Origin of the sequence: Aphanizomenon sp. UHCC 0183, assembly GCF_009712065.1 — a bacterium.
GTDB classification, from domain to species: Bacteria; Cyanobacteriota; Cyanobacteriia; order Cyanobacteriales; family Nostocaceae; genus Dolichospermum; species Dolichospermum heterosporum.
The window spans coordinates 12,966-55,826 of the sequence record NZ_VILC01000038.1; the positions used below are offsets into that span (position 1 = coordinate 12,966).

The 42,861-nt window shown below is 39.1% G+C and carries 37 protein-coding genes and 2 pseudogenes; 30 read left to right on the forward strand and 9 right to left on the reverse strand.

From position 1 onward, the window contains the following. A pseudogene (locus FJR37_RS14515) lies at positions 1–1,026 on the reverse strand (hypothetical protein); the annotation flags it as partial. Between the two features lie 193 nt (positions 1,027–1,219). Between FJR37_RS14515 and FJR37_RS14520 the strand changes: the two are divergent. The 5 genes from FJR37_RS14520 (at position 1,220) to FJR37_RS14540 (ending at position 5,661) form a co-directional block, all read left to right on the forward strand. After that, entirely contained in the window at positions 1,220–1,552 is a 333-nt protein-coding gene (locus tag FJR37_RS14520) for a type II toxin-antitoxin system RelE/ParE family toxin (RefSeq protein WP_039201871.1), read from the forward strand. A gap of 14 nt (positions 1,553–1,566) precedes the next feature. Then, complete coding sequence (locus FJR37_RS14525; protein ID WP_039201872.1) at positions 1,567–1,884, forward strand: helix-turn-helix transcriptional regulator; 318 nt, start codon at positions 1,567–1,569, stop codon at positions 1,882–1,884. A 1,020-nt stretch (positions 1,885–2,904) separates the two neighbouring features. Next, the gene (locus FJR37_RS14530) at positions 2,905–4,929 is read left to right on the forward strand and encodes an FAD-dependent oxidoreductase (protein WP_168466339.1); all 2,025 of its coding nucleotides are present in this window, start codon (positions 2,905–2,907) and stop codon (positions 4,927–4,929) included. A 109-nt stretch (positions 4,930–5,038) separates the two neighbouring features. After that, a complete protein-coding gene (gene clpS, locus FJR37_RS14535) occupies positions 5,039–5,362 on the forward strand; it encodes an ATP-dependent Clp protease adapter ClpS (protein WP_027401013.1) in 324 nt (107 codons plus the stop codon). Positions 5,363–5,364: 2 nt separating this feature from the next. Further along, a complete protein-coding gene (locus FJR37_RS14540; RefSeq protein WP_027401012.1) occupies positions 5,365–5,661 on the forward strand; it encodes a DUF2103 domain-containing protein in 297 nt (98 codons plus the stop codon). A gap of 59 nt (positions 5,662–5,720) precedes the next feature. Here FJR37_RS14540 and FJR37_RS14545 read toward each other — a convergent pair whose 3' ends face one another. Then, positions 5,721–6,041, reverse strand: coding sequence for a hypothetical protein (locus FJR37_RS14545; RefSeq protein ID WP_039201875.1), 321 nt, complete (start codon positions 6,039–6,041; stop codon positions 5,721–5,723). A gap of 917 nt (positions 6,042–6,958) precedes the next feature. Between FJR37_RS14545 and FJR37_RS14550 the strand changes: the two genes are divergently transcribed. Continuing rightward, complete coding sequence (locus FJR37_RS14550; protein ID WP_027401010.1) at positions 6,959–7,339, forward strand: hypothetical protein; 381 nt, start codon at positions 6,959–6,961, stop codon at positions 7,337–7,339. Beyond that, positions 7,320–7,523, forward strand: a complete 204-nt coding sequence (locus tag FJR37_RS14555; RefSeq protein WP_168466335.1) for a hypothetical protein — start codon at positions 7,320–7,322, stop codon at positions 7,521–7,523. The genes FJR37_RS14550 and FJR37_RS14555 overlap by 20 nt, the downstream gene beginning before the upstream one ends. Before the next feature lie 13 nt (positions 7,524–7,536). Here FJR37_RS14555 and FJR37_RS14560 read toward each other — a convergent pair whose 3' ends face one another. After that, the gene (locus tag FJR37_RS14560; protein WP_168466340.1) at positions 7,537–9,729 is read right to left on the reverse strand and encodes a recombinase family protein; all 2,193 of its coding nucleotides are present in this window, start codon (positions 9,727–9,729) and stop codon (positions 7,537–7,539) included. Between the two features lie 58 nt (positions 9,730–9,787). Here FJR37_RS14560 and FJR37_RS14565 point away from each other — a divergent pair, with 58 nt between their 5' ends. The 9 genes from FJR37_RS14565 (at position 9,788) to FJR37_RS14605 (ending at position 15,502) form a co-directional block, all read left to right on the forward strand. Then, on the forward strand, positions 9,788–11,101 hold the full coding sequence (locus FJR37_RS14565; RefSeq protein WP_217355283.1) for a proton extrusion protein PcxA: 1,314 nt from the start codon (positions 9,788–9,790) through the stop codon (positions 11,099–11,101). Next, positions 11,094–12,326 (forward strand): murein transglycosylase A, encoded by a 1,233-nt coding sequence (locus tag FJR37_RS14570; protein ID WP_168466341.1) that lies wholly within the window; start codon positions 11,094–11,096, stop codon positions 12,324–12,326. Before FJR37_RS14565 ends, FJR37_RS14570 begins: the two co-directional genes overlap by 8 nt. A 177-nt stretch (positions 12,327–12,503) precedes the next feature. Beyond that, the gene (locus FJR37_RS14575) at positions 12,504–13,061 is read left to right on the forward strand and encodes a Uma2 family endonuclease (RefSeq protein WP_168466342.1); all 558 of its coding nucleotides are present in this window, start codon (positions 12,504–12,506) and stop codon (positions 13,059–13,061) included. Positions 13,062–13,238: 177 nt separating this feature from the next. Then, complete coding sequence (locus FJR37_RS14580) at positions 13,239–13,493, forward strand: type II toxin-antitoxin system Phd/YefM family antitoxin (RefSeq protein ID WP_168466343.1); 255 nt, start codon at positions 13,239–13,241, stop codon at positions 13,491–13,493. Beyond that, positions 13,486–13,749: a Txe/YoeB family addiction module toxin gene (locus tag FJR37_RS14585; RefSeq protein ID WP_168466344.1), complete on the forward strand. Its 264-nt coding sequence runs from the start codon at positions 13,486–13,488 to the stop codon at positions 13,747–13,749. The genes FJR37_RS14580 and FJR37_RS14585 overlap by 8 nt, the downstream gene beginning before the upstream one ends. Positions 13,750–13,900: 151 nt before the next feature. Beyond that, positions 13,901–14,104: a type II toxin-antitoxin system HicB family antitoxin gene (locus FJR37_RS14590; protein ID WP_039201898.1), complete on the forward strand. Its 204-nt coding sequence runs from the start codon at positions 13,901–13,903 to the stop codon at positions 14,102–14,104. Continuing rightward, positions 14,101–14,307 (forward strand): type II toxin-antitoxin system HicA family toxin, encoded by a 207-nt coding sequence (locus FJR37_RS14595; RefSeq protein WP_039201899.1) that lies wholly within the window; start codon positions 14,101–14,103, stop codon positions 14,305–14,307. The genes FJR37_RS14590 and FJR37_RS14595 overlap by 4 nt, the downstream gene beginning before the upstream one ends. Positions 14,308–14,948: 641 nt before the next feature. Then, positions 14,949–15,173: a DUF433 domain-containing protein gene (locus FJR37_RS14600; protein WP_039201901.1), complete on the forward strand. Its 225-nt coding sequence runs from the start codon at positions 14,949–14,951 to the stop codon at positions 15,171–15,173. Next, complete coding sequence (locus FJR37_RS14605; protein WP_039201902.1) at positions 15,170–15,502, forward strand: DUF5615 family PIN-like protein; 333 nt, start codon at positions 15,170–15,172, stop codon at positions 15,500–15,502. The genes FJR37_RS14600 and FJR37_RS14605 overlap by 4 nt, the downstream gene beginning before the upstream one ends. 472 nt (positions 15,503–15,974) lie before the next feature. Here FJR37_RS14605 and FJR37_RS14610 read toward each other — a convergent pair whose 3' ends face one another. Further along, the gene (locus FJR37_RS14610) at positions 15,975–16,634 is read right to left on the reverse strand and encodes a polysaccharide deacetylase family protein (RefSeq protein WP_168466345.1); all 660 of its coding nucleotides are present in this window, start codon (positions 16,632–16,634) and stop codon (positions 15,975–15,977) included. A 101-nt stretch (positions 16,635–16,735) separates the two neighbouring features. Here FJR37_RS14610 and FJR37_RS14615 point away from each other — a divergent pair, with 101 nt between their 5' ends. The 3 genes from FJR37_RS14615 (at position 16,736) to FJR37_RS14625 (ending at position 21,341) form a co-directional block, all read left to right on the forward strand. After that, positions 16,736–17,557 (forward strand): RnfABCDGE type electron transport complex subunit D, encoded by an 822-nt coding sequence (locus tag FJR37_RS14615; protein WP_168466346.1) that lies wholly within the window; start codon positions 16,736–16,738, stop codon positions 17,555–17,557. 30 nt (positions 17,558–17,587) lie between these two features. Beyond that, positions 17,588–18,961: a DUF2330 domain-containing protein gene (locus FJR37_RS14620; protein ID WP_168466347.1), complete on the forward strand. Its 1,374-nt coding sequence runs from the start codon at positions 17,588–17,590 to the stop codon at positions 18,959–18,961. A 466-nt stretch (positions 18,962–19,427) separates the two neighbouring features. Beyond that, on the forward strand, positions 19,428–21,341 hold the full coding sequence (locus FJR37_RS14625; protein WP_168466348.1) for a serine/threonine-protein kinase: 1,914 nt from the start codon (positions 19,428–19,430) through the stop codon (positions 21,339–21,341). Between the two features lie 395 nt (positions 21,342–21,736). Here FJR37_RS14625 and FJR37_RS14630 read toward each other — a convergent pair whose 3' ends face one another. From FJR37_RS14630 to FJR37_RS14640, 3 genes are all read right to left on the reverse strand, one after another. Further along, positions 21,737–22,864 carry a CO2 hydration protein gene (locus FJR37_RS14630; RefSeq protein ID WP_168466349.1) on the reverse strand — a complete coding sequence of 376 codons (1,128 nt, stop codon included), beginning with the start codon at positions 22,862–22,864 and terminating at the stop codon, positions 21,737–21,739. A 100-nt stretch (positions 22,865–22,964) separates the two neighbouring features. Continuing rightward, positions 22,965–24,461 (reverse strand): NADH-quinone oxidoreductase subunit M, encoded by a 1,497-nt coding sequence (locus FJR37_RS14635; RefSeq protein ID WP_168466350.1) that lies wholly within the window; start codon positions 24,459–24,461, stop codon positions 22,965–22,967. A 150-nt stretch (positions 24,462–24,611) separates the two neighbouring features. Beyond that, the gene (locus tag FJR37_RS14640; protein ID WP_168466351.1) at positions 24,612–26,468 is read right to left on the reverse strand and encodes an NAD(P)H-quinone oxidoreductase subunit F; all 1,857 of its coding nucleotides are present in this window, start codon (positions 26,466–26,468) and stop codon (positions 24,612–24,614) included. A 658-nt stretch (positions 26,469–27,126) separates the two neighbouring features. On the opposite strand from FJR37_RS14640, the gene FJR37_RS14645 reads away from it, so the two are divergent. The 6 genes from FJR37_RS14645 to FJR37_RS14670 all read left to right on the forward strand — a co-directional run bounded on the left by FJR37_RS14645 (position 27,127) and on the right by FJR37_RS14670 (position 31,901). Further along, positions 27,127–27,435 (forward strand): carbon dioxide-concentrating mechanism protein CcmK, encoded by a 309-nt coding sequence (locus FJR37_RS14645; RefSeq protein ID WP_027401081.1) that lies wholly within the window; start codon positions 27,127–27,129, stop codon positions 27,433–27,435. 93 nt (positions 27,436–27,528) lie between these two features. Then, positions 27,529–27,873 carry a carbon dioxide-concentrating mechanism protein CcmK gene (locus FJR37_RS14650; RefSeq protein WP_015080435.1) on the forward strand — a complete coding sequence of 115 codons (345 nt, stop codon included), beginning with the start codon at positions 27,529–27,531 and terminating at the stop codon, positions 27,871–27,873. Between the two features lie 6 nt (positions 27,874–27,879). Beyond that, entirely contained in the window at positions 27,880–28,185 is a 306-nt protein-coding gene (locus tag FJR37_RS14655) for a EutN/CcmL family microcompartment protein (RefSeq protein WP_015080436.1), read from the forward strand. Between the two features lie 150 nt (positions 28,186–28,335). After that, complete coding sequence (locus FJR37_RS14660; RefSeq protein ID WP_168466352.1) at positions 28,336–29,997, forward strand: ribulose bisphosphate carboxylase small subunit; 1,662 nt, start codon at positions 28,336–28,338, stop codon at positions 29,995–29,997. 208 nt (positions 29,998–30,205) lie between these two features. Then, positions 30,206–31,015, forward strand: coding sequence for a transferase (locus tag FJR37_RS14665; protein ID WP_168466353.1), 810 nt, complete (start codon positions 30,206–30,208; stop codon positions 31,013–31,015). Between the two features lie 100 nt (positions 31,016–31,115). Next, positions 31,116–31,901, forward strand: a complete 786-nt coding sequence (locus tag FJR37_RS14670; RefSeq protein WP_168466354.1) for a BMC domain-containing protein — start codon at positions 31,116–31,118, stop codon at positions 31,899–31,901. A gap of 85 nt (positions 31,902–31,986) precedes the next feature. On the opposite strand, the gene FJR37_RS14675 is transcribed toward FJR37_RS14670, so the two are convergent. Beyond that, positions 31,987–36,195, reverse strand: a complete 4,209-nt coding sequence (locus FJR37_RS14675) for a DEAD/DEAH box helicase (protein ID WP_168466355.1) — start codon at positions 36,193–36,195, stop codon at positions 31,987–31,989. Positions 36,196–36,799: 604 nt separating this feature from the next. Here FJR37_RS14675 and FJR37_RS14680 point away from each other — a divergent pair. From FJR37_RS14680 to FJR37_RS14700, 5 genes are all read left to right on the forward strand, one after another. After that, positions 36,800–37,741, forward strand: coding sequence for a LysR family transcriptional regulator (locus tag FJR37_RS14680; RefSeq protein ID WP_168466356.1), 942 nt, complete (start codon positions 36,800–36,802; stop codon positions 37,739–37,741). Positions 37,742–37,832: 91 nt separating this feature from the next. Beyond that, positions 37,833–38,036: a hypothetical protein gene (locus FJR37_RS14685; RefSeq protein WP_217355284.1), complete on the forward strand. Its 204-nt coding sequence runs from the start codon at positions 37,833–37,835 to the stop codon at positions 38,034–38,036. A 151-nt stretch (positions 38,037–38,187) separates the two neighbouring features. After that, positions 38,188–39,030 (forward strand): YaaW family protein, encoded by an 843-nt coding sequence (locus FJR37_RS14690; RefSeq protein WP_168466358.1) that lies wholly within the window; start codon positions 38,188–38,190, stop codon positions 39,028–39,030. Beyond that, complete coding sequence (locus FJR37_RS14695) at positions 39,012–40,307, forward strand: O-antigen ligase (protein WP_168466359.1); 1,296 nt, start codon at positions 39,012–39,014, stop codon at positions 40,305–40,307. Before FJR37_RS14690 ends, FJR37_RS14695 begins: the two co-directional genes overlap by 19 nt. Positions 40,308–40,465: 158 nt before the next feature. Next, on the forward strand, positions 40,466–41,161 hold the full coding sequence (locus FJR37_RS14700; RefSeq protein WP_039200327.1) for a hypothetical protein: 696 nt from the start codon (positions 40,466–40,468) through the stop codon (positions 41,159–41,161). Positions 41,162–41,167: 6 nt separating this feature from the next. On the opposite strand, the pseudogene FJR37_RS27765 reads toward FJR37_RS14700, so the two are convergent. Then, positions 41,168–42,684 (reverse strand): annotated as a pseudogene (locus FJR37_RS27765) (FHA domain-containing protein); the annotation flags it as partial. Between the last annotated feature and the right edge of the window lie 177 nt (positions 42,685–42,861).

Consider the following 42,861-nt stretch of genomic DNA (forward strand, 5'->3'; position numbering starts at 1 on the left):
GCTTTGTAATACAGCTAAATCTTCAAGCAATTGATATTTTTGAACTTGGATATCAGTTTTTAATTCAGTAATGTCTGATTTAAATATATTATTAAGGGTTTCGATATTATCTAGAACTATATCTTTTTGAGTTTTAACATCTAATTCAAATTGAGATAATTCATTATTAAATTCTGATTGTAGTTTTGCTAAGTTCTCAACAATATGAAATTTCTCTTGTTGAGTTTCTGACTCTAACCCTTGAAATTGAGATATTAAACCAGCGCGAGATTTTTCAATATCACTAATAGCAATATCTTTTTGATTTTCTACTTCTGATTTGAGTTGGGTAAATTGAGAAAATAACTCAAATTCTAATTTTTTGATATTGTCAATTGTAATTTTTTGCTGTTGAGCAGATAAAGTTAATTGTTCTAGTTGAGTATTTAATCTAAACTCTAAATTACTGATATTCTCTTGAGCAGATTTAACTTCAATTTCCAAAGCTGTTAAAAACTCTTGTTTTGACTTGGGTAAATCAGATAAAAGAATAGATAAATTTTCTTCTTCACCTTGAATTTTTTGTTTAAGAGCATTAACTTCCTGTGCTAATTCTTGAGTAGTGTTTTTAGATTTTTGAATCAGTTGTTTTGCTTCTGCTTGAACTGTAGTTAATTGAGTTTGCAAATTTTCAATTCCTTGAATCTGCTGCATTGCTCTTTCTCCAATTTCCCGAATTACGGCTCGACGAAAAAACCATAATATGGCAATTAAAGCCACAGGAAATAAACTTAAAATAGTCAACCAGATATTGAGTAAGGTATTCGTGCGAGTAAAAGCTCGTTCAAAATCAGATTGCACTTGTTTTTGAGTGCGGGTTTCTTGTCGCAGTCGTGCTAATTCTTCCCGTTCCTGATTTGATAGTACCTGAGCCGTAGCAGATGGTACAGGATACCCACTGATAAAAGCCGTTGATAGCAGCAAGGGTGACAAAAAAATGGCGCTTTTTAAAGCTAGATTTGAGTATAAGGGGTTTTTGTTCTTCATCACTATTTTCCCTATCCGGTGGTTAGTTTTTGCAGGAGCGTGACTGGATGTTAGGGTAGCTGTTCGATATTAGCAGATTATCTAGAGAGATATCCCCCATTTTAGAATGGAAGTATGGAACATTAAAAGCTATTAAAGTTTTGTATTTTTCAATTTATGTGCGAAAATATATCAGATTTGATATAATGAAAATATGGAGCAACCTGATAAACCTCTAGTTTGGCTACATGGGGAAGTTAAAACTCCGCCATTTACTGAAGCAGCACGAATAGAGGTTGGTGTATTACTGAGGCGTTTACAGCAAGGTGAAAATCTCGAAATGCCTCATTCTCGGCAAATGCCAAGTATTGGAACACACTGTCACGAGTTAAGGGTGAGAGATGCAAATAAGAATTGGAGAATCATTTACAGAATTGATGATGATGCGATATTAATTGTGGAAGTATTCAACAAAAGTTCCAGAGAAACACCAGATAGTGTGATTGATATCTGTAAGAAAAGGTTAGGTAAATATGACAGAGATTGAGAGGATTATATTTTATGGATAAATCAAAGAGAGAACGTCTAGAAGCTAAAGGTTGGAAAGTTGGAACAGTAGCAGAATTTCTGGAATTAACCCCAGAGGAAGCAGCGTTAGTAGAAATTAAATTAGCTCTCAGTCGCAGTTTGAAAGAACGAAGACAAAATTCAATGACTCAAGCTGATTTAGCAGCTAGACTTCATTCTAGCCAACCTAGAATTGCTAATGCTGAAAATGGAGATGCTTCTGTTTCAATGGAGTTATTGATACGTGCGATGTTAGCTACTGGTGCAACTCCCCAAGATATTGGTAAAGTCATTGCTAGTGTTACGGGCTGAAGTCGTGTTGGTTAGCTTTTTTTCAAGCTAACCTTACAGCAATTTCCAATCATATAAGGTACATCTTAGCCCCCTCATCGCTTGCGGGGAGGGGGTTGGGGGTGGGGTTCTTGTTCCGGGTTTGATGACAATTTGCTGTAAAAGATATCTTAGGAATGTGAATTAAATAAGGTGCAAAAGTAGGGTGTGTTAGCGACAGCGTAACGCACCATTCCAGGTTACATCAGAATTGCAGGTTATTAAATTTGCGTTCCTTAAGGACTTCCAATTAAAAAAATACCCAAAAATTTCTTGTGGCGCGGGCATACTTCGACCCTTCGACAGGCTCAGGGCATCGCAAGCTCAGTACAAGTCTTGACTGCTAATCATCAAGGACAGGCAGGATGCCCATCCCACAAAATTGGGTAATTTATTTTTTGGTGTTCCCTTATATCTCAATACTATTGCCAAAGCCGTGAAACCCTATTGATATCGTCACGATTTTATTGGGTTTCAGACATATTTTAGAAAATTGGCAATAGTATTGATATCTAAGAATTATTATCGCTTTGAGAATTGATCATTTTCATAGGCCGACTAAGTAATTGGACAAAAATATTTACAGTCATTGCGAGGGAAGGGAAGCAATCACAACCCTTGGAATTGCTTCATTTCACTTCGTTCCATATGGCTAACGCCACGCAACGCTTACGCAATGAAATTGTGTAATTAATTCTGTCTCACTACTTACTATATTTTTATAGTCTCTGAAATATCGTTGATACCCATATATAATCAAGTCTTTAGTTAAAAAAATTACAAATTAATCAATTGAGATTTCCTGACTTTGGCAAATCTCACTAACTAGCCTGTTAACGTATAATACAATCAAACCAGCTTACATAACAATACCTATATAATCTAAATTATTTAAATATCACATGATTGTAAATGCCTCTCACCCTACCAAACCTTGCAAAGAACCTTTCCCCGGCGCTACCGTCTACAATTTGACGTAGTAGTGTATAGAGTGCAGAAACCATGAGACGTAGATACAAAAAAGACTTGCAATCATTCATCAGCTTTAGTCTATTTACCACCTTAATCACGCTATATCCCGTGACCGCTACCCCTCTACGTACCCCGGATAAGACCGTCAACTGTGAGCTTCTCGTTGTGGGTGGTGGACTCTCTGGAGTAGCCACAGCTTATGAAGGGTTACTTGTAGGACGCACAGTTTGTTTAACAGAAATAACTGACTGGTTGGGGGGACAAATCTCCTCCCAAGGGACATCTGCATTAGACGAAAGACCAACTCAACGAGCTAAACAATTCTATTCTCGCGGTTATTCAGAATTAAGAAACCGCATTGAACGGAAATATGGCAAACTTAACCCTGGTGATTGTTGGGTAAGTGACTCCTGTTTTCTGCCTCGTGATGCTCACAAGATCATGACACAAATGCTCAAAGATGCTGAAAAAAAAGGTAGAGGAAAATTACAATGGTTTCCCAATACAGTAATTAAAGATTTAGGAATTAGCAAAGATGGCAAAATCATTAATAATGCCATAGCAATTCAACATCAACCAGCAAAAAATCAACCACCTCTAAATACTAATACTTTATCTCAAACCATTGAAGATGCTTATAGTTATCAAAACTCATCACAATTGAGTAAAACTATTATTCGTTTTCTGCCTAAAACATCTCAAAATAATCCTGGAAAATGGTACGTTGTAGATACAAGTGAAACTGGGGAAATTATTGCTTTAGCAGATGTCCCTTATCGTCTAGGAATTGATGCCCGTTCCTATCTTGAACCTTCATCTTCTAGCACGACAAATTATCCTTATTGTCCTCAAGGTTTCACTTATACCTTTGCAATGGAGGCTACAAAAGATCACCAAACCCAAATAATGCCGCCATTCTATTTACAATATTCACCATATTTTAGTTATGAATTAAAACGATTAGCAAACTTTGATTTAGTATTTACCTATCGCCGAATTTGGAGTCCGCAAAAAGGCCAAGCAACTACATTCAATGGTGTGAAATTTACTTCATCAACACCGGGGGATATTTCTATGCAAAACTGGACTTGGGGAAATGATTACCGTCCAGGAACGGCGGCGGATAATCTTATTTATTCTCGGCAACAATTAGAAAATTCTGGACAGTTAAAATCTGGAGGTTGGCAAGGTGGACTACGCACAGAAACTTTGCGTAAAGCTGAAGAAAAAGCATTTTCCTATTTTTATTGGTTGTATGGGGGAACTACAGATTCTCAGTTGGGTAATGGTGTGAAAAAACCGCAAACAAATATCAGGTTTTTAACAGGTTTAGATTCGCCTATGGGGACGGTTCATGGTTTATCTAAATACCCTTATATGCGGGAAGGAAGACGGATTATTGGTCGTCCGAGTTGGGGACAACCAGAAGGTTTTGGCATTTGGGAAGTTGATATTTCTCGGCGTAATTATAATGATGAATATTATCGGAAAACTTTGCCGGCAAATATGTATGGCAATCTAAAAGCAGCGGTGGCTGGTTTGGAGGCGACATCTGTAATTAGTGGGGAAATTCCTCCAGAAAAAGTTATTCGCCGGAGTCGTTCGACAATTTACCCTGATGCTGTGGGTATTGGTCATTATGCCATAGATTTTCATCCTTGTATGGCAAAAAGTCCCGTGGAAGCACCTGGTAATCAGGAACGTGCTGGAGAAAGGCGGGGTGCAGGACTTGCTTATCCTTTTCAAATTGCTTTGCGGGCAATGATTCCCCAAAAAATTGATAATTTATTGGTAGGGGGAAAAAGTATTGCTACTAGTCATATTGCGGCGGCGGCTTATCGGGTTCATTCTTTTGAATGGTCTTCTGGTGCGGCTGCGGGAACTGTGGCGAGTTTTGCACTAAAAGAAGGAATCGCACCATATCAATTGGTTGATGATTTACCTCAACAAGAACCACAATTACAAATTTTAAGGAAGTTGTTGGAGGCGAATGGGAATCCTACGGCTTTTCCTGATACTTCTATTTTTAATGAAAGTTGGGATAATTGGCGGTAGTAAATTGGGCGCAGGCCCTGCGCCCCTACTTTCTCACTCAGCCAGCAATGGATTAAACTGGTTATTTGTAATGTCAGTTTTTACAATGTCGTTTTTGGCTGATTTTTCTATGGTGACAAGAATTGCAGATGTGTACAGTATGGCTTCAGCACCAACTGTGACACCTGACCGGGTTAATCAAGTGACTCGGAAAACCTATCCTAATTATAAGGTGATTGTGTTGAATGATGATTTCAATACTTTCCAGCACGTGGCTGAGTGCTTGATGAAGTATATTCCGGGGATGTCGGGCGATCGCGCTTGGGATCTCACTAATCAGGTACACTATGAAGGACAAGCGATTGTCTGGACTGGTCCCCAAGAACCAGCAGAATTATACCACCAACAACTCCGTCGGGCTGGGTTGACAATGGCTCCCCTGGAAGCAGCCTAATTATGTCAAAACCTACTGATGGTAGACTTGTTTGGAATCACTCTACCCATATTCCTGGTCTAATTCCCATTTTAGAACGTTTGTGTCAACAGCATGGGATTGGAACTGTGACACCTGCGGTGATTGGTAGAGCTAAGGGTCATGCACCAAAAATGCAGTTGCGGGTGTCTGTACCTATTCGTGGTGGCTATAAAATCATTGCTCGTCAAGGTAAGACGGTGCAGGAGGTGTTTATCCTCACAACTTTACTACAGGATGAACTCGAAGGTGCGATCGCTATTGCTATGAGAATTGCCTAAATTATGAATTTACAAATAGCAAGGTTGGAGCTAAGTTCAGTTCTAACCTTGACTTTTGATTATTCTTCAATTTTATGAACTGCAAACTTATGTAACGGTAAACTCAAAATACAAGAAAATGTTAAGAAATATGACAAAGCTGTAGTAATTCTTAAAGTCATCATTACAGCGTCCCAGTCAAATAAAAATACCTTTTCCGTCCCAAAAGCGACGCAATAAACTAACCAGTACGCAAAGCTCATTCTTAAGAGACTTTCTTCTGTTTCTTGAAAGTCATCTATGGCTTGATTATCATCCTTTAATAACCATAGACCGACAATACAAGCGATTGAGGAAATAGCCACCACAAATTCATGGCAACATAAATTCACTGTAGGCATTGATTTTTGTCTCCATTTTCAATGTTTTTATATTCCTATGGAAATTTAGTTTAAAGGAATATGCTGGAGAGTTGTACAAAATAGTTACAAACTGCAATCCCTCAACAAGTTTCTTCACAAATCCCAATACCTGAAAAGTCATGATTGCTGTATCAAATGTTTTACCCCTCCCTAACCCTCCCCTTAGAGGTTGTTTGAAAAGTATCAGATGAAACCCATAATCTCCAAAAACCTAACCCCCCTGCCCCCCTTCCCTACCAGGGAATGGGGTTTTCAAAGCCTCTCCCCGCGTCGGGGAGAGGTTTGGAGAGGGGTCAATTTATACATTCAAAACTTTTCAAACACCCTCTTATAAAGGGGAGGGAACTAGTACCGCAAGGCGGAAGTCAAAAGTCAAAAGTCAAAAGTCAAAATGAAGACAGTATAGGCTTTTGGAGGATTTAGAATAGTTGGTTTATTTACGCCGTTTTGTACTAGATTTTTATTGTTACCCCCCTTTACAAGGGAAAAGAGGGGTAACAATGTGATGAAAATTACGGGATACCACTTTTAAAACATCCTCTAAAAAACTTTTGTAAATTATGAGTAGTTGTGCAAAATTAATCGAATATTTTAAACATCTCTGAACCAATTAATTTTGTAAGGGCAAACCCCCTGTGGTTGCCCCAAATAACGGGGTAGGCACGGGGCGCTACCCCTACATTAAATCCAAATCTTTTATCTAATTAATTTGGCTTGCCTAATTACGTTGTTATTGCGGCATTTTCTGACAAAAATCTCATCATATTGATGTCAGTCATCTAACTTAGGGTTAATTTAAAATATCTAACTTAGGATTAATTAAATTACTTTGACTAAAGCATAAGCTGGTTATAGCAGGTTAATTCCAACTATGTTATTTTGGAGATATTAAGATAATGTTGCAAGAAAATTTTACGACTTCTCAGAAGGGAATAGATGCTTCTTTAATTGGTTTTGATGAAAGTTGTTTATCGGAATTAAGTTCGGAACAAGCCTCTAATATTGTTGGAGGATTTACACTTAAAAATAATACAGAAGCACCAAGGATTTTCTATAATTTTGGGGAGAAGTCACCCCTCAAACAACAAACTTTACAACCAGGAGAGAGCGGTACTTATCCCGGAGAGTTTATTTTGTATAATTCTTCGGCATCAAAACCCGGAATTAGTCCAGCAGTATTCAAAGCAGACCCTTCCGGTTCATTTAGTCTAAATCAATCAGGAACTAAGATAATTCCTACTGATCTTAGTTCTTCTAATGGAAGTACAGATTGCTAAAAAAGCCTGTAAAGGAATTTTGAATAAACAGCCTCTAGAACTTAATCTGGAGGTTTTATTTATAAGTAGTTTGGTCATTGGTCATTGGTCATTGGTTATTGGTCATTGGTCATTGGTCATTGGTGAAAACGATTCTTCTTTCTTCTTTCTTCTTTCTTCCTTCCTCCTGACTCCTGACTCCTGACTCCTGACTCCTGCTAAACTACTTCACAAGAATGAACTAAAGGTAATAATGGACCTATTTGTTCTTGTCCATTTATAGCTAAATCACTATGACATAAATACAATTTATCAGACACCCGCGCCAGTAAATCGGTGACAATTTTTTGTAATCTTTGTGCTTCGGCTAGTTGTTCATCTGCGGCTGTCCAAGGTTGTCCTAACCTATCTCGTAAAAATAAAGTAGCACCAAATAAAGTAGCTGCACCACCTTTTGCCCACAGTGGTGAACCAATATCTAACCAAAAATGCCAACGGTGATGTTTACGACTTGCACGATACTGAAAGATGGTTGCTAAAGTTACGGCTTTTCTACTGCTACCGATAGGACGGATAGGATAGGGATTTGCAGTAATTGTTCCTCGTCGCAGCAGTTGAATAAATATCGCTATCGCCACGCTATCGCTATCACTAATGGTAATACTAAGGGTTTCTGGTGTATGCAGTGAAAGTAATAGAGTATCATTTTGTTTTAAGCGGGCATCTACTTCCCAATAATGTTGAGCGGTTTCTATTAATTCTCTTAATGCTGCTAGTTCTTGATATGAAGGGGTTTTATCCTTACACACAAACTCTTGAATGGCTTTGTAGAGGAGAAAAATGGGGGTGAGGAGAAGTCCCTGGTGATATTCCTCTCTCTGTTTGCCAATCCATTGTAATATATCTTCATACGCCTGAGTGGCAATATAGCCAATTCTATCCCAGCGTTCAAAGGTTTTCACTGGTAATAAATTGGGTGTGTCGGGGTGGGGAACGAAACAAGCATCAGCGATTAACCCAGCCCGCACCGGATCTATTTGAGAATGATGGAATTCTTTTTCCTGCCCATTTTGGGTTTGATATTGACTCAAAACCACCAACATTTCCGCCACTGCATCCCTATCTACTAACCGCCCCAAACCGGGGTAAACTAGAGCCATGAGGGTAAGTAATGCTCTCACCACTGAAGAACTGATTAAGGGGCGTTGTTCGTTGAGAGATTCTACCTCGATATTTTGTTTAGTTAATATTTCTACTAGAGTATAACGAGCGATCGCATCTAAACCCGGTGCAATAATTACTACTTCATCCGCCGCTACTTCCCCTGACTGCACCCCATCAATAATGATCTCGGCTGTTTGGCGTAATAATTGGGCGCGGGAATTAGTTTGAATAGGCTTGACACAACTGGGTAAACTCAACATCGTCATTGGCTGTGTTACCAATTCTACCATTTGCTCAGTCAAAGAATATCCCAAACTATTTACAGGTGGTGAAGTTAAAGTTTCTACTTGACAACGCCCAGATAATTGGTATAAATACTCAGGATCTGCACCTAAACCCCAGCGGACAGCCCCATGAGGATTATAGCTAAAAGCCCCCACAGCACCAGCATCTAACAAAAATGCAAATAAGTTAGCAGCGATCGCCGGATAATCATCCACATCATCTGCTATGATCCCTTGATAACGGTGTTTTAAATGCTGTTGATAGCTACCATCAGGTAATAATTTTTGGTGATACAATTCGGTAATTAGTGCATAAGTCAATAAACCTGTTTCTAAACACCAATTTCGCCAATTTAGTAGTAAAAAACCCAAAAAATCCGGCTCTAAATTGATAGAATTATCCTCTAAACCACTTTGTAATATCTGGGGAATATCTTCACAGGATACACCGCTATAAGCTGCCAATTGCCATAAATCTAGAATCCTTCTGACCAAACGATTCTCATTCATCCCTACACGCCGCAAAACTTCTGAATTTAACTGAGAACTCCAGAGTTTCGTCGCCAACTCTTGTTCCGTTTCGGGACGTAATCTAACCGGAAATTGTGCTTTGATTGACAATGAATCAATTAGCAACGGCCAAAACAAAATTACCTCATCTTGGAAAAAACCTAAAGCCGTTTTGACACGAATAGGATATTTTCCCAGTGTTAAAGTAGTAACTCTATCAGCTAATTCCCTGCGATTATCATCATTAGCAGCTAACAATAAAATACCTAGTTCTTTTTGGTGTAAATTTAAATTTTGATCTATAGATTGGGTTTGAGAATTGTGAATATTTTTATTATAAAATGAACCAGAAACTTGATTATTAACTTGCAACCAAGCATCAAAATAGCTGACCAAGCGAGTAGTTTTACCACTACGACTAGTACCAAAAATCCAAAGAGAATCAGAAATCATGGTTTTTGCGTTAATTTAAGTTTAAGAATTTACTAGATAATCCCAAATAATCGTCTCGATGAGAAGTACCGTGTCTAGCCAAAAAATATACCCCTTTTTATTGTCTGCTTACAAATGGTATCTACTGACACCAGAACGTTCTTTAAGTACAGCCTATCAAGCAGCTATAAAAATTAAGGAAATTGAAGATCAACACTTTAATGGTAACAAAATAGATTCCGAGTTTACCATACACAGTGCCAGTGTCATGGATTATTTTCAAGGAGATTTGCAAAAGTTATTAAAAACTGTGCAAATGCGGCTGACAGAATTTAAAGCTAGTCGGTGGTTTGCGAATGAATCTAAACAAAAAGCTGCCCTAAAATTGGGTATAGAATATTCTAGCCCCGCATTAATTTTAGAGAAACTAGAATTCATTGATCAAGTTACCTCCAAATATACTAATAATGATATAGATACAAATTATAACAACTCCAACTCTTCACCTGTTGTACCAGCCACAGATTTAGTTAATTCCCAACAATTTATTCCTAAAACATCAAATCAAGCCAACAAAAATACACCGAAAGGAAAAACTAATACAACAGGTATTTTACCACGGTCAATTTTAAGCACAATCACTCGCCTACAGGTAGAATTAGATCCAGAATCTGAACAAAATGTAGTTCAAAATTTTCGGAAAGCTCAACAAAGAAGTATTATCTCAATTCGGTTTATACTTTTACTAATTATCGTTCCTCTTCTAACTCATCAATTATCCAAGGCTTTAATTGTTAGTCCATTGGTAGAACATTTTCGCCATGATAAAACAGTAGAAGTTTTCCTAAATAGAGAAATGGAAGAAGAAGGATTATTAGCATTACAAAGATTTGAAGAAAGAACCAAATTTGAAGCCTTAATTAGTAATGCACCTCCCCTTACTGCCGAAGAATTAGAACTCAAAATAAAGAAGAAAGCAGAGGAAGTCAAAGAGGAATTTCGTAAAGAAAGTGATAATGCTATTAAAAATGTATTTGCTGATATTTTCGCAGTAATTACCTTCACCATCTTATTACTTGTTAGTAAGCGTTCTATCGCAGTCCTCAAAGAATTTTTTGATAACGTAGTTTATGGTTTAAGTGATAGTGCTAAAGCATTTATTATCATTTTATTTACCGATGTTTTTGTCGGTTTCCACTCTCCTCACGGTTGGGAAGTTCTCTTAGAAGGAATATCACGACATTGGGGATTACCAGCCAATCGTGATTTTATTTTCTTATTTATTGCCACATTTCCCGTAATTTTAGATACGATCTTCAAATATTGGATTTTCCGTTACTTAAATCGGATTTCACCTTCTGCCGTTGCTACCTACCATAACATGAATGAATAGCCAGCATTTTGCCAACATTACTATTAGCTTACCAATATTTATGGCTAGTTTGATTGTGGGCATACAACCACTCCCCAATCAAGAACTTGCTCCCCCAGAATGTCGGTTAGGAAAATGGAATTTACCAACATTAGTAAATTCAACTAAACAGAAGTTACCTGTACTCATTCCTAGAGTTCCCGTTACTTGTTGTCAACAAGATATTTCTTGTTTAGATCAGGCAATTGATAATGATAAAAAATCCCTGTTACAATCTATAGATTACAGCCTCAAATATTTACAAACAGAAAGAGCAGTTAGAGCCTATCAAAAATCAGCAATTACCAGAGAAAAAGTTTACAATAGTTTGCAAAGATTTCGCCAACTATTGATTTCCACAAAATCACCTCAGCAACTACAAGCAGCCATAGACAAAGAATTTGTTTTTTATCAATCTATCGGCAGAGATAACAAAGGAACAGTTTTATTTACCGCTTATTATGAACCATTATATCTAGCCAGTCGTCAACCTACAAAAGAGTTTCGCTATGCGGCTTATCGTTCTCCTACTGATTTAGCATCTTGGGCTAAACCTCATCCCACCAGATCAGAATTAGAAGGTACAGATGGTTTACAAGGTGGAAAAGGAAAATTAAAAGGATTAGAATTATTTTGGTTTAGAGATCGTCTTGAACCTTATATGATTCAAATTCAAGGTTCAGCAAAACTCAAATTAACAGATGGAACTCACACAACTATCGGTTATGCAGGTAACACAGCTTATAATTATCGAAGTTTAGGTAGGTCATTAGTTGATGATGGTAAATTTCCCTTAGAAGGGTTAAATATGCCCATTATCCTCGACTATTTCCGCAAATATCCCCAGGATTTAAATATTTATATTCCGCGCGATCAAAGTTTTGTATTTTTTCAGGAAACCCACGGACAACCAGCCCAAGGTTCTATTGGTGTACCAGTTACTCCAGAGCGTTCTATTTCTACAGATAAATCCCTCATGCCTCCCGGTGCTTTAGCATTAATTCGCGCTCCTTTTCCCTATATTAATAAGAGTAATAAAATCGAACATCGGCTAGTAAGTCGTTACGTTTTAGATCAAGATACAGGTGGCGCAATTAAAGGCGCAGGGAGGGTAGATTACTTTTTAGGAACTGGTGAATCAGCCGGTGAAAGGGCAGGATTAACAGTCAGTAATGGACAATTATTTTATCTGTTGCTAAAACCGTAATCTTGAGGGCAATTTTTTGACCCCTAAACTAAGTTTTTGGAATATGGGAGGGCGATAGCGCAATTTTCAACGCCAACCTACTTAGCGCTGCTGCAAGCAGTTCGCTGTTTTGGGGATGTAGGAATTTAGGAAAGCGATCGCTGTTAAAATTAAAGAGATTTTGAAGGGTATGAAGCGATGACAGTTACAGCAATTAGACCCGTAACAATCGAAGAGTTTTTACAATTACCAGAAACAGAACCTGCTTCCGAATTTATTAATGGACAGATCATACAAAAACCGATGCCTCAAGGGGAACATAGTCAACTTCAGATTGACCTCTGCGAAACAATTAATCAAATTGCCAAACCTCAAAAAATCGCCAAAGCCTTTCCCGAACTACGCTGTGTTTTTGGTGGATTAGCGATCATTCCCGACATAGCTGTATTTCGTTGGGAGCGAATCCCTCGGTTGCCATCAGGACGGATTGCCAATCGTTTTGAAATCCATCCAGATTGGGCTATTGAAATTCTCTCTCCCGATCAGAGATATAAACAAGTCCTAGCCAAATTACTACACTGTGCTGAGTATGGTACTGAGTTGGGTTGGTTGCTTGATACTGAAGATGAGAGTATTTTAGTAGTAGATAGCGATCGCCGAGTTAGGGAATTTAAAAATAGTGATCGTCTGCCTGTTCTTACAGGGATTTCATTAGAGCTAAACGTTCAAGAAGTCTTTAGCTGGTTGATTTTTTGACAGGATCGCTTTTATGGAATGTGAGCGAGGGCGATAGCGAAGCGCTGCTGCAAGCAGTTCGCTTTTTGGGATGTGGAGGTGCGATAGCGAAGCGCTCCGCAGGAATCGCGCTAATAGGATAAAAGGGTCAAAAAAGGCTATAATCATACTTGTACCTAATTATGTACAACTCTAGCCATGAACATCGTCAACTTTAGCGAAGCAAGAAACAATTTTAAATCCGTACTAGATACAGTGGCCAATGATAAAAACTGTACTGTCATTGTTAGAAGAGATGCAGAAGATGCTGTAGTCATGTCTAAAAGTTATTATGACAGTTTGATGGAAACGGTTTATCTGTTAAAATCTCCCGCTAATGCTCAACATTTAGAAGAAGCGATCGCCGAATACAAAGCAGGGAAAACACAAGAACACGATTTAATCAATGCGTAAATTAGCTTGGGGTAGTAAAGCGTGGAAAGATTATCTTTATTGGCAATCTCAAGACAAGAAAACTTTAAAAAGAATCAATGGACTTATCGAAGATACTTTATCAGATCCCTTTGAAGGAATCGGTAAACTCGAACCATTAAAAGAGAATTTGTCAGGTTTTTGGTCTCGCCGTATTGATGAAACAAATCGTCTTATTTATGCTACCGATGATGATTATCTGACAATTATTTCATGTCGCTATCATTACCAAGAATAATCAGTGCGATAGCGAAGCACGACCTAGTAATCACTTTTTAGGATGTGGGGGTGATCGCTACGACAGACTACGGCTATGCACTGAATAGGGAAAGTTTTGGAAGTTAATCTGTTAAAATTTGTTCAGGTAAACAACTGAAAATGTAAAATCCATGAAAATTAAAGCCATTATTCATCCTGCCGAAGAAGGGGGTTATTGGGCTGAAGTCCCTGCACTTCCTGGTTGTATAACAGAAGGGGATACAATGGAAGAATTAATTAATAACCTTCAAGATGCTATACAAGGTTGGCTAGAAGTAGCAAATGAAATTCAAAAACTAGATCCAATCTCACAAGTGATTGAAATTGCAGTATGAAATCAATTTCTGGGAAAAAACTATGTAAAATTGTCGAGAAAAAAGGCTGGATTCTCAGAAAAATTACAGGCAGTCATCATATTTATGAAAAATCTGATGAAAGTAAAATTATCTCTATTCCTGTGCATAGAAATCAAGATTTAAAACTTGGGACTTTAAAATCAATCATGAAAGTAGCTCAATTAGTAGAAGATGATTTATAATTAGCACTTATTTTTTGTGTTAAGGATGCGATAGCGAAGCGCTGCTGCAAGCAGTTCGCTGTTTAGGGGACTTCCAAGAAATAAATTATCCTGATTAACGAACCACAGAGGCGCAGAGGACACAGAGGAATAAGGGTTTGAGAGATTTTTGCGTTAGGTGGTTGAGTATTTTTTTATTTGGAAGTCCCTAGTAGTCTGTCAACCCGAAAATGACGGGTGAAGGCAAGTAGGGGGAGAAGAGAGGTAGGGGGAGAAGAGAGGTAGGGGGAGAAGAGAGGTAGGGGAGGTAGGGGAGGTAGGGGAGATAGGGGAGGGAAGAACAAAAGTTTTTTCGGATTATTACCCGTCAAAATAAATTTGACGAACTACTAGAGGGTTTGGGTTAAAAACTTAGGATATAATGATTGAAGATTTAAAAGAAGAGCTTGATTGTCAGTAACCCAGCCCTAAAGGGACTGGGCTTGTAAGAGAAATCAAGCAAGCCGTACTGACCAGACCACCCTGAGTTTACTCTCATGGTAGCGGTTAAAACCGTGGTCAGTGAGCAGTTCGGCAAACTCACTGTAACACTTGTCGAACTGCTTGTGCCGTTTCCCTCTCAGGGCTAAAGCCGCTGATTTTCCCACTTACCGAGTATTCTTATGAATTACCAAGACATTATTACGATTGAATCAGGAAAACGCAGTGGAAAACCCTGTATTCGGGGAATGCGTATAACTGTGTACGATATTTTGGAATATCTAGCAGGTGGTATGACAGAAGCAGAAATTCTCGAAGATTTTTCAGAACTGACATCTGAAGATATTAAAGCCTGTCTATCTTTTGCTGCTGATCGAGAGAAAAAGTTATTTGTCGCTGCACTATGAAACTGCTATTAGATGAAAATCTGTCAGATCGGATTATTAATAAAATTATTGATCTATATCCCGATTCAGCACACGTTAAGACTTTAGCACTGATAAATACTGATGATGCAATTATATGGGAATATGCTAAAGCGAATAGTTTTGTGATTGTTTCCAAAGACTCTGATTTTCATCAACGTAGTTTACTTTATGGTCATCCGCCTAAGTTTATTTTTCTTCGTATTGGTAATGGTCCTACATCAAAAATTGTGCAGATTTTGACAGATAATTTTGTCACAATCATTCAATTTGACAGCAGTGAAACAGAAAGTATTTTGGTCTTAACCTAACTTGGAGTACGATCGCCAATCCTATCGGGAGATGTGCGATAGCGAAGCGCTCCGTAGGAATCGCTTTGATAATGAGGGTTTTGGAGGTGCGATCACTTAATTCTTAACCTAGAAATGTTTGTTCGCTAACACCAAACCGTTTAGCCAAAATTTTAATCATCCTTAAACTTAATTCTTGTTTCCCATTAAGTAAATCTAATAATAACGGCTCTTGCGGTACTTTTATGGTGGAAACTCAAATAACTAAAATTTAGTACCTAAAATTTATATTCATTAAGTCTCAGACTTCAGTGCCAGCAAGAGATTACAAGATTTTAAATATGTTCAGATAGCAATGATGATATAATGATAATTATAAAACACAAAAGTTTTGGTGATAGCTATGAAATTTTCTGTAGATCAAATTCTCAATCTCCCAGATACGAAAGGGTTAAAGAATCGCTGTTGTGGTGAACATGAGAGCGATTAACTGTTACCAAAAACTATTAACATTCACAAACTCATACCCTTGTTCTAATAATTTGGGAATCAAAATATTAATAGTTTCCGCCACATCTTTTCCACCAAAATAGCCATCGTGCAAGACAATTAATGAACCGTTTTTAACTTGCTTTATAACTCGATTTACCACAACATTTACACCAGGATGAACCCAATCTTCAGAAACTACACTCCACATCACTGGACGATAATTCCACTGTTGAAATAATTGTAATGTTTGAGGTGTGAAAAAACCGTTGGGAGGACGCACATCTCGTACTTGTTCGGGGGTTAAATTACAAGCATTGTAAATAGCAACTTGGGTTTTTTCTAAACTTTGTTTGAGTTGGGTTGACGAAAGTAGGGGAAAAGAATCATGTTCATAGCCATGTAGTCCGATCCAGTGTCCTTGTGTGCTAACTGTTTTCGCAGTTTCTGGAAACCGATTCACACAATTTCCTAACCAGAAAAAACTAGCGGTAATGTTATAACGCTTTAAAACCGATAATACTTGGGGTGTGTATTGGGGATGAGGTCCATCATCAAAGGTAAGGGCGATAGTTTTACTGTTCGAGTTTCCACACCATAGACAATGGGGAAAGGTGGGTTGGAGAAGCCGATAAACAAGGGGAAATAGAGGTGCAAATTCCATTGTTAAAAATATCTTTGTAACAAAAACTGTAACAACAACCTAATTTATGATCACACTGGTTTAAATTGGTAAAAAATCTGCGGGTAATCCCTGAACGGAAAATGACGTTGTGCAAAGATATTCGAGATTATCAAATTCTTTTTTTGAGTTTATTTCTGATTTTGGGAATTGCGACGCGAGACTGGACATTACATCCAGAATTTATTGGTGTGGCGATCGCCTCTTGCATTATAACTCAAATTATCTGCTCATTAATCACTAAATCCCAGGACACAATCCCAGTAATTAATATCCGTAGTCCCCTAATTACCTCTTTGGGACTGAGTTTATTACTACGCGCTGATCATTGGTCAACAATGGCTTTAGCTGGATTTGCAGCCATAGCTAGTAAATTTATTTTCCAATTTGGGGAAAAGCATTTTTTTAACCCTGCTAATTTCGGCATTATTGCCGTTCTTACCCTCACTAATGATGCTTGGGTATCCCCAGGACAATGGGGAGAAGAATGGTGGTATGCGTTGTTATTTGTGGGGACTGGAGGCATGATTTTACAGCGTATTGGTCGTTGGGATACTACCGCCGCTTTTCTAGGTGCTTATTCCCTCCTAGCAGCCATCAGAAATATGTGGTTAGGTTGGACTTGGGACGTTTATTTTCATCATTTAATGAGTGGATCTTTACTGTTATTTTCTTTATTTATGGTGACAGATCCACGTTCAATTCCCAACGCCCCCATGAGTAGAATTTTATGGGCAGTATCTATTGCTTTATTAACATTTATTTTGCGAAATTTCTTCTTTATTCCCACCGCTGTTTTTTGGGCTTTATTTGCCCTCGCACCCTTAACTATTTTCCTAGATAGATTCTGGGTTACACCGAGATTTTCTTGGTGGCAGCAACCAGAATTATCAGCAGAAAAATAACCAATCAACTATTATTAATTAAGGATCAAAATGCAACTTTTACGCCTATTCATGCCCTTAATTTCTGCACTTTTAGCAGTGCTGTGTTTTGTGCCTACAGCTTGGGCTTTCTGTGGTTTTTATGTAGCTAAAGCCGATACAAAACTCTATAATCAAGCTTCACAAGTCATACTAGCAAGAGATGGAAATCGTACCGTCTTAACAATGGCTAATGATTTTCAAGGTGATGTTAAAGATTTTGCCGTTGTTATTCCCGTTCCCACTGTTTTAAAAAAAGAACAAGTTCATGTAGCCCAACCGAAAATTATTGAACGATTAGATGCTTTTAGCGCCCCCAGATTAGTTGAATATTTCGATTCTGACCCCTGCGCTCAAGATAATATAATGACGGATATGCCAGCACCACAAGCAGCAGCAAGAATGAGAGGTGCAGAAAATAGCATGAAGAAAGATAGCAGTTTAGGTGTGACTGTTGAAGCCAAATTTAATGTAGGTGAATATGATATTGTCATCTTGAGTGCTAAAGAATCTGGTGGACTAGAAATTTGGCTAAATCGCAATGGTTATAAAATTCCTAAAGGTGCAAAGGAATTACTAAAACCCTATATTCGTTCTTCAATGAAATTCTTTGTTGCTAAAGTCAACTTAGATAAATTTGCCGAATCAGGTTATCAATTACTGCGTCCTTTACAAATTTCCTACGAATCACTGAAATTTATGTTACCGATTCGTTTAGGAATGATTAACGCTACCAAAGAACAAGATTTAATTGTTTATATTCTTTCACCCCAAGGACAGGCAGAAATCACTAATTATCGCACAGTTAAAGTTCCTTCCGATGTAAATATTCCTATTTTCGTGAAAAATGAATTTGGTGATTTTTATAAATCCATGTTTCAAAGTTCCTACACCAAAGAAGATAAAAAAGTTGGCTTTTTGGAATATGCTTGGGATATGAGTAGTTGTGATCCTTGTTCTGCTGAACCACTCAATAATGAAGAATTAAAACAAGCGGGTGTGTTTTGGTTGGATAATAATAGCAGTGATAGACCAGTATCTCCCAGTTTTCGTTCTCGTTTTCCTAGTAGTAGTGTTTTCATTACTCGCTTGCACGTGCGCTACACCAGAAATAAATTTCCTGAAGATTTAATGTTTCAAGCAACTTCACAACGAGATTCTTTTCAAGGACGTTATATTTTACAACACCCATTTACAGGTAATCTCGAATGTAGTGCAGGAAGACAATATAAAAGTTCATTAAATCAGCGATTTGAAAAAGAAGCGCAAACTCTAGCTAGACTGACCAACTGGAATATTCAAAACATTCGCCAAAAAATGCAATTATCTGTGGGAAATATTTCTACTTCTTGGTGGGATAATTTCTTAGCTTGGTTTGGTCTGTAAATTTCTTTGACTTGCAAGAGTCATATCCCCGACTTCTTTAAGAAGTCGGGGATATTAATTTAGGATCTTTTCTAAATCAATTTGATTATGTTTTTGTTCGGAGTCAATTCAACCTACAGACTTTTGGTTTTTGACTTCTATTAGGAGTTATTTTAATTTAGATAAGATAAACCCCTTTGATTTTTATCAAGACTATCATAACATAACCCTCTCAGAAGTCAAGACCCTTGAAAATACGTTGAGTCATTCGCAGGTATTCTCAATAATTTTGGGTGAAAAATGCCAGGTTAAACTTTTTTGGGAAAATGGGGTTAAGAATTATTAAGATAGTGACGCTAAAACGTTAAGATGTAAAGGGTGAGAGGAAGAAAACAAGAAATATGAACTAATTTGTGGTCTCATTGCGTAATTAACGAGTATATTCTTGTATATATTCTAAATATTAACGTATCTACCACAACCTAACATGACTCAGATATGTTGTCTAAATGCAGACTGTCATAATCCACCTATACCAGATACGACAAAGTTTTGTCCTAACTGCGGTGTTCCTTTGGTTATTCTCAGAAACCGTTATCGTCCTGTTAAACCTTTGGGTGGTGGTGGTTTTGGGAAGACTTATTTAGCTGAAGATGTTGATAAATTAAATGAGAAGTGTGTTATTAAACAATTTGCACCTCAAACTCAAAGTACCTATGCTTTAAAAAAAGCCAAGGAGTTATTTGAACAAGAAGCGAACCAACTAAAAGACCTCAAACATCTCCAAATTCCCCAATTACAAGCTTATTTTGATGAGGATGATTGTTTATATTTAATTCAAGATTTTATTGAAGGTGAAAATTTATTAATTGAGTTAGCGAATCAAGGAAATTTTAACGAACAAAAAATTCGGGATTTGTTACTTGATTTATTACCAGTTTTACAAATAGTCCATAGTAATAACATTATTCACCGCGACATTAAACCAGAAAATATTATGCGTCGTCGCAGTGATGGGAAATTATTTTTAATTGATTTTGGTGCTTCCAAACAACTCCAAGGTACAATGCGACCAGGTACAAAAATCGGTACTTTTGGTTATGCTTCTCTAGAACAAATGGAAGATAGAGAGGTTTATCCTGCTAGTGATTTATTTAGTTTAGGTGCAACTTGCTTTCATTTAATGACTGGGGTTTATCCTGGGGATTTGTGGAACAGACAAGGTTACAGTTGGGTGAAAGATTGGCGTAAACATTTACAGCAATCTGTAAGTTTAGAATTAGGACAAATTTTAGATAATTTATTAAAACTAGAAAATCCAGACCGTTATCGGTCAGTAGAAGAAGTTTTACAAGCCTTAAAAGCACCTCCAAAAACTAATTATTCCCGTCGTGGTTTTTTGCAAATTGCAGGTTTAGTGGTTGGAGGATTTACCATAGCCGTAATAGTACCAAATATATTTGGGAATAAGAATCGAAAACTTACCAAACCATTAGTAATTCTAAAAAATATCACCTCAGCGATTTTAGTTAATACCCTAACTGGTCATTCTGACGGAGTTGATTCCCTAGCCATTAGCCCTGATGGTAAGATTTTAGTTAGTGGTAGTGGCGACAAGAGTATCAAAATCTGGAATTTGCCAACAGGAAAATTGAAATCTACCCTGACTGGTCATTCTTCCGGGGTTAATTACCTAGCTATCACCCCCGATGCTAAGACTTTAGTCAGTGCAAGTTGGGACGACACTATCAAAATCTGGAACTTGCCAACGGGAAAATTAAAATCTACTCTCACTGGTCATAGTAACGGGGTTTATTCCCTAGCGATTAGCCCCAATGGTAAGATTTTAGTTAGTGGTAGTGGTGACAAAAAGATCAAAATCTGGAACTTGCAAACAGGAAAATTAAAATCTACCCTCACTGGTCATTCTAACTGGGTTAGTTCCCTAGCCATTAGCCCCGATAGCAAAATTTTGGTCAGTGGTAGTTATGACAAGAGTATCAAAATCTGGAATTTGCTAACGGGAAACTTGGAATCTACACTCACTGGTCATTCTAACTGGGTTCATTCCGTAGCCATTAGCCCCAATGGTAAGACTTTGGTAACTGGGAGTGCTGACAACACTATCAAAATCTGGAACTTGCAAACAGGAAAATTAAAATTTACCCTCACTGGTCATTCTGGCTGGGTTCGTTTTGTAACTATCAGCCCCGATGGTCAGACTTTGGTGAGTGGGAGTTGGGACAACACTATCAAAATTTGGAATTTAGCTACAGGAGAATTGAAATCTACCCTCACTGGTCATTCTTACCGGGTTACTTCCCTAGCCATCAGCCCCGATGCTAGGACTTTAGTGAGTGGAAGTGATGACTGGACTATCAAAATTTGGCGGTTAGAATAGTCTGGGTCAGGATAACCAGGATTAAAGGATTTACAGGATGGTTTTTGAAGATTGATCTAGATTTTCAGAAATTGTATTTTGTCAGAATCAGGATGTCCAGGATTTAAGGATGTACAGGATAAGAACGCAGATAGACGCAGATGGTGAGAATTAGGAAAACCAAAATTTAGGGATGTAGAGGATGAAATAGGAAAATCTCTCTAAAACCTCTTACCTTCGTTTCTATCCCTATGGCTCTTGCGTCGCCACGCAAGCTATCGGGACGCTACGCGAACGTACCTTAGTGGTTCATTCTTCCATGACTTGTGCGTAACCAACCATCATTAAATCACATCCTGAAAATCCTCAAATCCTGGACATCCTGATTTTGACAAAAAATCTTCCAAGAGCTTTACCTATTTATTCACTTCCAATAACTGAGAAGTCTCTAATCTTGACATCCACTTTTCTAAATAAACTTGATTATGTTTTTGCTCAGATGGATCTTGACTATCTAGAGGATAAGGTAAAAGTCCTAAAATTGCGGCGCTAGTTACACAAAACATAGACTTTTGGAAACTCATACAAATTTGCACTCGCAAATCATCTTCACCCCGAAGACTGCGACGATAAATATTATGTAAATATTCTGGGAGATAATGGCGCATATCCTGCATTAACAATGTGGGAGGAATACCTGCACCACCAATAGGTAAAGGATCTGCGTATAATGCACCATATTGAAATCGAGATAAATCTGGGGGAACTTGATATGCTTGTGCGTTTAAAGAAACTGTACCTAAAAATGGTGTGCCTCTAAAAAATACCGCTTCTACATAGGGAATTGCGGTATCTGCAAGGAAGGTTAACCCAACTGATTGAGGAATAAGATCATAAACTTTATCGCCAATTTTGACACTATATGTAATTGGTTTCATTGCATCTGCAACTAAAGCCAGTTTAATATGGTCTACAACTTGGGGAATTGTTTTAATTTCGCCGTTGTCATAGCGATCTGATAAACTCAGAAACATATCCGCCATGACTCGCCAAAATTGGCCTAACCCAGTATAATAAGCAGAGACTCGTAACTGTTCTATCAAGAATTCGGGAAACAGTTCATTTACTCCCCAAATGAGGGGATTATATTTAAATTTAGCAGCAATAATAGCTTTAGCTCTGTCTTGAAATTCTTTGGTATCTAAGTATGCGTCTAAACCGCCGCCACCATGCCACATCATGGTTTTCATGCAATATTCAGCATATTCAAAATTAATCCGATCATGCCATAAATGGCGGAATAATTTGGCAACGGAAATATCGCCATCAAAATATTTAAAGAAGGGAAAAAATACTAAAAATTGATGTTCAGCAATGTAGATAAGATTTTTAGAATAGGCATCTAAAACCACTCCATAACTTTTAAGAATGCCAACAACTTCTAAAACGTTTTCGGGACTATCTTTGAGTAATGCTTCTCCAGTTTGTAAGCGTTGAATATATTCAGCTAGAGGGTTGTAGGTGGGATTTTTTTGAGTTTTCATGATGTCAATTCTCCTGGAATTCAACTGTCTTAACTATGATTTTTGGGATTTTTTTGATTTGTTTGATGATCTGGTTGTGGTGATTATTTTTCTCGGAAAGTTAAGAATCCAATAGTTCCCGACTTGCTACTAGATGATGATTATTAGTTTTTACCATTGTGGTAATTGTGGCTTGGGTATAATAGACTAACCAATTGGGTTGAATACCAAAAATAACGATCGCTACTGCTAGAATGATGGCAGGGATGCGATCGCTCCAATACACACGAGGTAAGTTAGTAACTGCTGCTGATAACCGCCCAAAAAAGGCACGATTTAAGAGAATTAGGAAGTAAACCGCAGTTAAACCATTTCCGAGCATGGCTAATAATGTTTGGACGGGGAAAATGGCAAAACTGCCCCGAAAAACAATAAATTCGGAAATAAATCCCACCATTCCCGGTATACCTGCACTGGCCATAACGGCAAAAATCATTAAACTACCAATAACTGGTAAACCTCGTTCTGGGTTTAATAGTCCCCGAATGACATTTAAATCTCGACTACCAGCTTTTTTGTAAACAACTCCTACCAACAGGAATAACATAGCGGATATTAATCCATGACTAATCATTTGCATAACTGCCCCCAAGACGCTGAGGGGTGTGGATGCGGCTGCTGCTAACAAGACATAGCCCATGTGGCCGATAGAACTATAAGCCACCATTTTTTTCATGTCCGTTTGCGCGATCGCACAAGATGCCCCAAACAAAACGCTAACTACTGCCCATGTAGCTAACCAAGGTGCTGCATAAGCCCAAGCATCTGGCAATAAATTCATGCCAAATCGCAGTAAGCCATAAGTCCCTAATTTTAATAATATCCCAGCCAACAGCACAGATATGGGTGTGGAGGCTTCCACGTGGGCATCTGGTAGCCAAGTATGGAAGGGAACGAGGGGGATTTTAATGCCAAATCCTACTAAAATGCCGACAAGGAGTAAAATTTGCGTTGCTAAGGGTAGAGACTGGGTATTTAAGGTTGCTAGTCCAAAACTGGGAGAACCACTCAACCAAACCATCCCCAGGAAACTGGCTAAAATGACGATTCCTGAAAAAGCTGTATAAATCAGAAATTTTGTGGCTGCATAACCCCGTTTTTCTCCCCCCCAAATCGCAATTAGTAAATATAAGGGTATTAGTTCCAATTCATAAAACAGGAAGAATAATAATAAATCCTGTGCTAAAAATGCTCCTATCACCCCAGCACTTAAGAGCAGAATTAGAGAGTAATAAAATCTAGGACGTTGTTGGGATTCATCGCTGCTATAAATAGCAATACAAGTTAATATTCCATTGAGAATTAATAAAGGTAGTGATAGACCATCTATGCCCAGATTGTAATTTAAGCCAATAGCATCTATCCAAGGTAAGGATTCAGCAAACTGTTGACCAATTTCTCCAGGGTTAAACTGAGTTGCTAGGAAAATACTCCATGCGAAAATAATCACGCTAAAGACGAAAGCAATGATTCTGGATAGTTTACCAGAGATGGTAAAAGGATAGAAACCAATAAAAGCCGCACCAATTAACGGCAGTAAGATCAATGTACTGAGCATGAAAGTTAGGGAATAGAGGGTGGGGGAGGGGGGTAGGGGGGGTAGGGGAGATGGGGGAGGTGGGGGAGGTAGGGGGGGTAGGGGAGGTGGGGGAGGTGGGGGAGGTAGGGGAAGAATATTACCAATTACCCATTACCAATTACCCATTACCTAAAAAGGTAATTTCTCGAATAAACCTAATGACAGACTAATGAGGAAACCAAGAATGCTAATAACGATGAGGATTGTTAGCATATAGCCTTGGGATTGACCAGAAATACTGTATTTCAAACTTTGTCCGCTAAAAATTGCAGCAAAGCCGACTAAGTTGACTAGACCATCTACCAAAAAGCGATCGCTCCACGCGGATATCCTCGATAACAGCGCCACAGCACTTACAATCGTTAAGCGATAAATGCGGTCTATGTAAAAATCATAGCCTAATAAGTCTTGTATAAGTCGCCAAATCAAAATTCTCGATCTTGACCAAGCCTTGTGCAGATAAATTGTTGCGCCAATAGTCACCCCAGCAATGGTAGAAGCTACTAAAGATCCGACTACATACCAATCTAGGCTTTCCCAGCTAGGTAATAAATACCATTGCTGTAGCATCAGGGGTAATAATAGCGTCAGGATAGTTAAAGTCACCATTGGTAATGCCATTGGCCAGGCAACTTCTGGAGCGCGACGGGTTTTTGGTTGGGGTTGTCCCCAAAAAACTAACCGGAATACCCTAGTTAAATTCAAAGCCGTTAAGCCGTTAACTAAGATTAAAACCACAATTACCCAAGGGCTAATTTTGACTAAGCCATCAGCCCATGCTATCATTGCCCAAAAACTGCCCAGTGGTAGTAGTGTTACCATACCTGCCGAACCGACTATAAAAGCTGTGGTAGTAGCTGGCATTCTTGACCACAAACCCCCCATTTCTGTTAAATCTTGGGTTTGGGTAGTGTAGATAACTGAACCAGAACTCATGAATAATAAGGCTTTGGCAATAGCATGACTCAGGAGTAACATTAACGCCACTCCACCTTGTTCCAAGCCTACCGCCAAAAATACTAATCCCATGTAAGCACTGGTGGAATGGGAGAGCGATCGCTTAATATCAATTTGGGCTAGAGATACCAATGTCGCCCCCACCGCTGTCATTATCCCCACAACCACCAAAGTATTTAAGGCAATAGGGGACAAATATAATAATGGTTGGACTTTGTAGAGGAAATAAGCACCCCCAGCTACCACCAACGAATTCCGCATCACCGAAGCCGGGTTGGGTCCCTCCATTGCCTCATCTAACCACAAATGCAGGGGAAATTGAGCGCACTTACCAGCAGGACCGGCAATTAAACCCAAACAGAGCAAGGTTGATGTCACAGGGTTTAAATCAGCGGTTTGCGCCCACTCATACAAATCCGAAAAGTTTAAACTACCCGCTAAAGTAGAAAGAGTCACCACAGCCATTAGCAGCAATAAATCACCTACCCGCTTTGTTAAGAAGGCATCTCGCGCCGCCGTCACTACCAACGGTTGAGCATACCAAAATCCCACCAGTAAATAAGTCGAAAGGGTGAGAACTTCCAGCAAAGCATAGCTGAGAAACAAAGAATCACTAATTGCTAGACCACTCAGAGCAGCTTCAAAAAATCCGACTAGACCAAAAAATCTGGCTAAAGACCAATCTTTTTCCATGTAGCCTAGGGCGTAAATTTGCGCTAATAGACTTAATCCAGTAATTAAAACTGTCGCCCCAACACTGACTACGGAAATTTCCAAGGCAAAAGATAATTGAAAATCAGCAGCTTGAAACCAAGTAATTACTAAATTTGCCTGTTCTCGATTCCAGATATCTTTAAATACTAATAAACTATGGAAAAAACCTAAGATGGTAGTCAATAAATTCAAGTAAGCCGCAGGTCTAGGTCCGGTACGCTGGATGATTCCTATACTCCAAGGCAAAGTCAAAATTGCCCCTAGTAAACTATAAAGAGGCACAAAGCAACTCGTTAAAAATAGAAACTCGTTCATCTAATATTTTCCTTAACAACTCAGTTCCGATTCTCTTAAGCAGCCTTTAAATAATCATTTGCTCAAAAAGCAATATCTTTGCGAAAATCTATGTTTTCTTAACTTTTTTTAGCTCAATATGCCTAAGCACATTTACTTTAGATTAGCCTATTATTGAGCCATTAAATATAATTTAACATCTTAGATATGCTAATAATTTTTGAACAACATTTTTTTTATTTTTCTGCTTCTTTTAAATTTGTTTTTTAAGTACGTTGGTAAAATTTGCAGATTTTTACCCACTATTTATGGCAACAGCGAATTACAGGAAAGATATGGCCAGTAGCCCGTCCGTCCCATATATAGCACTCACCAATCCTTCCCATCAAAGAATTAGCTTGGACTATGAACTATAGTAGTTCTCAAAGTGATAAAGAAATTATAAAGCATAAGTTGTCACCCTAGGGATCAGTGAATTTTAATCTCATAAAAGACCGTATGAACTTTTGTTAACTTTTTTTAATATATTTTATTACAAACTATTATAGTAATTTATGTTGCCAGGGATGCCAAGGTTTCCTATGCTTAAATGTGGCAGTATTTTCGGATCAGGATGAGCATCCCCGTCCAAAATTTCCACCCATAGTTCTAATTCGATTAAATTTTGAGGAGTTCTGCGATGCCAATTGCAGTTGGAATGATTGAAACTAAAGGCTTTCCCGCAGTAGTAGAAGCTGCTGACGCCATGGTGAAGGCTGCCCGTGTGACTTTAGTAGGATATGAAAAAATTGGTAGCGCTCGGGTTACAGTTATTGTGAGAGGAGATGTTTCTGAAGTTCAAGCTTCAGTAGCAGCCGGCATTGAAGCAGCTAAAAGAGTCAACGGTGGTGAAGTGGTATCTACCCACATCATTGCTCGTCCTCATGAAAACCTAGAATATGTCTTGCCAATTCGTTATACAGAAGCTGTAGAACAGTTCCGGGCTTAGTCTAATTACTGTTTAAACGAAAAACATTAACGGGGCTGCTGGCTTGAGTTTAAATCTGGTACAAGTAAAAATTTAATTTAAGGACAAAAACAAATGTCAATTGCAGTAGGAATGGTAGAGACTCTAGGCTTTCCAGCCGTAGTGGAAGCTGCTGATGCGATGGTAAAAGCTGCTCGTGTTACCTTGGTTGGTTATGAAAAAATCGGTAGTGGTCGGGTAACAGTTATCGTTCGTGGTGATGTTTCCGAAGTTCAAGCTTCCGTAGGTGCTGGAGTAGAATCAGTTAAGCGCGTCAACGGTGGACAAGTCCTATCCACCCACATCATTGCTCGTCCCCACGAAAACTTGGAATATGTCCTCCCCATTCGTTATACCGAAGATGTAGAACAATTCCGGGAAGGTGTTAACACAATCCGCCCTTTCGGTAGAAGACCATAATTAATAATGCAAATTGCCAGAGTTCGTGGCACAGTAACTAGCACCCAAAAAGATCCCAGTCTGCGGGGTGTGAAGCTACTAATGTTGCAATTAATAGATGAAAATGGCAATCTCCTGCCAGTATACGAGGTAGCCGCCGATAACAGTGTAGGGGCAGGAGTAGACGAGTGGGTACTTGTCAGTCGTGGCAGTGCGGCTCGGCAATTATCAGGTAATGAACAACGACCCTTAGACGCAGCAGTAGTGGCAATTATAGACACCATTTACGTTGAAGATCGTGTAATTTACAGCAAAAAAGACCAGTATAGATAGTCAGGGAATAGGGAACAGGTGACAGGTGACAGGTGACAGGGAACAGAGAAGAAGTAAAAACTGACCACTGACCAATAACCACTGACAACTGACCACTGACAACTGACCACTAACAACTGACAAAAAGCTTATTTCAGGAGGAATCTCGCAATGGTAGTCCGCAGCACGGCGGCACCCCCAACCCCATGGTCAAGGAGTTTAGCAGAACCAAAAATCCATGAAACTGCGTTTGTCCACTCTTCTTGTAACCTCATTGGTGATGTCAATATAGGTGCAAATGTCATCGTAGCTCCCGGTACTTCGATTAGAGCAGATGAAGGAACACCTTTTTGTATTGGTGAAAATACCAATATTCAAGATGGTGTCGTCATTCACGGGTTGGAGCAAGGCCGAGTCATCGGTGATGATGGCAAGGAATACTCAGTATGGGTTGGCAAACGTGCTTCCATTACCCACATGGCACTCATTCATGGACCCGCTTACGTTGGCGATAGTTGTTTTATCGGCTTTCGTTCTACCGTATTTAATGCCAGAGTGGGCGCAGGCTGCATAGTGATGATGCACGCCTTAATTCAAGATGTGGAAATCCCACCGGGTAAATACGTAGCTTCTGGATCAATAATTACTACCCAGCAGCAAGCGGACAGGTTGCCAGATGTACAAGCACAGGATCAAGAATTTGCTCACCATGTAGTAGGGATTAATCAGGCTTTAAGGGCTGGTTATCACTGTGCTGCGGATAGCAAGTGTATTGCGCCCATTCGGGATGAACTTAATCTTTCCGGTGCTAAATCTTATACAAGTATTGAAGTTGAAGAGTTAGAAAGGAGTAGTGACGTGGCGAGCTATAGCTTGGGTGCAGAAACAGTAGATCAATTACGTTATCTACTAGAACAAGGATTTAAAATTGGCACAGAACACGTAGACCAAAGACGTTTCCGTACAGGTTCTTGGCAAAGTTGTCAAGCAATTGAAACTCGGTCTTTAGGTGAAGCTGTTGCGGCTGTAGAATCTTGTTTGCGAGATCACAGTGGCGAATATGTGCGCCTTTTTGGTATTGACAACAATAGAAGACGGGTATTAGAAACTATTGTTCAACGTCCTGATGGGGTAGTTGCTGGCACATCTAGCTTCAAAGCTCCTGCGGCTGCATCTACCAGTAGCTACAACGGTAATGGCAATGGTAACGGTGTTGGTAGTGCCAAACTGAGTGCCGAAACTGTAGATCAAATCCGTCAACTTTTGGCTGGAGGTTTCAAAATTGGTACAGAACACGTAGATGAGCGTCGCTTCCGTACTGGTTCTTGGAATAGTTGTGAACCAATTCAATCTAATTCCACTCAGGCAGTTGTTTCTGCTTTGGAAGAGTGTATAGAAACTCATCAAGGTGAGTATGTACGTTTGATTGGGATTGATACCAAGGCTAAACGCCGTGTCTTAGAAACAATTATCCAAAGACCAAACGGACAAGTAACATCTTCTGGTAGCACCAAATCATTTACCAGTACAGGTTCAAGTTCTGCAACTGCTACGGCGACAGCTACTAGCACCAGTTTAACTGCGGAAATAGTAGGTCAATTGCGCCAACTGTTATCCAGTGGAGCAAAAATTGCGGTGGAACACGTAGATCAACGCCGTTTCCGTACAGGTACTTGGACAGTTGCAGGTCAAATTCAGGCTACATCTGAAAGAGAAGCGATCGCTGCCTTAGAAGGATACGTATCTGAATACCCAGGCGAATATGTACGCTTAGTTGGGACTGACCCCAAAGCCAAACGCCGCGTCTTAGAAGCAATTATCCAACGTCCATAAGAGGCAGGGAGCAGGGAGCAGGAGGCAGGAGGCAGGATGCAGGGAGCAGGGAGCAGGGAGCAGGGAGCAGGGGAGCAGGGGAGAAATTTTCTTCATTCTTCCTTCTTCCAAGTAACCACTGACAACTGACCACTGACCACTGACAACTGACAACTGACCACTGACAACTGACAACTGACCATTTCCGGCTTCCGAGGTAATAAATTCCATGTCTGTATCGCTGCTACGCCTGGGCGATAGATTTGATGCTCATATTCATGGCGACGTAATTATTCATCCCAGTGCAGTCATAGCTCCTGGGGTAATTTTACAAGCAGCTACTAACAGTAAAATTGTAATTGGGGCTGGAGTATGCCTGGGTATGGGGTCAATTCTCCAAGTAAGTGAGGGTATTCTAGAAATAGAAGCAGGAGCAAACCTGGGAGCCGGTTTCTTGATGGTTGGTGAAGGCAAAATTGGGGCTAATGCTTGTATTGGTGCAGCTACAACGGTTTTTAACTGTTCCGTAGCACCAGGACAAGTTATTCCCTCTGGTTCAATTTTGGGAGATACTAGTCGGCAGATTGTTGAACCGTCAGCAGTCCAACCAGAATCTACCAATTCTCAACCAGAGAAACCAGAGGAAGCAGCCGAAAACCTAGAATCTTCTCATTTTCAACCACAGAAACCAGAGGCACAGGAAAAAGCATTTTCCTCAACTCAACTCTCGGTTGCAGCTTTTCTGGAGTTTAAACACCAATCCACGCCTGTATCGCCACCTTCACCTACACCGAAAAGCCAGTCTCCACCAGAGTCAGAAACGCCTGTGGCTAGTAATTCTACGCCCATTGAAACCCCGCTACCAGAGTCTCCAGAAACCACTTCCGAAGACTTAGAACCTGGCGATTCTGATCTAGAAACTCACAACATTTTTGGTACGCAAATCTATGGACAAGGTAGCATAAATAGGCTACTGAGTACATTATTTCCCCATAGACAATCCTTGGGTCACGAAAACTCTCACAATTCTTCAGGTTAAGTGTTAAGTATGAAGTATGAACGTAAGTCCATATTGAAATGCTAGTTTTCATTCTGCTGTGATTGAAGACGCTATACGAACCTTATCCCGGAAAATTCAGATGGAAACATATAATCAAAGTGCTTTGAGCAATATTCATGCACCACGTCGCCGTGATAGCCTCAAAGACACTGCTTTAGGTTTAGTCTCGACTCTCAGTTTTCCCGCTATAGTTGGCACGGCTGACATGATGTTAAAGTCGGCTGGAGTCCACTTAGTTGGCTATGAAAAAATTGGTAGTGGTCATTGTACAGCAATCGTCCGAGGTGGCATTGCTGATGTCCGTTTGGCTGTGGAAGCTGGTGTACAAACGGCTGAACAGTTTGGACAGTTGGTTTCTAGTTTGGTAATTGCCCGTCCTTATGCTAATTTAGATATAATTCTACCTATTAACCGTCTGACTCGATTTATGGGAAATGGTGGATACAGCCGTTTGAGTAATCAAGCGATTGGGTTGGTAGAAACTCGCGGATTTCCCGCTATGGTGGGTGCTTGTGATGCCATGCTTAAAGCTGCTGATGTCCAGTTAGCATCTTATGAAAAAATTGGTGCTGGTTTGTGTACGGCAATTATTCGCGGTTCGGTGGCTAATGTGGCTGTAGCTGTGGAAGCGGGGATGTTTGAGGCGGAACGCATTGGTGAGTTAAATGCCGTAATGGTGATTCCTCGTCCTTTAGATGAGTTGGAAGAAACTTTGCCTGTGGCTAGTTGCTGGGTGGAAGAACGCCAACCAGTTAATATACCTATTAATATTAAAGATAAAATAACAGATGTGGAAGCGGTAGAGTTGCCTGATTTGGCGAAACTGCCTGTGAGAGTTAAGGAAGAGATTTGGAATGATGAATAAGTAGGGCTTGCTGATAGCGTGGCGTTAGCCATACTTCTAGCCCTCATAGACAACTTTTCCAGCAAAGCTACTTGTATAAAACTCATCAACCTTCATGAATTAATTGCAGCAAAGCCTCCGTTGATATCTTGCCACTCATGTCAGTACCTTCCAAGAGACTATCCGCCAAATCTCGCTTGTGATGATGCAACTCCACAATCTTATCTTCAATAGTATCCTTAGCCACCAGACGATAAATTGTTACCGGGCGTTGTTGTCCAATCCGGTGGGCGCGGTCAGAAGCTTGATCTTCCACAGCCGGATTCCACCAAGGGTCTGTATGGATCACGTAATCAGCAGCGGTGAGATTCAGTCCTGTACCCCCGGCTTTCAAACTAATGAGAAAAACATCCCCATCCCCCGCTTGAAAGGCATCCACGCTTCTTTTCCGTTCTGCCATTGGGGTACTACCATCTAAATATTGATATTTAATCCCTTCTTTAACCAGATAATTGCGGATGATATGTAAATGGTCAACGAACTGACTAAACACCAACGCCTTATGGCGATTTTCTAAAAGTTCACCCAGCACCTCACCAAAAAGCTGCAACTTAGAACTGGATAATTCAGTGTCAGGCATTACCAAACTAGGATTACAGCAAGCGCGACGCAGTTTCATAATTTCTGCTAAAACTTGTAAATGCTTCTGTCCTGCATCTGCATTACTTTCGGTTAATTTAGATATAGCTTGACGACGCAACGCTTCATAAAATGCCTTTTCCTCTTTACTTAACTCCACATGAAGCAGAATTTCAGTTCGAGAAGGCAATTCTGACAACACCTGATTTTTTGTGCGTCGTAATAGGAATGGTTGAATTAGTTTTTTCAGTTTATTACGTGCTTGTTTATCTTGATATCTCTCAATGGGATTTGCAAAGCGTTGATTAAAGCTTTCAAAAGAACCCAATAAACCAGGATTAATAAAGCGGAACAAATTCCACAACTCACCCAGATGATTTTCAATGGGAGTTCCTGTTGTCAACACTTTGAAATTAGCTTTTAAGTTCATAGCTGCTTGGGAACGTTTAGTAGCCATATTTTTAATTGATTGGGCTTCATCCAATACAATCGTTTGCCACTGCACTTGAGCAAGCATTTGAGATACTTCTTCCTGCTGCAATAATCCATAACTACATACCAACATATCCAATGGTTGTAAACCATCCAATAATTTTTGGCGGTTAGCACCAGAAAATTGCATAATATTCAGAGTTGGGGCGAATTTCTGCGCTTCACTCACCCAATTCATACAGACGGAAGTGGGGGCAATAATTAAAGTTGGACCTGCATGGGCATTTCTAAGAATGACTGCTAATGCTTGCACGGTTTTACCCAGTCCCATTTGGTCGGCTAAACAAGCACCTACACCCCAATGTGCCAAACGCGCCAACCAACAGAAACCATCCATTTGATAGTCCCGTAATTCGGCTTGAAAGGTAGACGGGAGTTCTGGTTGGAGGTCTTTCACCTCCTTGAGTTTCTGGATATGTTCCTTCCAGTGTTTATCTGCTTTTAGTTTACCTACCTCATCCACAAAATCCTCTAACCCTAGTGTGGCCAAGGGGTGAAAACGCATACCTTTGCCATGTTTTTCCGAAAACATCCGCAATTCGTCGAGACGTTTACGAAAAGCTTGGGTTAAAGCCAGAAATTGACCATCACCCAGGGGGATAAATCGGCTGGGGGTTTTTTCCAAAAGTGCTAGGAGTTGCTGCATATCCAGCACTAAGTCATCATTGAGTTTCAATTCACCGGTGGCTGCAAACCAATCTTGTTGACGTTGAATTGATAAATTAAAGTCTTTCAAGTCTGCATTGTGACTTACCCGCAGTTTTTCCCCTTCTGGCCAAGCCATAACTACGCTGTTTCCCAGTGTTTGCAATTCTAGCAGCAGTTCTAAACAGTCCTCTGCTTCTTCTATTGTCCATTCACCATCTTGTTCTTCAATTTGGGTTAAGGTGGGACAGGCTGCTATAACAGCTTTAGCAAGTTGTTTTTCTTCTGATAGATTGCGTTTAGTTTGCAGACGTTTACCTTCAATTTCGGCAATGACTGTTTCACCACCTGCACCGGGACGGAAGTATGGTCCACCTTGGGTAAAGGGACGGGATAATAGGGTGATTTTCAAGCCGGAATTGGCGGGTAAGAGGTGAATGTGGGGTAGTGTTTGGGCGGGGACTTCTTCTGCATTTTCTAGTCCACCACCGATGTCAGAATGGACGGTAACGATACCAGAGACGGCATTAATGGCTGCTAAAACTTGCTTTTCGGCGATCGCAGGAACATTTAATTTGTTATCTTTACCAATAATCTCGGCAATGCGTCTGTGTTCAGCTTTAATTTCAATAACTTTGATGCGGGTAGGGGTTTCTTTAATATGCAGAATGTTCTGTGATTCTGGTAATTTGGGCGAAAATTCCAAGGTGAGACGACCTTGTTTTTCTTTTTTTACCAATAGTTCTGGTTCTCCTTTGACGATTTCTACGCGGATATTGGGTGTATCTTCCCAAAAAACTACTGGATGTCCAATTAAAGCTAAGATAGCTTTTTCGTTGAACATATAGTCAACTTTGCCATAATAGCCCTCACTATATGCCTCAATACAACCACAGACCCGCATATCTTGGGGTGTGACGTAATCAAACTCAGCTAATCCACTGCTAAGACGTTTAAGGGCTATGGGACGACCTTTACTCCATTCTCCTTTGGCATTAACTTTTTGTTCTTTGGGCTGTAAACTACATTGAACGGAATGGAAGGTGATGAACCATGCTAACCGCAGTTCTGACTCTGGTTTGCCAGGTTTTTGTGGTTGTTTCTGGAGATTTGCTAGGGCATTAAGACACATTTCCCAAGCTGCTTGGGGTTGGATTACATCTACTATGGTTTGAATGCCGCTATCTTCTCTTAGTGCTGCTGCTTGTTGTTTATAGTTGCTGCTGGGTTTGAGTCGGGATAGGAGTTCCGCGCTTTCCATTGCCAACCAATGATGACAGGATGCGAGCGATCGCCTATATAATGGTTCTAATATATCAGGTAAGCGTTTTTTAGCACTCTCAGCATCCATCCAGTAAAGGCACAGAGAACAAAATAATGTTTGTAAACTATTTTCTTCTTCTACGGAAGTAATATAGGCACTTACTACAAGTTCTTTTTGAGTAATATCACCTCGCTGAACCTGCAATACCATTTTCAGTCTGGCATAAACAAATGTCAGCCAATGATCTGATTCACGGGACATTAATGTGGCATACTCTTCTGCTTCTTTGAGGCGTTCTGCTGAACCGTCTTTTAACAATGCTAGGATAAAAAATAAGCCGCCCATTGTATTAAAATATATTGAGCGTTTGCCTGTGGCTTTCTTTATAGCTTTGAGGGCATCTGTATAGTACTTAATGGCTTGTTCATTTTCACCTCGAAGAAAATTCAACCAACCCCAATAAGTAGCGGTGTTATTTTGATATTCCTCTGATATCCGTTCTAAACTATCCTGTGCTTCTTCGGTATCACCCCGTAATAAGAATTGTTCTGTCAAAACCAGATTTAGATAATCTGAAGCATATTTTTCAGATTCACAACATTCTTCGTCTAGCATCATAAACGCATCTTCGCAGTCAGATAATTTTAATGCCGAATTGAAGAGGATGCTAGATATACTACGTTCATATAATTCTTTTGGTAATGTCTTAAACCAATTTTCGTCAAATGGGTTATTGCATATCTGCTCAAAGATATTCTCTATTGATATTTTTTCCTCGCTATAACTATGCTTATGGTAACTTTCAATTTGCTTATTAATAAAAATAGGATCTTTACGGTAAAAACCAATGCGGATTTCTCTGATACACTGGCGGACACTGCGGAACATCCGAACATCATTTCCGTAAGTAGGTATTGGTAGTTTTTCCTCTACGGCTTTAACTAATATATCGAACTTTCCGGTTTCTACCGCATGACGAGTAGCAATTTCTGTGAGTAACGGATGGCATTCAGGACCTGATTTGTTTTCCTTAACTAGCAAAAGTGCTATTACCAATTTTTCAATTTGGTAATTGAGGGTTGTAGTAGTCCAAGGTCTATTCTTTTCGTCTAAGGCAGCAGTTTGCGAAAGACAACTGAGGAATGAACTTTTGTCTATCGGTGCATAAATTATCGAAAACAATTGGATAATCTTTTGGATAGCAGGGGATAAATCGAAGTATTTTTTAGCGAGTTGTGTTCGTAATTGGGTGGAATTAGCGTTAAAATCAGACATGGTACTAATAATTGACACCGTTGTTAGGTATCTGGTGTAGATGTGCAAAAGCAGTTGAGCTTTTAACTGGAATATTACCTTTTAGATTACCAGATGAATTGCTACATTTTCTCAAAGTTTGAACCATTAACCCCGTTCTGTCACTCTCGGAACACAATAATCGAATCCATCTTTTGTATACTGCAAACGGTTCATAGTTTAACCAAATATGAAACCCCCCTCCAAACCTCTCCCCGCAACGGGGAGAGGCTTTGAACCTTGTTCTTTGTATAATAAAAAAGTCCAGCTTCTAGCCGTTTTGAGTATAATTACAGGACAGATATAATGACAAAGAATATATAGGACTCCTATTTGATTTTTGATAGCTTGTGTGGCGTAGCCATACAAGACTCAGTAGGTATCAATTCTGTCTTTTCTGTTCCCTGTTCCCAGTTAAGAGTTCCCTGTTCCCTGACCACACAAGTAAATTCAGGAATCAAACCGGATTCCTATACATTTATATATATACTAAACTTGAGGGCTTTGTATAAATAACACTTAAAAAATCCTTAGTGTTCCGCGATACCAAGCTATATCTACAAATTGTTATCAGAGGAGAATCAGCTTGAATCAAGCGACGTTGCACCAGTTGAAGGTGTTCGAGGCTGCTGCCCGACATAGTAGTTTTACACGCGCTGCGGAAGAGTTGTTTTTGACTCAACCTACCATTTCCATGCAAATCAAACAGTTGACAAAATCAGTAGGTTTACCATTGTTTGAACAGGTAGGAAAGCGTTTATATTTGACGGAAGCGGGACGGGAATTATTTGCTACTTGTCGGCAAATTTTTGAGACTATGGACAAGTTTCAAATGATTATTGCGGATTTAAAAGGATTGAAGCAAGGACAATTAAGACTGGCTGTAATTACTACTGCTAAGTATATTATTCCCAGATTGTTAGGTCCTTTTTGTCAGCTTTACCCTGGGATTGATATTTCTCTCCAAGTTACAAATCATGAACTGATTTTAGATCGGATGATGGGTAATTTGGATGACTTGTATATTATGAGTCAAATTCCTGATCATTTCGATGTCAATTTTCAGCCATTTCTAGAAAACCCTTTAGTAGTTTTTGCACCGGCGAATCACCCCTTAGCGAAGGAAAAAAATATTCCGATTGAACGTTTGGGAGAAGAACCGTTTATTATGCGTGAACCGGGTTCGGGAACTCGCAGTGCTGTCCAAGGTCTGTTTGAAGAACATGGGGTAAAGGTGAAGGTGAAATTGGAGTTGGGGAGTAATGAAGCGATTAAGCAAGCGATCGCTGGTGGGTTGGGTATTTCTGTATTATCCCGTCATACTTTGCTGACAGACACTGCGGAATTCAGTATTTTGGATGTCCGACACTTTCCCATTAAACGCACCTGGTATATGGTTTACCCTGCTGGTAAGCAGTTATCTATTATTGCTCATACTTATTACCAGTATCTTTTAGATGCAGCGAAAAAAATTACTGAGCAAGGTGGTTTAATATTAGATCATAGTTCGGTGGCAACCCATCTTTAGATCAAGCTACTACAGATACATAATCACTTGGCTATGTATCTAAAAATTACCAGTAGCTTGACTATAAACTTTTTTTAAAAAGGGAGAATTAATGATGCAAGTTCAAGAAATAGCTATCTCTTTAGTTTTGGGTCTTTCTTTACCCATAGTTGCAGATGTTTCCGTTCAGAGTCAGGCTGTAGCTAACCTCGCTTTTCCAAAAGGGGAATTTTTTGGTGTTGCTGAACTAAAGTATGAAATTGAAAAATCAATGATTTTAAACTCTTACTCTCTGCGACTCTGCGCCTCTGCGTGAGGTAAAATCATATTCTGAATCAGCAACGCCAATAATTATAAATAAATTTGGCAAACCTATAGCCTCAACTCAGTTGCTATTGAAAAATTTTTGATTAACAAGATAGTAGAATAAGGTACAGACTACGTGGTACAGAAGAGAGGAAGGGAAATTGGAAGAACTCAGGGCGGTATTGGAATTAGCCACCGAAGAGGAACTACAGGACTTGACAGCTATTCTGTTTAGTCGCAAGTTTAACCCCTTAGATTATGTTCATACACCCGAACCTATTGCAGTGCAAAGCCAAGATCACCAAGCTTGGTTAGATACAATAGAAGACCGCTTTCGGTTTTTAGCGGCTGACGGTATAACAGTATTACGAGGACGCACTGATCAAGTAACTTACCGACAAGCCCTAATTCAAGTATGCAAATATTTGAAAATTCACTATTATCAAGATCTAACAACAATTGATTTAGAAGCAGAAGTTTTTTTGCATCTAATGGGAAAGGTTTGGAAAAAGCTACCAAAACAAGAAAAGCAACAATTAACTATTAATGTGCAACGTCAGTTAGTAGAATCAAAACTTAAACAACCATTACCATTGTCATTGCAACGTGATCCTTTAGGATTAATATTTAAAGGTGGTAGTGCTTTGGCTGTAACTTCTGTCATCCAACCTTTTGTTCTTCAACAAATCGCCCGTCAATTTGCTATTCATTTTGCTACCTATCAAGTAGCTAAAGAAGCAGCAATTACAGGTACAGGATTAGCTACCAAACAGTTTCAAAACTATGTGGCTTTGCAAATGTCCCGTCGAGGTATGACCATGAGTGCAGCCCGTTATGGTGCGGTTCGTGGTGCGTTTGCTTTGGTAGGTCCTGTGATGTGGGCTTGGTTTTTTGCTGATTTGGGTTGGAGAGCGATCGCCACAAACTATGGCAGAATTATTCCTACAGTCTTCACCCTGGCGCAAATTCGTCTTACCCGTACAGAATGTTGGGAAATAGCTTAAATAAAAGTTTTTATCATCCAAACCCCCGCCTACAAACCCCTTGGCATTGGCTACAATTTGGACTAATATCTTTTCCTCTGAGTCCATTTTTGGGCGGTATCTCTATCGTTGTGGCATCATTGCTAACCTGGCGTAAACAATACCATATCATTAGCGATCGCCCAATTCACAAGGGATTTGCTATTTTGAGTATCTTACTCCTGATTACCACCGGATTCGCCTCTGGCAAACTCGATGCTGTTTTGGGTTTATTCAACTTAATTCCCTTCTTCTTCTTTTTTACCGGACTCACTCCTCTCATCCAAACACCCGCCCAATTACGACAAATTGCTTGGATCATGGTATTTGGATCTATACCTGTTTTAATCATCGGTTTTGGGCAATTATTTCTCGGTTGGAATTTCCAATTTCAGTTTTTATGGATTGTTTTTGATTGGATAGTTGCACCAGAAAAATCATTATCAGGACGCATGACTGCTAATTTCATGCACCCTAATACTTTAGCTGCTTATTTAGTAACTATTTTTATTTTGGGTTTAGGTTTATGGCTAGAAAACTACCACAAACTCAAACAAAACAATCCCCTAATTATCTTCTTGACAATTACTGTATGTACTAACTTTATAGCCTTAATTTTCACCAATTCTCGTAATGGTTGGGGAATCACTATTTTTGCCTGTTTAGCTTATGCTTTATATAAAGGTTGGCGATTAATTGTTGCGGCTGTTTTCACCATTACCAGTCTTTGTTTCTTCGCAGCTTTTGCACCTGCACCTATTGCCCAATTTTTCCGACTTTTTGTTCCCTACGGTATTTGGGCGCGATTAAATGATGATATGTTTCCTAATAGACCAGTAGGATTAATGCGGAAAACTCAATGGGATTTTGCCTGGAATCTCACTCAACAACATCCTTTAACTGGTTCAGGTTTACGCAGTTTCGGAAGACTTTATAAAACCCAAATGCAAATTGATGTTAACCATCCTCATAATTTATTTTTAATGCTGTCTGCCGAAACTGGGTTAATTACTACTTTGCTATTTTGTGGTTTACTAATTTGGATCTTAATTACAGCCAGTCAAACTCTCTGGAAATCTAAATCTATAGCACCAGAAAACAGATTAATCTTCTTTAGTTATATTATCACCTTTAGCGGCTGGATACTATTTAATACTGTTGATGTCACCACTTTTGATATTCGGTTAAATACTCTCTCTTGGGTTTTCCTAGCTGCATTATCTGGCGTTATGTATCAATATCAATCACGTCATAAGTAGGTTAGCATTGAAAATAGTCGTTATGGCAAGGCAAAAGGCAAGAGGCAAGATTGAAGAGGGTTTGGGCGATTTTACGTTTCTTTACACAGTTTGGTTTTATTGTGTTATATCTATTTCACTATAAACAGCTAAAGTAGAACCAGGAGAATTATTCAACTATGAACTTAATTACCAGGATATTTTTGCAAATGTACCGTAATCGCTGTTTTCCCCAAGTCTTTGTCTTTATTTTCATGATTACTAGCTTGTTTGCTTGTAGTGTAACTGAAAATAGTACATCTGCAAATGCTAAAAATCCCCAACGGTCACAGTTAAGCCAAAATAGCTTACCTCAATCTATTTCTCAAGCAGTTCTCAGAGATGCTTCTAGAGTTTCTGGGTTAAAAATTTCTGATTTGAAAATTACTCAAGTTACATCTACTATTTTTAGTAATCCCTGTATTTTCCAATTTGGAGAAGTTTGTACAAAGGAATATAATCCTATTCCAGGCTGGACTGTAATTGTGCAAGTGAAAGAACAATCTTGGATTTATCATGTCAATAAATCAGGTTCACAAATTCTTTTAGATCCGAAAATTAGCAATAATCAATTACCAAAAAAAATTACTAATGGGGTTTTGAGTGATGCTTCTAAACGTTCTGGTTTAGCAATAAGTTCTCTGAAAGTTACCCAGTCAACCCAGAAAACTTTTAGCAATTCCTGTGTGTTTAATTTTGGTGAAGTCTGCGCTCAAATATTTGATCCCATTAAAGGTTGGGAAGTAATTGTTAAGGTCAAAAATCAATTCTGGACTTATCATGTAGATATAACTGGTACACGCATTGTTTTAGATCCTCAAATTACTAAAATTTAATAATCAAACACATTCTAACAAAGCTACTTTAAACTCAGCCGCAGTTTGAAAATGAATTTTTGGCTTTTCTATTAAAGCCAAATCTATCACTTCTGCTAATTTTTCGGGAATACTACTATCACGTTGACGAATGAGGACAGCATCATTTCTTAGCACACAATTCCAGGAATCACCAACAAAATCACGGGGGAAATATCCCGTTAACATATTATATAAACAAGCAGCACTTGCCCACACATCAACCTCTGGTAAGGAATTTTTTAAATCTAGCAATTGTTGACGGCACATAAACGCAGGAGTACCCATTTTCGCACCTGTGAAAGTGTGTCCACTCAATCCAGCTAAATCAAAAGCTTTGGATAATCCATAATCTCCAATTTTAGCCACCATTTTACCGTTGACCTTGGTAATAAAAATATTATTCGGTTTTAAATCTCGATGTACTAAACCTTTTCCTTTTCCTAGTCTTCCGTCTGCTAATTTCACACAAGGAACTTCAACATTATGGGTATATATTAACCCGTCTAGAACTTGCAGAGTAATATCAACAGCTATGCTAACAGGTAACTGTCCTCCTGATTTCTCCATCAAATTCCAAACATCCCCACCTGCACAATATTCCATTGTAAAGAAAAAGGTATTTTCGACATAGCCATAATCTAACATCTGCACCACATGAGGATGTTGTAAATATTTGGTGTTTTCTGTTTCTCGCAAAAACATTTTTACACCCAGTTCTTTAGCAGCAACTTTAGGTAACATTAACTTTAGTGCTACCCGTTTTTTAGTGGGGATATGTTCAGCTAGAAATACTTCTCCAAATCCACCTTCACCTAAGAGGGTGTTTGGAAAGTTATGGTTGATGTATCAAATATTTTTTACCCCACCCTAACCCTCCCCTTGTAAAGGGGAGGGAACTGGATTTTTATTGTTTCCCCCCTTTACAAGGGGGGACTAAGGGGGGTAGCAATGTGATGAAAATTACGGAATACCACTTTTCAAACATCCTCTAAAGATTTTATAATCTGATAATTAGAAATTTTCTGGAGATTTTGATTACCTTGATTTGCTAAATTTAGCAGGTTTTTAATAATTTCAAAAAAGTTCGGTCTATTATTTTATTCTGCAACTGGAATATAAGGAGTTTTCTGTTTTTCCAGTTCTGTTTCTACACCAATATCAAAAATAATATCTCCTACCGCTACCTGGTCATTATTGACTAAATCATATTCAGTAAAAACTATCTTTTTTGCTTCCTCTGGAGATTCTCCCGCTTTCCTTTGTCCGATTTTTTTACAATTAACAATCGTACCGTTTAAACTCCCTAAATCACGGATTCTCATTTCTGGAGGATTGATATCTAATAAGCAATGATAGCGGGAAACTGTCATATCAATATTATCGGCAATTTGCAAATTGCAATCTTCACCTCTGCCGATAATACAAGTGCTGCGACTATCAAATATATATTGTTTTCCTGAAAGTTTTCCTGTGGTAATGGTGAGGGTGACGGTAGATGGCATTTTCCTAATAATTAATTATTTAAGGTTGTGGTAAATATTATACTCTGTAGCGACTGTCTTGATTGTCAAGCGATCGTTAAGGAAAAATTTAAAGTCTAGGAAAAAAGTCAGAAAATAGAGGAGAAAAACAGAACAGAACAAAACAGGTAAATTATAGATTGCCATAAATTACCAAAC

What these genes read in the sequence shown, in the direction of transcription:
- FJR37_RS14520 (WP_039201871.1), top strand. Translation starts at nt 1,220, where the DNA reads ATGGAGCAACCTGATAAACCTCTAGTTTGGCTACATGGGGAAGTTAAA.
- FJR37_RS14525 (WP_039201872.1), top strand. Translation starts at nt 1,567, where the DNA reads ATGGATAAATCAAAGAGAGAACGTCTAGAAGCTAAAGGTTGGAAAGTT.
- FJR37_RS14530 (WP_168466339.1), top strand. Translation starts at nt 2,905, where the DNA reads ATGAGACGTAGATACAAAAAAGACTTGCAATCATTCATCAGCTTTAGT.
- clpS (WP_027401013.1), top strand. Translation starts at nt 5,039, where the DNA reads ATGGTGACAAGAATTGCAGATGTGTACAGTATGGCTTCAGCACCAACT.
- FJR37_RS14540 (WP_027401012.1), top strand. Translation starts at nt 5,365, where the DNA reads ATGTCAAAACCTACTGATGGTAGACTTGTTTGGAATCACTCTACCCAT.
- FJR37_RS14545 (WP_039201875.1), bottom strand. Translation starts at nt 6,041, where the DNA reads ATGCCTACAGTGAATTTATGTTGCCATGAATTTGTGGTGGCTATTTCC.
- FJR37_RS14550 (WP_027401010.1), top strand. Translation starts at nt 6,959, where the DNA reads ATGTTGCAAGAAAATTTTACGACTTCTCAGAAGGGAATAGATGCTTCT.
- FJR37_RS14555 (WP_168466335.1), top strand. Translation starts at nt 7,320, where the DNA reads ATGGAAGTACAGATTGCTAAAAAAGCCTGTAAAGGAATTTTGAATAAA.
- FJR37_RS14560 (WP_168466340.1), bottom strand. Translation starts at nt 9,729, where the DNA reads ATGATTTCTGATTCTCTTTGGATTTTTGGTACTAGTCGTAGTGGTAAA.
- FJR37_RS14565 (WP_217355283.1), top strand. Translation starts at nt 9,788, where the DNA reads ATGAGAAGTACCGTGTCTAGCCAAAAAATATACCCCTTTTTATTGTCT.
- FJR37_RS14570 (WP_168466341.1), top strand. Translation starts at nt 11,094, where the DNA reads ATGAATAGCCAGCATTTTGCCAACATTACTATTAGCTTACCAATATTT.
- FJR37_RS14575 (WP_168466342.1), top strand. Translation starts at nt 12,504, where the DNA reads ATGACAGTTACAGCAATTAGACCCGTAACAATCGAAGAGTTTTTACAA.
- FJR37_RS14580 (WP_168466343.1), top strand. Translation starts at nt 13,239, where the DNA reads ATGAACATCGTCAACTTTAGCGAAGCAAGAAACAATTTTAAATCCGTA.
- FJR37_RS14585 (WP_168466344.1), top strand. Translation starts at nt 13,486, where the DNA reads ATGCGTAAATTAGCTTGGGGTAGTAAAGCGTGGAAAGATTATCTTTAT.
- FJR37_RS14590 (WP_039201898.1), top strand. Translation starts at nt 13,901, where the DNA reads ATGAAAATTAAAGCCATTATTCATCCTGCCGAAGAAGGGGGTTATTGG.
- FJR37_RS14595 (WP_039201899.1), top strand. Translation starts at nt 14,101, where the DNA reads ATGAAATCAATTTCTGGGAAAAAACTATGTAAAATTGTCGAGAAAAAA.
- FJR37_RS14600 (WP_039201901.1), top strand. Translation starts at nt 14,949, where the DNA reads ATGAATTACCAAGACATTATTACGATTGAATCAGGAAAACGCAGTGGA.
- FJR37_RS14605 (WP_039201902.1), top strand. Translation starts at nt 15,170, where the DNA reads ATGAAACTGCTATTAGATGAAAATCTGTCAGATCGGATTATTAATAAA.
- FJR37_RS14610 (WP_168466345.1), bottom strand. Translation starts at nt 16,634, where the DNA reads ATGGAATTTGCACCTCTATTTCCCCTTGTTTATCGGCTTCTCCAACCC.
- FJR37_RS14615 (WP_168466346.1), top strand. Translation starts at nt 16,736, where the DNA reads ATGACGTTGTGCAAAGATATTCGAGATTATCAAATTCTTTTTTTGAGT.
- FJR37_RS14620 (WP_168466347.1), top strand. Translation starts at nt 17,588, where the DNA reads ATGCAACTTTTACGCCTATTCATGCCCTTAATTTCTGCACTTTTAGCA.
- FJR37_RS14625 (WP_168466348.1), top strand. Translation starts at nt 19,428, where the DNA reads ATGACTCAGATATGTTGTCTAAATGCAGACTGTCATAATCCACCTATA.
- FJR37_RS14630 (WP_168466349.1), bottom strand. Translation starts at nt 22,864, where the DNA reads ATGAAAACTCAAAAAAATCCCACCTACAACCCTCTAGCTGAATATATT.
- FJR37_RS14635 (WP_168466350.1), bottom strand. Translation starts at nt 24,461, where the DNA reads ATGCTCAGTACATTGATCTTACTGCCGTTAATTGGTGCGGCTTTTATT.
- FJR37_RS14640 (WP_168466351.1), bottom strand. Translation starts at nt 26,468, where the DNA reads ATGAACGAGTTTCTATTTTTAACGAGTTGCTTTGTGCCTCTTTATAGT.
- FJR37_RS14645 (WP_027401081.1), top strand. Translation starts at nt 27,127, where the DNA reads ATGCCAATTGCAGTTGGAATGATTGAAACTAAAGGCTTTCCCGCAGTA.
- FJR37_RS14650 (WP_015080435.1), top strand. Translation starts at nt 27,529, where the DNA reads ATGTCAATTGCAGTAGGAATGGTAGAGACTCTAGGCTTTCCAGCCGTA.
- FJR37_RS14655 (WP_015080436.1), top strand. Translation starts at nt 27,880, where the DNA reads ATGCAAATTGCCAGAGTTCGTGGCACAGTAACTAGCACCCAAAAAGAT.
- FJR37_RS14660 (WP_168466352.1), top strand. Translation starts at nt 28,336, where the DNA reads ATGGTAGTCCGCAGCACGGCGGCACCCCCAACCCCATGGTCAAGGAGT.
- FJR37_RS14665 (WP_168466353.1), top strand. Translation starts at nt 30,206, where the DNA reads ATGTCTGTATCGCTGCTACGCCTGGGCGATAGATTTGATGCTCATATT.
- FJR37_RS14670 (WP_168466354.1), top strand. Translation starts at nt 31,116, where the DNA reads ATGGAAACATATAATCAAAGTGCTTTGAGCAATATTCATGCACCACGT.
- FJR37_RS14675 (WP_168466355.1), bottom strand. Translation starts at nt 36,195, where the DNA reads ATGTCTGATTTTAACGCTAATTCCACCCAATTACGAACACAACTCGCT.
- FJR37_RS14685 (WP_217355284.1), top strand. Translation starts at nt 37,833, where the DNA reads ATGATGCAAGTTCAAGAAATAGCTATCTCTTTAGTTTTGGGTCTTTCT.
- FJR37_RS14695 (WP_168466359.1), top strand. Translation starts at nt 39,012, where the DNA reads ATGTTGGGAAATAGCTTAAATAAAAGTTTTTATCATCCAAACCCCCGC.
- FJR37_RS14700 (WP_039200327.1), top strand. Translation starts at nt 40,466, where the DNA reads ATGAACTTAATTACCAGGATATTTTTGCAAATGTACCGTAATCGCTGT.